Origin of the sequence: Gottfriedia luciferensis (genome assembly GCF_002156865.1) — a bacterium.
GTDB classification, from domain to species: Bacteria; Bacillota; Bacilli; order Bacillales; family Bacillaceae_G; genus Gottfriedia; species Gottfriedia luciferensis.
The window spans coordinates 403447-446707 of record NZ_NCTA01000001.1; the positions used below are offsets into that span (position 1 = coordinate 403447).

Here is a 43261-nt window from a genome sequence, read left to right on the forward strand (position 1 = left end):
CCTAAACAAACTGTTGCACCTGTTCCTTCCATACGCTCATCCACTTCCGTACCAAGTACCTCTCCAATAAATCTTTTTCGAGAAGTACCAAGTAACACTGGATAATCTAATGCTTTAATTTGTTCCATCTGATTTAATACTTCTAAGTTTTGCTGCGCTGATTTAGCAAATCCAATCCCAGGGTCTAAAATAATCATTTCATCTTTAACACCTGCACGCTTAGCAATATTAATACTTTCTACAAGGTCACATACTAAGTCACTCATTAAGCTATAATAATTTTCATTTGTTCTATTATGCATTAAACAAATCGGAACGTTATAAGCAGCAGCCACGTCAGCAATTTTCGGATCTTTTTTCGCTCCCCAAACGTCATTAATAATTGTAGCCCCTGCTTCGACAGCCTGTTTAGCTACTTCGGATTTATATGTATCAATTGAAATCGGCACATCAATTTCATTTGATAACGCTTTGATCACAGGAACAACTCTTCTTAATTCTTCATCTATGTCAACTTTAGCGGCTCCTGGTCTTGTTGATTCACCACCTACGTCGATGATTTTTGCTCCATCTGCAATTAATTTCTTTGCACGTTCTATTGCTATATCAATTTCATTGTATCGACCACCATCAGAAAACGAATCAGGTGTTATATTTAAAATCCCCATAACAATCGTTTCACTTTGGATTGGTAGAGAGTAATTTCCACAAATTAAAGGTTTTGTTGCTCTTCTCATTTCTGTTCACTTCTTTCTATCTCAGTCATACTTAATAAAGATTCTCGGTAAAATCGATAATCCTTTTGTAATTCTTTCATTAGACTATTACGATTAACTTTAAAGAAATGCTCACCTATTGTAGTAACTGGAATAATTTCTTGAATAGAATTTGAAATAAAGATTTCATCTGCATTCAACAAGTCTTCCTCTTTATAAAACCCTTCTTCAACAGAAATATTTTTAGATTTTGCCCACTGGATAACAAATTGTCTTGTTATGCCATTCAGAATACCTGTATCGACATGGGGTGTATATAGTTTATCTTGTTTTATAAAAAAGAGATTTGAAACAATCCCTTCTGAAAGAAATCCTTCTTTCGTTAAAAAGATCCCTTCCACACTCGGTGAGCTACCAATCTCTCGTTTTCCAATAATATTATTTAAATAATGATGAGACTTTAATCGTTGTTTTCCTTCAGGGGAGTTTCTAGGGGTATTTAATATTACCCCTTCTTTCTCCACAATGTTACTCTCATGCATAGGTTTAATAAAAATAATTGTATTGGGATTCGTATATTCACCGGTATAAAGACCTATTTCTCCTTCACCAGCTGAAATATTTAAACGAATATATGCATCTTTTATTTCATTTCGTTCAATTAGCTCCCTCAATATCGTTTGAATCTCTTCATCAAGAAGATTCCACTCAATCTTCAATTCTTTTAACGACTTTCTTAGTCGTTTTAAGTGGTCAAATAACAAAAACGGATGCCCATTATAAATCCGAAATGTTTCAAATACACCTAAGCCATATAAAAATCCATGATCAAATGGAGATATTTTTACTTCGTGATCATTAAGGAATTCTCCATTATAGTAGATTTTCATACTGTACTCCTAGATGGCTGATATGCTAATAGAAAGTTTCTAAGCATCTCTTTTCCAAATTGGGACATGATTGATTCTGGATGAAATTGTACGCCCTCAATCGGTAAAGTTTTATGTTTCAATGCCATTATTTCTCCTTCATCAGTCCAGGCAGTTATTTCAAGTTCACTAGGAAACGTTTCTTTTTTAACGATTAACGAATGATATCGTGTAACGTCAATTGGTGACGGGAGATCATTAAATAGTCCTAATCCTTCGTGAGTAATGGATGATGTCTTTCCATGCATTAAACGTTCAGCACGGACAACATCTCCTCCAAATACTTGTGCAATTGATTGATGACCTAAACAAACCCCTAAAATCGGAATTTTTCCAGCGAAGTGTTCAATTGCTTTTAAACTAATTCCAGCCTCATTTGGAGTACATGGACCTGGCGAAATCATTAAATATGAAGGTGCTAATTCTTCGATTTCAGTCAAAGTAATTTCATCGTTTCGCTTTACAACTAATTCTTCACCAAGTTCTCCTAAATATTGAACGAGATTATAAGTAAATGAATCATAATTATCGATCATTAAAATCATTTTTCATACCCACCTAACTTAGCTTTTTCTTCACTTACTTTCTTAGCTGTCCATAATGCTTGAGCTTTCTTAAGGCTTTCTAAATATTCATGATTTGGATTAGAGTCAATAACAATACCGGCACCTGCTTGTACAAAAGCTTGTTGGTCTTTTGTTATCATCGTTCGAATCGTAATGTTTAATTCCATATCACCAGTATAGCTAATCCACCCAACAGAACCTGTATAAATTCCACGTTTCGTTGGCTCTAATTCTTCGATAATTTCCATTGTTCGAATTTTTGGTGCTCCAGTAATTGTTCCTCCTGGAAATACAGCCTTTAATAAATCAAACGCATCTCTATCCTTTTGCAATTCACCTCTTACATTTGATACAAGATGCATTACATGTGAATATTTCTCAATCACTAATAGTTCATCAACTTCAACCGTTCCATATTCACATACTTTTCCTAAGTCATTTCTTTCTAAATCAACAAGCATGATGTGCTCAGCTTGTTCTTTTTCATTTGAACGTAATTCATCCATTAAACGTTGTTCTTCTTTAATTGTTTTGCCACGAGATCTAGTACCTGCAATTGGTCTTGTCCAAACGTCTTGATCACGCTTTGCAACTAGTAATTCAGGTGAACAACTCACAATTTGGAATTCATCAAAGTCTATATAAGACATATACGGTGATGGATTAATTTCTCTAAGCTGCTCATATATAAAAAGCGGGTCTGTAACCAATGTCTCTGACTGCAGAACAGATAAGTTTACTTGGAAAACGTCCCCTGCACTAATATATTCTTTTACTTTTCCAACAGCATCAGTAAACTTCTGTTCAGACATATAAATCGTTTTCTCAATTTCTTCAGACGAAGTAATATTGGCTAAATCTATTTTTTCCACTTCATTTTTGAAGAATTCTTCTAACGCTTCAATCTGTTTCAGAGCTTTTTGTTCGTTTTGTGGCTCCTCTATCACAATAAAGTAGATTTGATTTTCTTGGTGATCAAAAATAACGATTTCATGGAAGATTAATAAATAAAGTTCTGGTATATTGTATACATCTTCAGCAATTGATGGTAAATCTTCAATATAGTGGTTACAGTCGTATGTGAAATAACCAATTGCCCCACCTTGAAACGGTGGCAAGTCTTTCTTTTTTTCAACCGTATATTTACTTAAATAATTTTTAGCTAGGTCGATTGGATTTCCTTTAATTTCGCTTGTTCCCGAATAGTCTTCTATTGTTAATGTATTATTCTTCCCATATACTTTTGCAACAGGATTTGATGCGATGATTGAATATCTCCCGTCACGACCACTTTCAAGTAGCACGGCATTCTTTTTTTCTTTTGCCTCTTGTACAAAGTGTCGAAAGAAAGGTGTCGTATAATTGATTACTTTTGAAAAGATTTCATAATTCACGTAAATATCCCCCTCTGATTGCGCTTCTTTTTTCATTTTACACAAAAAACAAAAACTATACATCAAAGCATTTTTTGGAAACACAAAAATCCCCTTGCCATATTTAGCAAAGGGATCGAACGATTGATCTATTTTACATCAGAGTTTACTCAAATTGGTATAAAGCTGTACTTAAATAACGCTCACCATTACTAGGGATAATCGCTAATACTTTTTTACCTTTTCCAAGCTCTTTAGCAACTTGCAACGCAGCGTTAATAGCAGCACCAGATGAAATACCTACTAGTATCCCTTCTTCTTTGGCAACATTACGAGCTGTCTCCATTGCAACATCATTTTTAATTTGAATGATTTCATCATAAATATCAGTATTTAAAATTTCAGGTACAAACCCCGCTCCAATACCTTGAATTTTATGTGGACCTGGTTTACCACCTGATAAAACAGGAGAATCTTCAGGTTCTACTGCTACAATTTTTATTCCTGGGTAAGCTTCTTTTAAAACAGCTCCCGCACCTGAAATCGTTCCACCAGTACCTACGCCTGAGATAAATGCATCAAGTTGATCTCCCATTTGGTCAACAATTTCAGGACCTGTAGTTAAACGGTGTACTTCTGGATTAGCAGCATTTTTAAATTGTTGCGGCATAAAATATCCGTTTTCTTTAGCAAGTTCGTCCGCTTTACGAATAGCTCCTCCCATTCCTTCTGGACCTGGAGTTAACACTAATTCTGCACCGTAAGCACGTAAAAGATTGCGTCTTTCAATACTCATTGTTTCTGGCATTACTAAAATTGTTTTATAGCCTTTTGCAGCTGCAACCATCGCTAAACCAATTCCCGTATTTCCACTTGTTGGTTCGATAATTGTATCACCTTGTTTTAATAAACCTTTTTTCTCAGAATCCTCAATCATAGCAAGTGCAATACGATCTTTCACACTACTACCTGGATTCATAAATTCTAATTTTAAGTAAATATCCGCGCTGTCCTCGTCTACTAATCTGTTTAGTTTAACTATTGGAGTCTGACCGATTAATTCATAAACTGAATTTGCAACCTTCATTCTTTCTCACTCCTAATCCCTAGTATATTGACCTGTTTAATATACATTATGTTAAAAAGAAAAGAATCTGTCAAACACTTTCTTCTTTACATAACTTGTATGATTTTCATAGTAAATTATGAAAAGAAAGTTCGACAAATTCCCGCATTTTTCACCTACAATTGGTTAATTAATTCTTTTAATTGTTCCTCAGAATAATGATATGCTTCATTACAGAAATGACACTTCACTTCCGCCTCGCCATCTTCTTCTAATATTAATTGCAATTCTTGTTTACCGATACTTAAAAGAGCACCTTCTATTCTCTCTCTTGAACATTGGCATTGGAATTTTACATCCATTGTTTCTAAAATTTTAACTTCCTCTTTACCTAATACTTCATAAAGAATTTCTTCTGGTGAAAGTCCTTCTTCAATTAGTTTCGAAACTGGTTTAATTGTCTTTAAACGGTTTTCTATTTTTGTAATACATTCATCACTTGCACCTGGTAAGATTTGAATAATAAATCCACCACTAGCTAAGATTGAATGATCTGGATTAACTAATACACCCACACCTACAGAAGATGGAGTTTGTTCAGATACCGCGAAATAATAAGTGAAATCTTCTCCAAGTTCACCAGAGACAATTGGTACTGCCCCTGTAAACGGATCTCTCATCCCAATATCTTTAACAACTGAAACAGTTCCTTCAGTACCAACGGCTTTTGCAACATCAATTTTCCCATGTTTGTTTAATTCAGTTTGAACATGAGGATTCGCTACATAACCACGTACTTCACCTTTTGCATTACTATCAACTAGGATATGACCAAGTGGACCATTTCCTTCAACTTTTAAAGTTAACTTCTCATCACCTTTTAACATCGCACCCATCATTGCACCTGCTGTAAGTGTACGACCTAATGCTGCAGAAGCATTTGACCACGTATCATGACGCTCTTGCGCTTCTTTTACAATGTTTGTTGACTTAATACTATAAGCACGTACTTCACCATTAAAAGCTAATGCTTTCACTAAATAATCTTTCATGATGTACCCCTTTTTAAGAATTTCGTTTATAAATTAAATGTAGACCTTTTAATGTTAAATAAGGATCCATTATATCAATAATATCCGATTCTTTAGATATTAATGATGCAAGTCCACCAGTTGCTATAACTGTAGGTTCTACTTTAGCTTGAGCTTTCATTCGTTTTACAATACCTTCAACTTGACCTACATAACCATACAAAATTCCAACCTGCATTGCCTCTACTGTTGTGCGGCCAACAATATTAGAAGGCCTTGATAGTTCTATTCGAGGTAATTTGGAAGCCTTTGTATATAGTGCCTCAGTTGAAATATTTATCCCTGGTGCAATTGCTCCACCAATATAATTTTTATTTTCATCTATATAACAATATGTAGTTGCTGTGCCAAAATCTACAATGATCAGTGGGCTTCCATATTGCGCAATACCAGCGACCGCGTTCACAATTCGGTCTGCACCTACTTCTTTCGGGTTGTCATATTTAATGTTTAAGCCCGTTTTAATACCAGGACCTACAATTAAAGGCTTTTGTTTAAAGTATTTAGTTGCCATTCTTTCCAACGAAAACATAATTGGAGGGACAACTGAAGAAATAATAACTGCATGAAACTCATCGAAACCTATACCTGCATATTTTAGTAAAGAACCAATGACCATACCGTATTCATCTTCTGTTTTATATCGATTCGTTTCAATTCTCCAATGATGAATCAATTCATCTTCTTGATAAACACCTAGAACAGTATTTGTATTTCCAACATCAATTACAAATAACATATAATCCACCGTCTCTCCATTTCGAAAATAATACTGGTTTTATTTTATATTTTTAGTTTTTAGCACGTATTTTATCACTATAAAAATAATGATAACACAAGTCATTCCTAGTTTGAAAATAGATGCTTTCTCTTTAAAACAGAATTGAGAAAATGCAAGTTAAGGTTGAAAAAAGATTTTTTGAAATACTTTCCTACCTAGCAGCTTTTAAAACTTACCGACATTTCCAGAAACTATAGAATAGCCTAAAAACAAAAGAAAGAGTGTCTATAAAGACACTCTCTATTATTATTCAGTAATTTTTGGCTCAGTTGGCTCATCGTCCTTTTTAGGAGCAATGTTAACTTTAACCTCATCAGTTGAAGCTGGAGATGTTGGAAGCGTACCTTGTTCCCAAAGACTCTTAATTCCTTTTGCATCTAATGTTTCAACTTCTAATAAAGTATTAGCAAGTAAGTCTAATTTATCACGATGTTTCTTAATAATATCAGTAGCTTTTGCATAACACTCTTTAATAATTGTTTGGATCTCTACGTCAATTTCATAAGCAATCTTATCACTGTAATTTTGCTCATTGTTAAAGTCTCTACCAAGGAATACATTCCCTCCTTGAGATTGACCAAATTGTAATGGACCTAGTTTATCGCTCATACCGAACTCAGTAACCATACGACGAGCAATACCTGTTGCACGTTGGAAGTCATTATGAGCTCCTGTACTTACTTCACCAAACACTACTTCTTCAGCAACACGTCCACCAAGTAGACCTGTAATTTTATCTAGTAATTCTGGTTTTGTCATAAAGTAACGATCTTCTTTTGGAAGCATTACTGCATAACCACCAGCTTGACCACGAGGTACAATTGTTACTTTATGAACCATTTCAGCCTCATCTAACACTTGACCAATAACCGTATGTCCAGCTTCATGGAACGCAACAATTTTACGCTCTTTTTCAGAGATAACTTTATTTTTCTTAGCAGGACCTGCAATTACACGATCCGTTGCTTCATCGATATCAAGCATATCGATTTTCTTTTTATCACGACGAGCAGCTACTAGAGCAGCTTCGTTTAATAAGTTTTCTAAGTCTGCACCAGAGAATCCAGGTGTTCTTTGAGCGATTGCTTTTAAGTCAACTTCCGGAGACAATGGTTTATTTCTAGAATGTACTTTTAATACAGCTTCACGTCCAATAACATCAGGGCGATCAACCGTAATTTGTCGGTCAAAACGTCCTGGACGTAGTAATGCCGGATCTAATACGTCTGCACGGTTTGTTGCAGCGATGATAATAATACCTTCATTTGCACCGAAACCATCCATTTCAACTAGTAACTGGTTTAATGTTTGTTCACGCTCATCGTGACCTCCACCTAATCCAGCACCACGTTGACGACCTACAGCATCGATTTCATCAATAAATATAATACAAGGAGCGTTTTTCTTCGCGTTTTCAAATAAATCACGAACACGAGAAGCACCGACCCCTACAAACATTTCAACAAAGTCAGAACCACTGATTGAGAAGAAAGGAACGCCAGCTTCTCCAGCAACAGCTCGTGCTAATAATGTTTTACCTGTACCTGGAGGTCCTACTAATAGTACCCCTTTAGGAATTCTTGCACCTAATTCAGAGAATTTACGAGGATCCTTCAAGAACTCAACAACTTCAACAAGTTCTTGTTTCTCTTCATCAGCACCTGCAACATCTTTAAAACGTACTTTCTTTTTCTCGTCATTATATAGACGAGCTTTACTCTTCCCGAAATTCATAACACGGCTTCCGCCACCTTGTGCTTGATTCATTAAGAAGAAGAAAAGAATGAAAATAATCACAAATGGAATCAGTGAAGTAAAGATTTGTACCCATGCACTTGTTGTTTCAGCTGGATTCCAATTAGCTTTTGTTTTAAAGTCTGCTACCGCTTTATTAACTATTTTCGTCGTTTCGTCACTAATTGGTACTTGAGTTTGGAAAGATTCGCCTTTTTTTGCATCTGTAAAGTGACCTCTTACTATGTACACTCCATTTTTAGGTTGGATAGATGTTAAACTGCTAACATCGCCTTTTTCTAACTTAGTATAAAATGTATCGTAACTTACTTTCTTAACTTGAGATTCTGGCCCATTGAAATATGTAACAACACCAATCACAACTAAGAAGATTAATATGTAAAAGACTGTATTACGGAAAATTCGATTCAATTCCAAACCTCCTCTCTTTCAATTTAATTACTTTATATAGTAGCATAGTTAAACAATGTAAACAAACGAATAAAACTTGACTTATTTCGTGTAAACTTCAGGCTTTAATACGCCAACATATGGCAGATTTCGATAGCGCTCAATATAATCTAAACCATATCCTACTACGAAAGCATCTGGTACTTCGAAGCCAACTAAATCAGCTTCAATATTCGCTTTACGTCCACTTGGCTTATCTAATAAAGTAACAATTTTAACTGTATTCGCTTTACGATGTTTAAATAATTCAACTAAATAATTTAAAGTTAGGCCGCTATCGATAATATCTTCTAGAATGACTACATCTCTTCCTTCTACAGAAGTATTTAAATCTTTAACGATTTTTACTTCACCAGAAGAAACTGTACTGTGTCCATAACTAGAAACGTCCATAAAATCAATTTCTATATATGTATCAATATGCTTGATAAGATCAGACATAAACGGAAGAGCTCCTTTTAAAACACCCACTACTAGTGGAAAGCGGTCTTTGTACTCTTCTGTTAGTACTGCACCTAATTCTTTTACTTTTTGTTGAATTGCCTCTTCACTTACTAATACTTGTTGAATGTCTTGTTTCATCTTTTCCTCCTAGAAACTCTTTGAAACCACCTGTATTGCAATGAGCGACTCATCTGTCGAAAAATTTCTTTCAAATGCAGATTTTTTTACGAAAGGTACCCATAATATATTATTTTGACTATCCGTAATTATTGGCCATTCATCACGTAATGATTGTTTCATTTTTTCATCGATAAATATATCTTTTAACTTTTTTGACCCATTCATACCTTTTAATGACATTCGATCACCATTCTTTCGATTCCGAATAACGAGTGGAAAAGAAACATCCTTGACAGAACAAATAAACGTATCGTTTTTTGGTTCAAGACATTGATTGTTTAATTCAACTTTTATCGAAAATCCATTTGGAAGCTCGTATATCCCTGGCTCATTAACAGAAATAGTATAATACTTCACATTCGTTTGTTCGAATGTAAAAACACATTCATTATATGAGCGTACGACTAAGAGTCCTTCGGGTAAATTTAGTTCCCATGTGGTTTTTTCACTTTGTAATAAAGTCAGAATTGAATTAAGATGCCCTTGTGTCAAGCCTTTAGGTATATGTAGGTAGACATATTCTAATATTAGTTGAATACATCTTCTTTGTAAAGATATAGGCACTTTTAAAAACTGCTCCACATCAATAGTGACTGCTTGTTTTTGTTTATTTTTTATAACTGTATTCATAATACCTTCAGTTAATTCCATTAAATATAGTTCATCATCTAACTGTTGTCTACTAAATTGCTGGAATCGCTTTTGTGCAGTCGGATTTTCATCAAAGATAAAAGGAAGAACATGATGTCTAAATCGATTTCTTGTATAGACGTCTTTTTCATTACTTGGATCTTTTCTTGGTATGATATTTTTTTCATGGCAATATGAAATTAAATCATGCTTTCTCAATTCTAAGAACGGACGAATAATTTCTCCGGTACTAAAAGGTCTCTTTTCTCTCATACCAGCGTATCCAATTGAAGAGCTCCCTCTTACTAAGCGCATTAAAATGGTCTCAATTTGATCTTCTCCATGGTGTCCTAACGCTAAGTAATCTGCTTGATGCTTTTGCATGATTTCGTCAAAAAAATGATATCGGCAATCTCTTGCTGCTTGCTGACTACTTAATCCCGTTTCTTCAATATATTTATTTACATTTATTCTTCCACCCTCAAAGTGAACATTGTTTAAGTGGCACCAATTTTTAACATACTCCAAGTCATCCAATGATTCTTGTCCTCTAAACATATGGTCTACATGTGCAATGATGATTTTAAATTCATATTCTTCTTTAATTGACACAAAAGAATGCGCTAAAGCCATCGAGTCTGGTCCACCTGAAACACCAATAACGATTACACTTTTAGCGCCAATATTATATTGTTTTAAAAAGTCCTTTAATTGATTCATAACCATTGATTCATACTCCTAATGAAAAGCAAAATTATATCTATATGTTAACATTCCCACCGTTGGAGTACTATGATTAAAGCTGGTAATAAAAATATACTGCATATGCCAATCCGATTAACAAGAGAATCGTCGATGTTTCAAACCAATGAATTCTTTTTTTCTTTTGCTTAACTTGGACATTCGCTCTTGCTGGAGAAGGCTGAGTTTGTCTTGCTGTCTGATGCTGTTGTTTTGATTGCCTTGTTTGATTAGTAGAATTTTTTTGGTTTTTGGATTGTCTAGTTTGATACATCGACTGGTTCTGACTAGTTGAAGGTTGGACTTTCTTATTCTTCTGTTTTTTTGTTACATTTATTTTTTGTTCATACATTAACAGTGATTTCTTCATTGCACTTGCACTCACGTACTCACCTTTTAAGCCTTTCATTAGAAAATCTTTATACGGATTAAGAGTTTGAGTTTGAGCAATTATTTGTTCAATTTGTTTTATTCCTTGTCCATTTTTTATAAATTGCTTTTTTAAGTGCAAATGGATAAAGATCATTGTGACAGCAAATAAGTCATAAGATAATTCAGCTTTTCTAGTGCCTAAACCCCAGTAACCACGATCAAAGAACTCTGTAAATTCTTTAACAGCACGTCCAATTTGTGTGACTCCACCAAAATCGATCCACCTGATTTTATTTGGCTCTTTTGTAACTAATAGATTATCTGTCTTTAAATCACCAAAAATAAAACCTTTGTGATGCAATTGTTCTAATAGGGATAGTAATTGAATAATAAAGATGCTACTCCATTCCATACCGTTCCGCTCTATAAATTGAGGTAAACTTACACCATTAACGTATTCCATTACATAAAAGTAGTAATTTTCTTTCGAGCTCGGGTTTAGATAATCATCAACATCTATAAAAGAAGGTCCAAGGAAGGAATCCTGGACCTGTGTGATTTTTTTTAAAACGTTTACTTCATTTGTGATATTTGTTGAATCTGTACTCATCTTAAGAGCAACTTCTCCATCTTTCCCTGAAGCAAGATAAACTGTTCCATTTGCTCCGTTTCCAAGTAAACTCTTAATTTTGTATTGATTCTTATTCCACTTTCCAGTAATAAGAGTCCCAGGCGCTAAATTAATCTGCCCATTCAATTGACTGTTCATCATCGTCATTATTACCTCTAATATAATTTTGTTCGTTAAAATAATTTAACGCTTCACGTATAGCAGGACCTGTTGGTGTCATACCACGCATTGTTAATTTAGGAAAAATAGTATTTAATTTTTCCAACTTAGGTGTCCAGTCTAATAATTTGTCGACATCATCATGTTTCCCTGGAAATATAAATAATGAATAGGCATTTTCACCTGTTCTAGAATTCAAACTAATTTGTAAATCAAATAATGATTCTTTTACGGTATCTAATTTATCTTTCATACTAGCACTCGTATCTACTAAAATAATAACTTCTAAACCTACAGTTTCTCCAATATCTTCAACAACCTCATAAACTTCTTCTCGCTTTGAAGGTGGGAGAGACTCAATTGAATTATTTGACCCTAAAATCTGCTTTAATTCTTTATTAACAAACCCTTGGATTGTTTGAGTCATTGCTTTTCTAGTTACCATTTGAACAGTTTGAGAGAGTTGCTTCGTATAAACGATTTGACTAATCCCTCCACCAGCTTTTGCAATTTCTTCAATTTCCTTTAGACCATCTCCATTTTGAACATGCTCATCTAAAATCCCTATTACATTTACTGTAATACCATATTCTTGAGCTAAGCTTGAGACAGCTAATGGGTCCTCACCGTGATTTGAATAACCATCTGTTATTAATAGAATTTGTTTCAATTTTCCCTTATACATACTTAATCCCCTCCGCATAAAAGTTGTTACCATTTTGTCCAAATACGGGAGGGGATAAACCTTTATTTAATTTATTTTACTAAGCCATTGCACTGTATGATGCGATTGATGACCATTTTGGTAGATTGCGTTTGACAACAGCAACTACTACCGTCATATCGTCATTAATATCACCTGTATTTGAACGGATTACCTCCTCAAGTAATAGTTCCGCTACTGCTTGTGGATCTTCAGTTTCAAATTCACTTATTTTACGTTTCATCCACATTTCATAGTTTTCAACATGTCTTGGGCCTTCAAATATCCCGTCGCTCATCATAATTAATAGGTCTCCGGCTTTTAATTGTTCACTTACGACTTCAACATCAAACTCGTCGATGATGCCAATTGGTAGATTACTACCTTCAATTTTAATAACTTGTTTTCCACGTTTCACAAAGCTTGGTGAGGAACCAATTTTTAAAAACTTAGCGGATGCATCGTGTAAATCGACCATCGCTAAATCTAATGTAGCAAACACCTCTTCGGTAGTACGTAACGAAAGAATTGAGTTAATTGATTTAATCGCTACTGTTTCTTCAATACCTGAATTCAATATCTTTTGAAGTAGCTTTAGCGTCTCATTACTTTCAATATGTGCTCGTTCACCGTTCCCCATACCATCGCTAATCGCAATCGCATGCTTTCCTGCTCCTACATCCATTATTTTAAAAGCGTCTCCAGATATAAACCCTCCACCTTTTGCCGCTGTTGCAACTCCGGTTTCAATAACAAATGCCTTATCAGAACCAAATGTAACTAAATAGTTGCCTCCATTTGGAATAGTTGCTGGCTCTTCTTTTAAAACGACAATAGTCTCTTTTAAAATATCCGATAGGATTGGCGCTATAAGTTTTTGGCATTCACCATACTCATTTTCAAATGGAATTAAAATATCAATATCAATATTTCCTTGTTCTAGGTTATAAATCTCCACTTGGCTTACATCAATTCCAAAGCTTAGTAACGCCTGAAGGATTTGATCCTCTTGTAATTGGTGATTTTCCTTTTCTCGTTGAATTTCTTGTGCAAAATCAACCATTACTTTTGAAACGCCACGTAGTTGTTCAGCAACTAATCTTCTACTCTCTTGTACTTGTTTTTTAAGTCTTTGATTCGCACGGAAGTAGAAAACTTCTTGCTTCATTAAATCAGCCATTTTTGAAGAACGTTGACAATATTTTTCCCATTCTCTCATAAATTGGCCATTCTTTATTAGCTTGTCCTTCTCTACTAACTGCATCATATTCTCCATGTATTGATATGTTCGGTCTCCATTATTAGACCAGCAGTGGTCTTTTTTCATGCAACTATTACAACATTTATTTGAAATACTACAAATAAATAATTCTTCATCCGTTAATTCATCTTCAATTTTGGCAAATTGGCTTGGTTGTGAAAAGCTTGAAGATAATGCTTCAAACACATTTGAGAATTGTGTAATTCGGTTAGCGGTCAAATCTCTAATTTTACGTAGGTATTGTTGTTGATCTGTCGAGTGTTCCTCTGTACCAGGCACCAATTTCGCAAGTTGTTTTAAAAGAATCGAAGGTGTTAATAAAAATAATAGAATCGCAATGACAGATTCAATAATTGAAAAGATAATATCGGATTGTTTCTCTGCATAAAAGCTAATTAAACAAGTCCCGATTAACAGCCCTGCTGCTGCACCTAATCGCTTACCTTCTTTTAATAAGCCTCCAAGTAAGCCAGAGAAAGCTAATAAACTCATCTGATATAAACTTGATACGCTAGCTAGACTTAAGATCAAACCAGTTACAACGCCTACTGTACACCCAACCGTTCCTCCAGCTACAAATGCAAATAGCAATACAATGTATCTAGTTACAATATGCTGAATAGATAAATCTTGAATATACCAGTCAGTTGTCCCCGTCACAACCGAAGCTAGAAGAATAACTAAACATACGATTTCTTCAACACCTAATAGTTGCTTTCGTTTAGGAATCGCTAGCAGAGGTACACTTTGGAAAAAGATCATTGTTAGTATGAAGCTTAATCCCGCTTCAACTGAAGCCATTAAAACATCATACATTAAGACTTCCTGCTGGAATGCATAAGCAATTAATAAGTGACTCATAAACACTGATAAAAACACTTGAAATGGTACTAGACCTATATAGTGACGTTTAACTCTTGAAAAGAAAATATTGAGGATAAAAAATAGAATGACCGTGGCAAATGCATAGCTTACAGTTTCAATTGATACAGTTAATGAACCGATCATTAACGCAACAAATGCTACTCCTGTACGTTCGCGCTTCATCATGTAAACAGAGGCAAAAAAAGGTAATACGAACGGGAGAATATGCGATAGAATTAATGCTCGCCCTAGTAAAAATCCCGTGATAAAGATTAATAACCCCCAATCAAATAACGCTTTCTCTAATTTAGGTTTGATAGATTTAGAAGATTGCCGAAAAGCTGTTTGAAATCCATTAGTAGGGATCAAGCTTGCAGAAGTATTTGAAGACCCTCTTTGCAATTTCGTCATAATTCCACCTCATCCGATTTGGTTTATTAAACATATTTTAACTTCTCTACTTGAAGGAATATGTCAAAATGACAATGTTAAATAGAGGTTTTCTTCGACGGAAAAAGCATCTACGCGCAACTGTTTTACAAAATATGAGGAAAGCTTGCAGCATAATTTCTCTAATAGGGTAAAACAAGCGCAATTATTAAATTTTATGTCAATCGAAAAGTAGAATAAAGGGTATAGGTAAAGAGAAAGAAAACTTGCTGATTGGTGAGCATTAAAGCGAAAACAAGGGAATAGTTGCACTTAACCTTATTCCTAAATTGGCAACTAAGTGAGTTTTCTACATCGCTGCCGATTTATACTTTCTTAACGAATAAAAAAACGCCTAGCCTCTTTATAGAAACTAGACGTTTTTGTTAAAAGTATGACCCGTACGGGATTCGAACCCGTGTTACCGCCGTGAAAGGGCGGTGTCTTAACCACTTGACCAACGGGCCGTTAAAGGGAATGGTAGCGGCGGAGGGAGTCGAACCCACGACCTCACGGGTATGAACCGTACGCTCTAGCCAGCTGAGCTACACCGCCATTATCTTCAAACGACAATTTTTATATTATCATGGGACTAAATACCCGTCAACAGTTTTTTAAAATTTAATAATATTTTTTTACATACAAAAACGCACTCAGTTTAGAGTGCGTGTTCTATATAAGCATTTATGTCCCAACAAGGTAGTAAAATTAACCTCGACGAGCTCCGCGACCGCCACGTTTAGATTCTGTATTACGTTTTAAAGAAGCTAGGCGATCTTCACTGTCTTTTAAAAATTTACTCATTTTTTGATCAAATGTTTCTTTAACTGGACGTTGATCTGAACGGTTTTGGTTTTTACCACGGTTTCCTCCACCATTTCCTCCACCGTATGAAGGTCTGCTTGTGCGAGGTCTTTGCTCACGCTCTCCCTCTTTAACTGGTGGGCGTTCTTTCGCTTTTTTAATTGAAAGACCAATTTTACCGTCTTTTTCAACATTGATTACTTTTACTTCAACTTCATCGCCAACTTTTAAATGTTCGTTAATATCTTTAACATAGTTGTCAGCCACTTCACTAATGTGTACAAGTCCAGTTACTCCTTCTGGTAACTCTACGAAAGCACCAAAATTTGTAATTCCTGTAACTTTGCCACTTACTTTGCTGCCTACCTCAATTGACATAAAAAAAATGCTCCTCCTTAAAATGTTTAACTGGATTTACTATATTATATAAAATTATAAAAACAAGTGTCAATGAAACGATAATTACTTAATATTTGGAAAGACGATTTCTCCTTTTTTAGAAAAAAACAAATTTTTCCTAGCAAGTTCAATAATATATTGATCATCGTTCAACTGGTCAATCATTCGTTTTGAATCAGCTACTGTACCTTTTGTTTTCTTTAAATCAACTTTTGCTTGTTTTAATTGCTTTATTTTAGAAGAGTAGTCAAGCTGCTGTGATTGATAGTGAGCCTGTAATAAAAAGAATAGGGGGAATGCAAAAACACAAAATAATGAAACACGCATGATAAACTTTTTAAAGCTTCTTTTCTTAGGCGTGACGCTTTGTTCCTCAACCAAAACAATCGTTTGCTTATCCTGAACTTGTCTAGTTAAATCCAACTTTCTCGCATGCTCCACCTATTTCTTCCTCCTATCTAAAAGATCTTTTACTTTTTTAATAGTAGTAAGGAAGATATTCTTGAATTTTCCGAAAACTCCTTTAAATTGAATTAAATAGTTTTTGACTTGTTTTGGCACGAAAAACCAACATACTCTGCCGAAAAACAATAGAATTGATAGGACAACGTTGTAAAGTAAACGGATAAGTCGAATAAGGACACCATAAATAAATAAAATTAAAACGATAATAACTTGAATGATCCACTTAATTGGCTTAACAAGAAAAGTTACAATCAGCGTCACAACGATTCGATAGAGTCTAATGATTAGCTGAATAACAAATTCTAGTATTTTTTTATAAATTGATTGGATTAAACTTTGGTATGCAGCATAACCACACAATAAAGCCAATAATAAATAAAACCTTAACGCCCCTTCATTCACTAGGTACAATACGTAAAAAACTAGTAAAGCTTGAAATATCCAAAATAATATATCCGTCGCAAATACAATTAATCGGTTTCGAATCCCTCGATTTAAAAAACGATGGTATGTATCCAGTGCCATACCAAGATAGGCACCCATACCGACCATCGCTATCATTGAGTAGAACTGAACGTTTAGGCTCATTTAAATAGCTTGCTAAAGATTCCTTTAGCTTTCCCCGAATTGTACTCGTCAATATAACAAAGTTCATTTATTTTTCCTTTTATCGCTACATGACCTTTTTCTACATCGAGGTTTTTCATTTGTAAATTATGGCCTTTAATATGCAAAAAACCTAAAGCAGTTTCTAATAAAAACTCCTCACTGTCAAAGCTTTCTACCTGCTTTACTCCAGTAATTTCAAGATATCTTCTACTTTTTAACGAAAGATCTTGTTCGATTATTTGGTTTGTATTTTTCGCATTTAATTCATACGGGTTATTCATAATAGTCCCTCCATCTACATAAACTGTACCTATTTTGATAAATCGTTAATACAGTGTATTTGTACAAGTATATGAAGGGACAACATTTTTAGAACAAGCTATCTGATAGTTTTTCTTCGCTTATTATTGTATACATCGCATCTGCTTCTTCTTTTCGAACTGTTTCTTTAAGTAAATTAATCTTTGCCGTTACGATTTTTTGTCCAAAACGAATTTTTAATTCATCATTTACTTTGACTTCAGTAGATGCTTTTGCAACTGCACCATTTATCGTTATTCTTCCTTGATCAGCTACTTCTTTAGCAAGTGTACGGCGTTTAATAATTCTCGATACTTTTAAAAATTTATCAAGTCTCATATCTATTCTCCTCGATTCTCATTTATTAGAGATTATTCGAATTTTTTTGCTTCATTCCATATCTCATCCATTTCTTCTAGCGATACATCAGTAAATGTTTTATTTATTTCTTTCAGTCTTGATTCAATATATTGAAAACGTTTCGTAAACTTCATATTTGTTTTTAAGATTGCTTCCTCAGGATTTACATCAATAAAGCGAGCTAAATTAACAATACTAAATAATAAATCACCTAGTTCTGCCTCAATCTTAGGTTGTTCTTTTGATTGAATAGCCTCTAGTACCTCAGAAAGCTCTTCTCTCACTTTATCAACTACTGGTGAGATTTCCTTCCAATCAAACCCTACCTTAGCAGCTTTGCTTTGAAGCTTCTCTGCCTTTAATAGTCCTGAAAGTTCTTTCGGTATACCAGATAAAACAGATTCAATTACATGACCTTTTTCGGCTTGCTTTAATTCCTGCCAGTTTTTTACTACATCTTCTTCATCATTAACATGAACATTTGAAAACACATGTGGATGGCGATAAATTAGTTTGCTTACTAGCCCTTTAATGACATCTTGAATTGAGAAGTAGCCTTCATCTTCACCGATTTGAGCATGCAGCATTACTTGAAGTAATACATCTCCAAGCTCTTCGATTATATGATCATCATCTTCTTCATCAATCGCTTCTAGTAACTCATATGCCTCTTCTAATAAGTATTTCTTTAATGATTCATGAGTTTGTTTTTGGTCCCATGGACATCCATCAGGCCCTCTTAAAGTAGCAACTACAGAACGTAGTGTTTCAAATTGGTGATATAAATCTTCTTCATTCTTAACTGGTGGTACATATACACTCGTTAAATTGTTGATCGATGTATCGCGATCCAATTCAAACAATGGCACTCGATTTATTTGTTCATCTTTACTACCTGCCGCTGTCACAATTACGACTTCATAATCATCTGGTAGCTGCTCCATCAATTTTAATTTTGCATGTGATGCAGTCATTTGATCATAAACTTGGCAAATAATTAAATGTTGCCTAAATGTTATATATTCCTGTTCTAAATCAGTTGCATCAATAAACTGGAATCCTTCAATCGGATCAATTTTTAAACTAGTAAACATTGCATCCAAGAAGCTTTGTCCACCTTTAATCTCTAATTGAATGTCTCCTTTTTCTGCAAGTTCGATTAACAATTGAACCGTTTTTTCAGCAACTAGAGGATGTCCAGGTACTGCGTATGTAATAGATTCCAATTCAGATGCTTTTACTAACAAATGAACAATTTCTTGATATACATCTTCAAAACGATCGTGTTTTTCATAAATCTCATCAAATGATTGGAAAGTTAATCCTTCTTTTTGTAATTCTTCAATAACAGGGTGGTCTTTTGTTCGTAAATAAAGATTTTCAGTTTTTTGTAACACTTTATAAATTCCAAATGGAAGTTGATTAAGATCTCCCGCACCTAAACCTAAAACTGTAATCTTGTTCATTTTGCTCCTCCTGTTCGTTTAAGAGAGCCACTTTTGTAATTTTTCACTTTTAACGATTGAGCTTAGCTCTTCTACTGTAAACAACTTAATTTTAATTAAAACGATCGCAAATGCTATTGCTCCTATTAACGCAGATGTTAATGCTTCGACTAACATTCTTAAACGTAGTGGGTTAATAAACATTGCATATTTTTCAAAAACAAATTCGTATCCGTAAACACATCCATACATAATTGCCAGTGCAACTAACAATTTTATAATAAATTTGAAACCAAAGAATGTTACTCTCGATAATTTGTAGATATAAGCTAGATTCAAAATTGTTACGATTACTAAAGCAACTACTGTTGAATAAGCCGCCCCTTTAGAGCCTATTTGCTCCATTAAAATAACATTCCCGATAAACTTAACACACCCACCGGCAAATACATTTAACGCTGGTATTAAACTCTTTCCTAACCCTTGCGCAATTGAAGAAGTAGTAATTGATACACCAGCAAAAAAGATAGACATACATAGTACGGTAAGGACATCCGTGCCTAAATCATTTCGATAAAGCATTATATTTGTTGGGTGAATAATTGAAATTAAACCGATTGTCGCAGCCGCTCCAACGACAATACTTACTCTGATAGCACCTGATATTCGATTATTTATTGAATTGTGCTCTTTACGAACCAATTCACTAGATAGATAAGGAATTAGAGCAAGTGAAAACGATGAAGCAATGACCGATCCCAATTGAATTAGTGGAAATCCACGGTCATAAATACCCTTTACTAATTTTGCACCTTCAACGTGGTAACCGTATTGCACTAGTAATGGATAAAAAGAGATTGAGTCTATAAATTGAATAAATACAAGTACTAAACTACTTAAACTTAGTAAAATACCTTGATACAAAATCGTTTTTAATTCCAATCGATACGTTTTAAGCAAACTAAATGATGGAATTGTTAAACCAGAGCCACGGAAAGATACCCAATAAAAGAAATACAAGATTGCTGCTATACTCCCTAAAATTGAGCCTGAAACTGCTCCAGCACCAACAATATATAAATTGTCAGTCGTTTGCATTAAATAAAGTGATAGAACTAAAATCGTAATAACTCGAATCAATTGTTCAATAACTTGACTTACCGATGTTGGCCCCATATCACCTAGACCTTGATAATATCCACGAAATGCTGATGTAATTGGTACGAATAAGAAACCTATACTGACTACTCTTATTAACATTGCTAGATGTTCATCACGCATAAATTTAGCTATGCTGTTACTTCCTATGTACAACGTTAAGAAACATAATATACCAATGACTAACAACATCAAAAATGTTGCGTACACTAAATCTTTAGCACCTTTTTCATCTTTTTTAGCGTATCGTTCAGCTACGTAAGATGATAAAACTAATGGAAATCCATAAGTAGAAAAAGCTAAAGCAATTGCGTACACAGGATATACCTGTTGATAAATATAGTAACCTAAATCTCCCGCAATATTTTGATATGGAATTTTATAAAATGCGCTTAATACTTTTGATAATAAAGATGCTATTGTTATGAATAAAGCCCCTTGTAAGGCTGCTTTTTGCTTAGCTTTTTGCAAAAGGATAACAACTCCTTTAATAGACGGTTCACCCTTTAATGTATTACACTTTTAGGGTTTATGTAAAGAGTTGGCAAAAGAAAAACCACCCCTTTTCCATTTTTGGTAAGGAATGGTTCAATTTAAAAGCAATACTTAAGTAGATAAGGAACACAGGAACAATAAAAAAATAGGCCAGTAATTGTTCAAAACTTTTACCGGCCTAATTAATAATCTATTGCTCCATTTGTCTTGCTAAGAAGTTAGTTGCTGTATCAATTGCTTTCTTTTCGACTTCAGAAATTGTTTTGTCTTTCGAAAAGATAACCATTGCTCCAATTGGATCTCCACTAGCAATGACCGCTCCTACAGCGTAGGATTGATATTTTTCAATCACACTTTCAATAAATGAAGCTTCCCCAGGCTCGCTAACTACTTTTGAGTTGCGATCTGTCATCGTTTTTTCAATAATATCACCGATATTTTTGTTTAAGTATTCTTTTTTAGAAGCTCCTGCAACTGCTACCACTGAATCACGGTCACTGATTATGACAGTATGTCCAAGTGTATCATACAATGCATCGGCGTATTCTTTAGCAAAATCACTTAATTCACTAATCGGTGAATATTTCTTTAAAATGACTTCTCCATCTCGGTCTACAAATATTTCTAATGGATCACCTTCACGAATCCGTAAAGTTCTCCTAATTTCTTTCGGTATTACTACTCGACCTAAATCGTCAATACGACGAACAATTCCTGTTGCTTTCATACTTGTAAAGCGCCTCCTCACTTACTTGCATGTCTACGTTGATGAAAGATATCCGAGTGACAATGAGGTAAGGTCACCCTTAATTAATGATAGTATCCTTCACAACGAAAGTTCTATACAAAATAAGTGAGATTTTTTAACACCTTTACTAAAAATATAGTATTGTAAGCACTTTTTGGTAACATTTATTGCTATTTTAAAAAACTTTAGGGCTAAAAAAGATAATTGCTTCTGCAGGATTCTAGTTTTTGACGTGAGTGAAGCACCCTAAAATCCTGCTTTCCTTATTCCTGCCCTTAAGCATTCACACTTTCTTTTTTAACATTTTTCAATCCACTAATTAAACCTTCTAAAGTAGTTAACCAATCAGCTGGATTTTTTCCTTTTACGTCTAGCGTAATTTTTAATTTAGACCCTTCCATTCCTAGGCCGATCCCTCTACCGAATGAATTACATAATTGGAATAACTTCGCACCGTCGATATTCGCACTTGCTTTCTCAGAGAAATAAACACTCACTTCAGATTTAACTTGCTTAATCAGTTCAATCTTTTCTGCATTCGCTAAAAGCTTGATATGTGCAACTTGGCAGAGATAACCGACTTCTACTGGGAAATCTCCAAAGCGGTCCATTAATTCGTCTTGTAGATCATTTAATTCCTCAAACGTTTCAATACCTCTGAACTGTTTGTACATCTCAATTTTTTGCTTGCTATCTTGGATATACGTATCAGGTAAATATGCATCTACTTCAATATCTATTTCAATTGAAATTAAATCTTCTTTCTTAACACCTCTACGTTGCTCAATTGCATCTTTTAACATTTGCGAATATAAATCAAATCCGACAGAATCAATAAATCCATGCTGTTGTGCCCCAAGTAGGTTTCCTGCTCCACGTATCGAAAGATCTCGCATCGCAATTTTAAAACCTGAACCAAGCTCAGTAAATTCTTTAATTGCTTGTAATCTCTTTTCAGCTACTTCCGTTAATACTTTGTCTTGTTTATATGTGAAGTAAGAATATGCCACTCGATTTGAACGTCCAACACGTCCTCTCAATTGGTAGAGTGTCGATAGTCCCATACGATCCGCATCATACACAATTAATGTATTAACATTTGGAATGTCTACACCTGTTTCAATAATTGTTGTACTTACCAACACATCGTATTGACCATCTAAAAAGGCATACATTACTGATTCCAGTTCACCTTCATTCATTCGGCCATGAGCTACAGCTACTTTCGCATCTGGTACTAGCATTGAAATCTGTTCAGCCATTCGTTCAATATCTTCTACACGGTTATATAAGAAGTAGATTTGACCGTCACGTGCAAGCTCCCTTTCAATCGCTTCTCTTACTAATGCCGCATTATATTCAACTACATAAGTTTGGACCGGGAAACGGTTTTCTGGAGGCGTTTCAATTACTGATAAATCTCTTACCCCAAGCATAGACATATGTAATGTACGCGGAATTGGAGTAGCAGTTAATGTTAGAACGTCAATATTTGCTTTAAGCTGTTTAATTTTTTCTTTATGCGAAACGCCAAAACGCTGCTCTTCATCAATAATTAATAAGCCTAAATCTTTATACTGAATGTCTTTAGAAAGTAAACGATGCGTTCCAACAACTATATCAACTGAGCCTTCTTTTAAACCTTTCATTGTTTCTAGCTGCTGTTTACGTGAACGGAATCTGTTTAATAACCCAATATTTATTGGATGGTCCTGGAATCTTTCTCTCAATGTTTCAAAATGCTGCTGTGCTAGAATTGTAGTAGGCACTAGAAACGCAACTTGTTTTCCTTCAACAATTGCTTTAAAAGCAGCTCGAATCGCTACTTCAGTTTTTCCATATCCTACGTCACCACAAAGCAATCGGTCCATTGGACGTTCTCTTTCCATGTCTTTTTTAATTTCATTAATTGATCGTAACTGGTCATCCGTTTCTTGATAAGGAAATGAAGACTCGAATTCCTGTTGTTCTAAACCATCTGGTGAAAAAGCGTATCCTTTTGAAGCTTCGCGTTCAGCATAAAGTTTAATTAAATCATCAGCAATATCCTGTACAGATCCTTCAACCTTTTTCTTAACTTTTTTCCAGTCAGTTCCACCAAGCTTATAAATCTTCGGCTCTTTACCTTCAGATCCAACATATTTTTGTACTTGATCGATTTGCTCAATTGGTACAAATAATTTATCCTCACCATGGTATCGAATATGTAAATAGTCTTTATGAATGCCATTAATTTCTAATGTTTCAATCCCTAAAAATTTACCTATACCATGATTCACATGAACGACATAATCTCCAACTTTTAATTCAGAGTAATTTTTAATTCGTTCTGCATTTGATAATTTCGAATTAATACGCTTTTGCTTTTTAACCTTTTTTGTAAAAAGTTCACGTTCAGTTATTAGAACAAACTTTTCCAATGGTAGTTCAAAACCAGAAAGAAGATCGCCCTTCATGATGTAAACTTCACCATTTTTTATTTGTTCAAACGAAGAGACAATTTTCCCTTCCATTTTATAATCTGCTAAAATATTTTCTATTTTATATGTTCTTTCATCACTTTCACCTAGCATGACAATCGTATACTTATTTTTCTTCCAACGTTCCAACTCATTTTTTAACAGATTCATTTGACCATGGAATTCTTGCATTGATTTACACTGGATCGAAACAACCTGTTCTGGATGAGTGTGAGGAACTCTTCTAGGAAAAAGACTAGTATGAATTTGTTGGCGCTTTCTTGATTGTAGCAATTGGAAAAATTCGTGTGAAAAAGTTACCCCTTGCAAAGCATTTCCTTCTGCTAATAAAGATGTATACCACTCTGCTTCGTCTTTTTTCAGTTGTTCAACAATCTCATGAACCCTCGAAATCTCATCGATTACAACAATTGATTCTTTTGAAATATAATCTAGTAAACTAAATTGGTTTTCATAGATTAGGCCAAAATATTTATATATTTGATCAATTAATTGACCTTGTTTTAGTTGCTCAATGTCATAAGTTACTTTTTCAGCAAGTAATTCTTTTAACTGCTGATCCTTTATTTTTGATAGAGTTGTCTTAAAAGCTTGTTCAATTCGGTGTACGCCTATTTGTAAATCAGCCTTTGAAATAATCCTTTCAGTCGCTGGACCGATTTGGACTGTTTCATATTTCGTAATCGACCTTTGAGAATCAGGCGAAAATGAACGAATCGAATCAATTTCTGTGTCGAACAGTTCAATTCGAATAGGGTCTTCATATGTTAATGGGTAAATATCAAGAATCCCACCACGTACACTAAATTCACCTTTACTTTCGACCATTCCAACACGTTCATAGCCCATTTGAACAAACTTTGAAATCATATTCGGCAAGTCAATTTCTTCACCAATTTCAAAATTCAACTGATAGCTAGCCCATAGCTCAGGTGATGGCAAATAACCAATCAATCCTGATACTGGTGTAACAACGATTGTTGGTTTCTTCATCATTAGACTATTTAATGCAATTAATCTTTGTGATCTTAGCTCTGGACTTGATACAGCAATCTCTGAAGCAATTAATTCATTCGCAGGATATAAAAATACTTTTTCTTCCCCTACTACTGATTTTAAGTCTTCTGTTACTTTTTGAGCTTGAAGAAGATTATTCGTTACAATTAACTGTGTTTGTCCAGTTTCTTTAAAAACAGCGGCCGATAACAACGTTTTAGCAGACCCCGTTAAATTTGTAACTAATTGTTCTTTCAGTCCACTTTTTAATCCATTTATAATTTTTTTAATATCTTTATACTGGTTAAATTGTTCAATTAAACCAATCACGAAGTCGATCTCCCCTATCAGTCAATCTAAGCATAAAATTAAATCTTAGTTGAAGTTTATATTTATTTAGAAATTTAAACAGAAAAACGCCTCAGTTAAAAACCAAAGGCAATTTAATTTATGAAATTCTTATATTCATGGTAATGTGGAAACTCAGATAGGGTCATTTCACAATCCTCGCACACAATATAAAATACTTGATTAGGAGATTGAATAAAATTTACAAAATCACTTAATTCTTCTTCAAATGAATGACAATATGAAGATGAAATTTGTAACAATTGCTCTTTTTCAAATCTACCTATATGTTTACGGCAATACCGACACTGACATTCTAATAATTCCATTACTGCCTCCATACTTAAAAAATTCATATATACAGTATGGTTTGTACTAACTATACTTATTCAATATGGAAGCGTAAATTCCTGTTTTTTATTTTTTATTATATTGATTCATTACATCTACGAAAGAATGTTTTAAGAAGTATTCACATGCATCCGCTGCTCTTTTCACTCCATCTACTACTTCAGCAACTTCTTCTTCATAAAAATTTGATAGAACATGGTTAACTACACTCATTCCATTAGAAGGGCGATCGACACCAATACGGATTCGCTGGAATTCTTGCGTGCCTAAATGTTGAATAAGAGATTTAATGCCATTGTGACCACCAGCACTACCTTTTGTGCGTAAACGCAGCTTACCTGTTGGGATATCCATTTCATCATATAAAATAACTAAATCCTCTAATTCGACTCCAAAATAATCAACGAAAGGTCTTACACACTCTCCAGACAGATTCATATAGGTTAAAGGTTTTACTAAAAATACTTTCTCACCATTCACAATTCCAGATGCGTAAATACCATTAAATTTTTGTTGGTTTAATGAAAAGCCCCAACGGTGAGCTAATTCATCTATCGCAATAAACCCAATATTGTGTCTCGTTCTTTCGTATTCCCTACCTGGGTTACCTAAACCTACAAACATTTTCATTTCAATTTTCCCTCCATTCTAACCTCAGTTATATTACGAAAAGACGTAACCACTTCTGGTTACGCCCTCTTTTCATTTTAAAGTAAAGATGTAAATTTATTTAGATGATCAATCAAATAAAGTACTTACTGATTGTTCTTCGTATACACGAATAATTGCTTCACCTAATAAGCCTGCAACTGATAGCTCAACTAGCTTTTCAGTCTTTTTATCTTCAGTAAGACAAATTGAATTTGTAACAACTAATTCTTTAATACAAGAGTTTTCGATTCGATCAATTGCCGGTCCAGACAATACAGGATGCGTACAACATGCATAAACTTCTTTTGCACCGTGTTCTACTAATGCATTAGCAGCAAGAGTGATTGTACCCGCTGTATCAATAATATCATCAATTAAGATAGCCGTTTTGCCTTCAATATTACCGATAATATTCATAACTTCAGCAACATTTGGCTTTGGACGACGTTTATCAATAATTGCAATTGGAGCTTTAAGACGATCAGCCATTTTACGAGCTCTTGTTACTCCACCATGGTCAGGAGAAACAATTACGATATCTTCAAGCTGTTTTTTTCTAAAATAGTCAGAAAGGATAGGTACACCTAATAAGTGATCAATTGGAATATCAAAGAATCCTTGAATTTGTGGAGCATGTAAATCAAGTGTGATCACTCGAGTAGATCCAGCTGTTTCAAGAAGATTTGCAACTAATTTAGATGTAATTGGCTCACGTGAACGAGCTTTACGATCTTGACGAGCGTAACCGTAGTAAGGAATTACGATGTTAATTGTTTTTGCTGACGCACGTTTTAATGCATCAATCATAATTAATAATTCCATGATACTTTCATTTACTGGGAAGCTTGTAGATTGAATAATAAATACATCACATCCACGGATACTTTCCTCTATGTTAATTTGCACTTCTCCGTCACTAAAACGAGAAACCGAACATTTACCAAGCTCTACGCCAATGTGCTTTGCAATTTCTTCCGCTAATTTAGGATTCGAATTTAGAGTAAATACTTTTAAATGCTTGTCTGGATAATGATTAGGCATGTTTCGTGTACCCTCCGCTTTTTTTTCTTTTCTTTGTATCTATAATTAATTTTTATAGTAACCTTCTTTGTTCACTTGTCTTGCCCTTGCAATCGCTAGTGAGTCTTCTGGAACATCGTTTGTAATTGTTGAACCAGCTGCAATATATGAACCCTTTTTCACCGTAACAGGCGCAATTAAATTTGAATTACAACCAACGAATACATCGTCTTCAATGATTGTTTTAAATTTGTTTTTGCCATCATAATTAACAGTGATTGAGCCGCAACCAAGATTTACACCTTGACCAACCTCAGCATCACCAATATAGCTTAAATGAGAAGCTTTACTGCCGTTGCCGAAAGTAACTTTCTTAGTTTCAACAAAGTTACCGATTCTTACTTCATCACCTAAAGTTGATGCTGGACGAATATGTGCAAAAGGCCCAACAGTTGTTGAATGACCAATTTTACTTTCATGTACAACGGATTGTTTAATCGATGTCTCATTACCAATTTCACTATCAATAATTTCGGTATTTGGACCTATTGTACAATCTGAACCAATTATACTATTTCCGTATATCATTGTACCAGGGTAAATAATTGTATCAGAACCAATTACTGCATCTGCAGAGATATAAGTGCTTGCTGAATCAATAATCGTTACTCCGTTCAACATATGCTTTTTATTTATCGTTTTTCTCATTAATGATTCTGCAATAGATAATGCATAACGATCATTAACACCTAACGTTTCATCAAAATTAGATGTTTTATATGCAGCTACTACTTCATCTTTTTCTTTTAAAATCTCAATAACATCTGGTAAGTAATACTCACCTTGTGAATTATCGTTATTTACCTCATTTAACGCATCAAATAAAGCTTTATTATCGAAACAATATGTACCTGTGTTAATTTCTTGAATTGCAAGCTCTTCAGGATTTGCATCCTTATGCTCTACAATTTTAACAACAGAACCATTTTCGCCCCTAATTATTCTACCATAACCTGTTGAATCCTCAAGATGAGCTGTTAAAATGGTAGCTTTTGCCTGTAATCTTTCATGCTCTTTGAATAGAGCTTCAATCGTTTCTGGTGAAATTAATGGTGTATCACCACATATTACCAAAGTAGTTCCTTCTTTATCCTTTAAAAGTGGTGCTGCTTGAATGACAGCATGTGCAGTTCCTAATTGTTCAGCTTGTAAAGCATAATCACTATTTTCACCTAATTGTGTTTTGACTAATTCTGCTCCGTGACCAACAACAGTTACTATATTTTGTACGCCAACCGATTTCACATGATCTACTACATGTTGAACCATAGGCTTACCACAAACAGGATGAAGTACTTTATATAATTTTGATTTCATTCTAGTACCTTTTCCTGCAGCTAGAACAATCGCATACTTATTTGACATAGTCATCCCCCATCAATCTAAATACCTATATAAACTAGTTTAAAATGCTAATTTTAATATTTTTCCTCAAAATACATCCATTTTATTATACCATAAAAAAAGAACCCATTATACATTAACGGGTTCTTTTTAGTCATATTTTTAAGAAGCACCTGCTTCTTCAAAGTCTTCTTCTAACTCACCTACGCGGTGATATTCAGCTAATACAGAATCCTGTATTTTGCTTCGAGTTGAAGAGTTAATCGGATGAGCGATATCACGGAATTCTCCATCCGGAGTACGTTTGCTTGGCATCGCTACAAATAAACCGTTATTGCCATCGATTACACGAATATCGTGAACGACAAATTCATGATCTAAAGTAATTGATGCAATAGCTCTCATACGACCTTCCGTGTTTACGCGGCGTAGTCTTACGTCTGTCACTTCCATCTTGTTCACCACCTTTTTCATCTTTAACCATTACTAGTTAGTTTCAACAATTATCAAAAATTTCCTTCTTTTTGGAAAATTTTTTATGTAATTTATTCAATTTTTAAAATATATTTGTTAAAACAGAGGCCTCACCTAATTTATCGGAATTATTTATGTAAAATTTAGGAATTTATAAAAAAAAACCTGAAAAAAAGTTTCAGGTTTTTAAATCATTGCAATACATTCAATTTCTACTAGTACATCTTTAGGTAATTTCGCTACCTCTACACAGCTTCTTGCTGGTTTATGACCATTAAAGAATTCTTCATAAATACCATTAAAATCAACAAACATAGATAAATCTTGTAAAAACACAGTAGTTTTAACTACTTTTGACAAATCCGTACCCGCTTCTTCTAAAATTGCTTTCAGATTTGCAAATACTTGTTTTGTTTGTTCTTCAATACCACCCGGGACAATTGTTCCATCTACTGTTAACGGTATTTGTCCAGAAGTGTATAAAAGACCATTCGCAATTACCGCTTGTGAATATGGTCCAATTGCTTTTGGTGCATGATCAGTATGAATGATTTGCATATGTAATCTTTCCCTTCTTTATTAGCTGATTATATGTTTTCAGTTTTAATAAACGAATCATCTAGGAAATTACCTTTTTCAACTCGAATAAGTTGTTCTCTTTCATTTACCTCAGATAATTTGACAAGCGAAATATAATCTTCCACTAATCTTTCCTCAATATTTACCGCTTCAACTAATACACCAATACCTGCGACATTTGCCTGAAATTCCTTCAGTAAATTCTTCATACCGGTGATTGTACCGCCAGCTTTCATAAAGTCATCGATAATTAATACATTTGCCCCAGGCTCAATGCTTCTTTTTGTTAACGCCATCGTCTGTATACGTTTTGAAGAACCAGAAACATAATTAATACTTACAGTTGAACCTTCAGTAACTTTGTTATCTTGACGAACAATTACAACTGGAACATTCAAATAGTTTGCTACTGCATATGCTAATGGAATCCCTTTTGTTGCAATTGTCATAACAATATCTACTTTTTGATTTCCAAATATTGAAGCAAATATACGGCCAACACTATTTACATAGTTAGGGTTACTTAGTAGATCAGTCATATATAAGTATCCGCCTGGCAACACACGATCTGGTTTTTGAAGTAATTCACATAATTCTTCAATTAAAGTATTTACTTCTTGATTACTTATACTAGGTATATATTTTACACCACCTGCTGCTCCAGGCACAGTTAATAGCGTTCCAATTCCTTGCTGTTCGAACGTCTGCTTAATAATCCCTAAGTCTTCACTTACCGAAGATTTTGCAGATGCATATAAATCAGCAAAAAATGTTAATGATACTAACTGTTGCGGATGATGTAATAAATAATGTGTCATTCCCACAAGACGAGAGCTTCTTCTAATTTTCATGCAGCACCTCAAATCACGAATATTTTATAAAAATTTTATAATAATATTCGTTTTTAATCAAGTTTTTCCCTTTCGCCTAACATCCTAACAGCGTATACTTGATCACAGAAACCTTTTAGACCGTTGTAAACTCGATTCATTCTAGAATCGTGACGTACTAATCCGAATACCGTTGGACCACTTCCACTCATTAGTACAGCATCGGCACCAAAACGTTTCATTTGATCTTTAATCATTGCAACCTCAGGGTGTAATTGTAGCGTCACTGTTTCTAATACATTTCCTAAAGACGTACAAATTTCATTATAATTTTTGTTCGAAATTGCATTCACCATACGATCCACGTCTGGATGTTGTACATCGTTTAATTTAAGTTTTTGATAAACCGTTGCAGTTGAAACCCCTTGCGTTGGTTTCGCTAAAATAACCCAGCAAGGTGGAGGAGTATCAATATGTTCAATTTTTTCTCCACGGCCCGTTGCGATTGCCGTACCACCATAAACACAAAATGAAACATCCGAACCGATTTTCGAACCAATCTCTGCTAATTCATCCAATGAAAGATTTAAGTTCCAAAGTTTATTTAGACCTCTTAACACTGCGGCCGCATCTGAACTGCCTCCAGCTAATCCGGCAGCAACAGGGATATTTTTTGTAATAAAAATATGCGCTCCTAATTTAACTCCGAACATTTCTTTCAATAGCATTGCAGCTTGATATGCTAAATTGCGCTGATCGTCAGGCACATATCGATTATGTGATGTAACGACAATCTTGTCCTCTTGCATAAGCTCTAGCTCAATTCGATCAGCTAAATCAATAGTTGTCATAATCATTTTTACATCATGATATCCGTCATCTCTTTTTCCTACAACATCTAATGATAGATTAATTTTCGCAGGAGCCTTCACCATTAATTTCACTATTTTCACCTTCTTATGAACACTTACTTTTTTGCTATTGTATCATAATTAACTCATAAGAAAAATGTAACCCATTGAAAGGTGATTTATCTAGGTATAAATTCTTTAAAAAGATTCATAAAAACCGAAGCAAAATGCTTCGGTCTCATCGTGAAAATAAAGTCAAAAGAATATTTCTACTCTGATTCAAACAACTTTAGTGAGATGTACAGTTAACTAAAAGTTAATGAGCACATCAGGTATGATTTAGTCTATCGAAAGTAAACATTTTTAAGCAATCTGAAACCGAAGCAATATGCTTCGGTTTAGTCGAAGTGAAGATGATTTACTGTTGCTTATTTGATAACTGTAACTCAGCTAATTCGATTGCTCTTTTTACCATGTTGCCGGCATCCTTCGCTCGAATGCCTCCCCAGCCTTCTTTTTGTACAACGTCATAGAAACCAAGATCTTTTGCAAGTTCTTCTTTAAAGCTCTGTGACATTATGCCTTTTCTTTTTCCCAAAAAAAGCAACCTCCTTTTTCAGCTTCGACAATGTTAGTATGTGTAAAATGTAAAATTTCATGAATCCTTATAAAAAGAAAAGAGACAGTAGAAAAATTTCTACTGTCCGTTCGCCATTAGTCCACTTGTATGGTCATCACAGAAAAACAATTCAACTGTTTCTGTTAAAATATCTGCATAACTAAAAGATAAGCGTTCAAATGCGTTCTCTTCTTGATCTAATTGTACTACAAATATGGATGGATATGTTTCTGCTAATACACCGGAACGTTCCACAGTCTTTCTACGTCCGCTGTTTGCTTTCAATGTAAGTCTTTGTCCAACATGACTATCTAAAGTATCCTTTATTTCAGATAATTTTTTTGCCATTTGATCCCACCTCACTCAGACAAGTATACCATGTTATGTAAACTAAGTCAAAAAAACATAAAATTATACCAACGAGACTAGATACCTGTCAATATTTTTTTCTCACCAACATATTATTTGTGTAAATAAATTATTTTATGTATCAAAATAAAAAAAGATTTCCTACAAACGAATGCACTCGTTAATGTAGAAAACCTTCTTTATTACTCTTCAATTGATTGAAATGGTAGCCCAGTTCTTAAAATACCTTTTGTTTCTACTCCGCCTAATCCTTTTTCGCCAGTAATCGTATTTCGGACAACGTCATAAACATTCACTCGATCCATAAAAGACGTGAAGCTAATTTTCCCCACTACGTAAACAGGATCTAGCGCGTGTATATTGACTCTTGTTGGCGAACTTGCAAAGTTTGCGCCTGCTCTAATAATTGCTTCAAAGTGAGATTGACATGCTCCTGCAAAAATTACGAGGTGGTCTAAAGAGGGAACTTTTTTTCTAGCTTCTTTTACAGCATCAACAAAAAATCTTGAATGTCTGTATGCATCTAGATCAGTAACGACACCCTTTGCCTTCGTATATGCATCATGTCCAGTAATAACTAGTATATCAGGACGATAATGGTCGATATAATAGCCAATTTTTGCTGGCAATTCTGTTTCCTTACAATAGATTCCCTCAACAGGTACACCCATCTTATTGTACATCTCGATACACTTTTTTAAGTAAATTGGATCTCCATCAATGTGAAGAACTCGACCCGGCATTTGAAAAAGGTTCACATCTGTTCTAAACCCATTTGTAGCATGAAACTTCCTTTTTTCCTTTTGCTCAAGAGCTTCTTTTTTAAATAATTTATAGTTTTCTTCAATTTGAACAGATGACCTTTTGCCTTTCTCTCGATATTCTGATTCAATTATTACTCGCAGGTCGGACAAAGGCGCATCAGCAATTAAACGAAAATCGTCACCATATAAAATTGCAATGACTTCATCTCCGATTTGTTTTAGCTCCACTACTCGAAAAACTAAGTCATATTTATAAGATGATCGTTCTACAATATCTCCTACATTAATATTCACATGCCTTCCCCTCCAAAATGCTTAAGTACACACCACGAGTTTGCTATCCTTTTTTAGATTATGTATGGACAAAAAAAAGGGTGAAAAGAAGGTTTTGTGGCGTAGGGTTTAGAAATCAAAAAATAGTCATAAAAAAGAGGATCATAAACTATTGATTAGATTAGTTTAGAATCCTCTTTTTATTATTTTAATTGTTTATATAGACTATTACTTAATGTAGCAAATTCTTGAATTGATAAAGTTTCGCCACGTCTTGTTCCTTCAATTCCTGCTTCTAAAAGACACTCTTCTAGCTTTGATTTATCTTTTTTCAGTAGAGAAAAATTATTTAATAAATTATTATTCAATGTCTTTCTTCTTTGCGCAAAACTTGCTCTAACCACCTCAAAAAAGAATGACTCATCAATTACTTTCGCTGCAGGCTCTTCTCGTTTTATTAATTTTATGACAGCCGAATCAACATTTGGCTGAGGCATGAATACTGTTCTAGGTACAGTCATAACAGTTGAAGCATGCGTATAAAATTGAATTGCAATTGATAGTGAGCCATAATCCTTTGTTCCTGGTTTTGCGGAAATACGGTCAGCAACTTCTTTTTGCAGCATACAAACGATTCCTCGAATTGGTAATCCTTCTGTTAACAGTTTCATAATGATTGGAGTAGTTACATAATAAGGTAGGTTAGCAACTACCATAACATCCTTTTCATTAGGCAAATATTCATTAATTGCTTTTTCAACATCAGCCTTTAACACATCCTCATTTATGATCTGGATATTATCATAAGGTGAAAGTGTATCTTCTAAAATGGGAATTAATCGATTATCGATTTCGAAAGCTAATACTTTTTTAGCTCGTTTTGCAATTTGTTCAGTTAAAGCACCAATCCCCGGACCAATTTCAATTGCACAACTTTCTTCTGTTAAATCAGCATAACTTACGATATTTTCAAGTATATTTGTATCAATCAAGAAATTTTGACCATAGCTTTTTTTAAAGAAAAAATCGTACTTAGCTAAGATTTCTTTTGTACGACTAGGTGTTGCGATATCCTTCATTATTGTTCCTCCATTAAAACTTTTTTAACTGCTTCAGCAAATTCTTCTTTTGAAATTTGAAACATTTGCAGTCTTTTCTCTAATTGTTTTCCATTTGTATAGCCTATGTTAAGGATTTTTCCGAGTTTATCTCGTCTTTCACTTGATTTGGGATGACCAATAAACCCTGCATCTACCAAATCTTCTTTTGTAATATCAGATTCAACTTCAATGAATTCCTGCTTAACGTGAAGTAAAGCATTTCGAATCGCTTCTCTTGTAGCATGCTCGATCCCTAATCCTTTTTTTCCTGAACGAACTGCTTCTTCTTTTGGTAAGAATGCATGCTTACAACCAGGTACATTTTCTTTAATAATCGAGCGAATACGTTGGCCTGGATAGTCAGGATCTGTAAAAACGATTACTCCTCTTGTTTCTTGAGCATGTTTTATTAGTTTTAAAGTATCCTTATTAATAGCTGAACCACTAGTTTCTATTGTATCTGCATCTACAGCTCTTTTTATTGCCGCTGTATCATCCTTACCTTCGACGACAATGATTTCTTTAATTTTCATTTGTTCCTCCAACCAATTCAAGTATATGTAATCATACCATAAGGTTAATAAAACTTCATACTCTATTAAAAATAGTATAAAAAAAAGCAGAAGGACTTATCCTTCTACTTTTCGTATCTATACAATTTATTTTATTGATTAACTAAGAATTCGAATTTTTACAGTGCGTCTACCAAAATCAAAACAATCATCTTTTGTTGGCATTAATATATCAATTCTACGGCCCTTAATTGCCCCACCTGTATCACCAGCAATCGCAACACCGTATCCTTCAACCCATACTTTAGTTCCTAACGGAATAACTTTTGGGTCAACTGCAATCAGCTTTGTATTAGGGTTTTTACGTACGTTAATACCAAGTGCTGTAGTACCAGACATACCTGCATCATATGGCGAATATGCAGTTGCTTCAACATACATTTCTTTTACTTTACTATTTGCTTTTGGCGAACTAGATTTTACTAATGCACTAGAAGATGGTACAGATTTTGTTCCAACTGCAACCACGCGATCAATCGGATCCTTTAAAACAGTTTCATCAACCAGATTTTTTGAAACTACTTTACCATTCTCTTTAATCAATTCAAAGTTACGTTTCACAAGACCTTTTACACCTTCAGATATGACCGACGATTCACCTTTATACATAGAAGAATCTTCTTGTTGTCTTTCTTTAAAATCTACAGGCTCTTCCACCACATCGTTGACTTTTTCGACACGGATAACTCGAACTGTATCATTTAGTTTAACCATTTCTTTGGCAGCTGGTTCAACTCGGTCATATTCATTTAAAGTAATGTTCTGCTTTTCTAAAAAGTCAGCGACAGTAGTCGAAGTTGCAAATACTTTTTTAGAAACACCACCGTCATTTAAAACGATTGGAAATGCTTTTTCATAAGAAACCTTACCATTTTCCTCTAACGGTGTTGACGGAGCAGGCATAATAACATCATCAGGTTTAACATCGATGTGTTGATCATTTAATAATTCTTTTACCGTTTGAGCAGTAGTCATTACGACTTTTTCTTGCCCATCGATCGTAAGTTTTACAGGCTTTGCTAAATGAACCGTAATATCCATTTTGTCTGATATTTTTGTGTCAGCAGATGGATATAATTCGTCTTCATTTGTAATTTTTAAGTTTTGTTCTTTTAATAATTCAGCCACAGTATTTGCATGTGTTTGAATAACCTGTTCTTTCCCGTCTACCTCAAGAGTTACTTTTTCTTTAAGTCCCTCATATGCTCCTGTACCTACTGATCCAGTGAAAACTAAAGCTCCTGCAAGTTGTACTGCTAGTTTTTTACTACTCCCAAGTCTAGAAAGTAACCTATTCGCGTCTATCACGATTTTACTCCTCCTTTTTGCCTGAGAAAAAAGATTGACTAGCTCCAAACCTATTAACTAGTGCTTCTACTCTACTGAATGTATGTTTACTAGATTTAGAAGTAGAAGAGTTTTCTTTCGACAAATTCTTCAACTCTTCATACATGAACTGTGACGAATAAGATCTATTCGTACTAGTTCATAAGATCATTTGTTAATTTGAAAAACTTTACACGCATTTTCAAAAGTTCGTTTTTGAACTTCTTCAACTGATATGTTTTTTAAACGTGCAATTTCTTCAGCAACAAGTGATACATAGCTAGGTTCATTTCTTTTTCCTCTAAACGGATGTGGGGTTAAGTATGGACAATCCGTTTCGATTAATAGATTTTCTAACGGTATTTCTGTCGCTACTTCTTTTGGTTTTTTTGCATTTTTAAATGTAACCGGGCCTCCTAATGAAATATAGAAGTTCATTTTGATACATTCTTTTGCAGTTTCCACACTTCCGCCGAAGCAGTGCATTATACCGCCTACTTCATTTGCTTTTTCTTCTTTTAATATTTTTACAATGTCTTCAGTTGCGTCTCGATTGTGAATAACAATCGGTAATCCGCATTCTTTAGCTAATTGAATTTGTTTACGAAAAACTTCTTGTTGGATTTCCTTTGGAGACTTATCCCAGTAATAATCTAATCCTGTTTCTCCGATAGCTACTACTTTAGGATGTTTAGATAACTCCTTGATCCATTTAAAATCTTCTTCAGTTGCGTCAATTGCATCAACAGGATGCCATCCAATAGCTGCGTAAAGAAAATCATATTCCTCAATTAATTCCATTGCTTTCGTAATTGTTGGTCGATCAAAGCCAACAACTACTTGATGAACAACTCCTGCTTCAAGAGATCTTTGTATTACTTCTTCAAGGTCTTCCTTGTATTGATCTGCATTTAAATGTACATGTGTATCGAAAAGCATTTTTATTTCTCCTTTGCTCATCTGAGATTTAGTCTAGCATACCGTAAAATTTCTTACCTAACGGGCAGATAACAATTCCGTTACAAATAGAAATGGTCAAATTTAAGTGATTTCTAATAAATTTTTAAAAGACTTTTAAGTTAATCCCAAGTAAAATCAAGACTTTTTACATACGTGTTACAAAATTAGACATTTTTTTAAATTTTACTATTGTAATCTACCTGTAATATTTTCTTCATATAATGACATTTTCTAACAATACCTTGTAAACAACCATCATAAACCAACAAATTATTATAATATTTGTGATTTCTCTGATATTTTTACAATTTTCTGCATGTTACAACAATTATTTTAGAAAAACAAACAGAAAAAGAAAAGTATTTCATGTATAGTTTTACACGAAATACTTTTCTTAGTAACACTATTTAATAATCGTACCGTTTGGTAACGATTGATCAATTGTTGCTAATGATAACTTACCATCTATACTTCCAGCAAGGATCATTCCTTCAGATAACTCTCCTCTAAGTTTAACAGGCTTTAAATTCGTTACGCAAATTACTTTTCTACCTATTAATTCTTCTGGTTGATAGTGTTCAGCTATACCTGAAACAACTTGTCTTGATTCATTTCCTAAATCTAACTGAAGCTTAAGCAATTTTTTTGCACCTTTTACAGCACCTGCTTCTTTTACTTCAGCTACCTTAAGTTGTACTTTAAAGAAATCGTCAATTGTGATTTCAGGAATTGTCTCTTCCACTTTTTCTTCTTCAACAGGTTTAACAGTACCTTGCATCTGTTCTTTAATGTAAGCAACTTCAACCTCAGTCTCTAAACGCGGGAAAATCGGTTCACCTTTTTGTACTTTAGTGTTTTCCTTGATTGCTCCAAATACATTTAGACTATCCCAAGTTAGAATTGTTTCATCGTTTAATCCTAGTTGAGAGAATATTTTTGAAGGAGTCATTGTTAAAAATGGTTTTAACAATATCCCTACTTGTCGTAATGATTCTGCTAAATGCGCCATAACTGAAGCTAATTCTTCAACTCGGCTTTCATCTTTAGCAAGTACCCATGGTTGTGTTTCATCAATATATTTATTTGTACGACTTACAAACTGCCAAATATTCGTTAGTGCAACTGAGAATTCCATGTTTTCCATTGCAGCTTCTACAGTATCTTTCGTGTTTTTAGCCATTTGTTGTAGGCTTTCATCGAATTCGGTTACTGTGCCTTTAATTGCAGGAATATTTCCATCAAAATATTTTTCAATCATAGCAATTGTTCGATTTAATAAGTTTCCAAGGTCATTTGCTAAATCAAAATTAATTCTGTCTACAAAGCCTTCTGGTGTAAAAATTCCGTCTGAACCAAATGGAACTTCACGTAGTAAATAATATCTAAGAGCATCTAAACCATATCGATCGATTAATACAACAGGGTCTACTACATTTCCTTTTGACTTACTCATTTTTCCGTCTTTCATCAGTAACCAGCCATGAGCAAATACTTTTTTCGGTAATGGTAAATCTAATGCCATTAACATAATTGGCCAATAAATTGTATGGAAACGAACGATTTCTTTCCCAACTAAATGAACATTAGCTGGCCAATATTTTTTATATAATTCTTCATTCTCAGACCCGTATCCTAAGGCAGTTATGTAATTTGATAAAGCATCAATCCAAACGTAAATAACGTGCTTTGCATTACCTGGAACTTTTACACCCCAGTCAAATGAAGTACGTGATACAGCTAGATCTTCTAAGCCTGGTTTAATAAAGTTATTTATCATTTCATTTTTTCTTGATTCTGGTTGAATAAACTCTGGGTTTTCTTCATAGTACTCCAGTAATCGGTCAGCATATTTACTCATTTTAAAGAAATAAGACTCTTCTTTAACTAATTCAACTGGATGTCCACTATCAGGACTTTTACCACCAATAATTTTACCTTCTTCATTATAAATAGGATCAACTATTTGAGTCTCAGTATAGTAAGTCTCATCTGGAACTGAATACCATCCTTCGTACTCATCTAAATAAATATCGCCTTGATCAAGTAATTGTTTAAAAATCTTTTCTACAATTACTTTATGTCTGTTTTCAGTTGTACGGATAAAATCATCATAAGATATATCTAATTTCTTCCAAAGGTCTTTAATTCCAACTACGATATCATCTAAATATTTTTGAGGTGATACATTTAGCTCTTCAGCTTTTCGTTGAATTTTTTGACCATGTTCATCTGTTCCTGTTAAATAAAAAACATCAAATCCTTGAAGTCTTTTATACCTAGCCATCGCATCTCCAGCTACTGTCGTATAAGCATGGCCTATATGTAATTTTCCGCTCGGATAATATATTGGGGTTGTGATATAAAAAGTTTTATTACTCATTACCGGAACTCCTCCTTTAATAAATTCTAAATATTGACACTAAATTATTCGCATGATTTTGCTTTTCATTATAAAATGAAAAATGAGTTATCTGCATATTCCATCTTTTTACTACAAAATCATACTTATTTTATAAGTTAAATTTTACACAATAGTAACATCTATTTCTATTATTTCTCTTAAATATACATATATTTTCTGATCTATTAACCCATTTAGTCATTATGAGCATTCTGTAGCTCTATTACTAGACCTACAGATGATCTATTTTAATAAATATTTATATAGGAGGACTAATTATGAAATCTACGGGAATTGTCCGAAAGGTAGACGAGCTTGGCCGTGTAGTAATCCCAATTGAACTTCGAAGAACACTTAACATCACAGAAAGAGACACACTTGAAATATTTGTTCAAGATGATCGAATTATCCTAAAAAAATATGAACCAAATATGACTTGTATGATGACTGGAGAGATATCTAAAAATAATCTTGAAGTTGCTGATGGTAAAATTGTTTTAAGTAAAAAAGGAGCAGAACTTTTAAAATTTGAAATTGAACAATTTATAACTGATAATAATTAAATTGAAGAGGCTGCCTAATTTAGTTGCATTCTCTTAGTAAATTAATCAGTAAAAATGAAAGAGAATTTCATATAAATCAGACAGCCTTACTTCATTTTACTATATAATTGACCATTTCCCTCGGCTAAGTTTAAATAAACCGAATCCATAGCTCGTCTCATTTGATTTCCGAGTTCATATTTCTCATTCTGCGGAAACATAATAGTAAGTTTATAAATTTGATTACAAAGCATTCTAATTCTCTTAGCAACTTTTAACTCCCTAAAATAATTAATACCTCTCATATCACACCTCATCAACTTATTTTTCATTCTAACTAGAATATCAAATAAATATTAGAAAGTATCAAACATATTAAAAATTGATTATGAGAAAAAAGGTCACTTTTTTTCTTCTTTTTTACTTTCCTGCTCTCCCTGCTCTCCTTGCTCTTTTAATTTCTCTTCTTAAATACAAAAAATAAAAGGGCATTGCATCTCTGCAAAACCCTTTCCTTTATCCTGCTTTTAATATAGCGGTGACAGGACTTGAACCTGCACATCCGTGAAGATACCTGATTTTGAGTCAGGCGTGTCTGCCATTCCACCACCCCGGCAGAAGAAAATTAAAAGGCGGTAACCGGATTTGAACCGATGATAAAGGTTTTGCAGACCTCTGCCTTACCACTTGGCTATACCGCCATAATTTGGAGCGGAAGACGGGGCTCGAACCCGCGACCCCAACCTTGGCAAGGTTGTATTCTACCGCTGAACTACTTCCGCATAATGGCTGGGCTACCTGGATTCGAACCAGGGCATGACGGAATCAAAATCCGTTGCCTTACCGCTTGGCTATAGCCCAAAAATTTAAAGAACTTAAATTATTCTATTCAATTTATTACTAAATATATTACCTTAGATTATATCAATTACAATAATTTTATATGGGGCGACCGATGGGAATCGAACCCACGAGTGTCGGAACCACAATCCGATGCGTTAACCACTTCGCCACGACCGCCATTATTTAATTATTTGGCAGGGGCAGTAGGAATCGAACCCACACCAAAGGTTTTGGAGACCTCTATTCTACCGTTAAACTATGCCCCTATAAGATAAATGGTGGAGGGGGACGGATTCGAACCGCCGAACCCACAGGGAGCGGATTTACAGTCCGCCGCGTTTAGCCACTTCGCTACCCCTCCGGTTAAAGAGTGCCGACTAGAGGACTTGAACCCCCAACCTACTGATTACAAGTCAGTTGCTCTACCAATTGAGCTAAGTCGGCTTAATACTATTTATTTAAGATGGTGGCTCGGGACGGAATCGAACCGCCGACACGAGGATTTTCAGTCCTCTGCTCTACCGACTGAGCTACCGAGCCATCTTAAATGGCGGTCCCGACCGGGATCGAACCGGCGATCTCCTGCGTGACAGGCAGGCATGTTAACCGCTACACCACGGGACCATTTGGTTGCGGGGACAGGATTTGAACCTGCGACCTTCGGGTTATGAGCCCGACGAGCTACCAGACTGCTCCACCCCGCGATAATAAGAAATGATTTAATTAAATGGTGGAGGATGACGGGCTCGAACCGCCGACCCCCTGCTTGTAAGGCAGGTGCTCTCCCAGCTGAGCTAATCCTCCATGATAAAATGGTGACCCGTACGGGACTCGAACCCGTGTTACCGCCGTGAAAGGGCGGTGTCTTAACCGCTTGACCAACGGGCCATTATATGATGTCCAAATAATATGTGGCGGAGAGCAAGGGATTTGAACCCTTGAGACAGGGTTACCCGCCTACACGATTTCCAATCGTGCTCCTTCGGCCACTCGGACAGCTCTCCAAAATGGCTCCGCAGGTAGGGTTCGAACCTACGACCACTCGGTTAACAGCCGAGTGCTCTACCACTGAGCTACTGCGGAATAATTAAGAACCAAGCGACGTTCTACTCTCACAGGGGGAAACCCCCAACTACCATCGACGCTGAAGAGCTTAACTGCCGTGTTCGGTATGGGAACGGGTGTGACCTCTTCGCTATCATCACTTGATTCAATTTCCTTGGGACATTAACTATTATATCAAAATATCTATTAAAGTCAATAACTTTTTTTGATATTTTTTCATAAAAATTGTACCCTCAAAACTAGATAATGTCATTATCAAACTTGTTAGTTAAGTCCTCGACCGATTAGTATCAGTCAGCTCCACGTGTCACCACGCTTCCACCTCTGACCTATCAACCTGATCGTCTCTCAGGGGTCTTACTAGCTTAACGCTATGGGAAATCTCATCTTGAGGGGGGCTTCATGCTTAGATGCTTTCAGCACTTATCCCTTCCACACATAGCTACCCAGCCATGCTCTTGGCAGAACAACTGGTACACCAGCGGTGTGTCCATCCCGGTCCTCTCGTACTAAGGACAG

The 43261-nt window shown here is 34.6% G+C and carries 40 protein-coding genes, 17 tRNA genes and 2 rRNA genes (1 of these 59 cut by a window edge); 1 reads left to right on the top strand and 58 read right to left on the bottom strand.

All coding sequences use genetic code 11. The annotated features are described in order from the left end of the window. The 40 genes from folP to metG form a co-directional block, all read right to left on the bottom strand. Positions 1 to 737: the 5' portion of a dihydropteroate synthase gene (gene folP, locus B7R67_RS02020; RefSeq protein WP_088067067.1), read on the bottom strand. Its footprint begins 97 nt before the window's first position; 737 of the gene's 834 nt are visible here — the first part of the coding sequence; its start codon is at positions 735 to 737; its stop codon lies off the left edge, out of view. Beyond that, positions 734 to 1606 (bottom strand): aminodeoxychorismate lyase, encoded by an 873-nt coding sequence (gene pabC / locus B7R67_RS02025; RefSeq protein WP_088067069.1) that lies wholly within the window; start codon positions 1604 to 1606, stop codon positions 734 to 736. Before pabC ends, folP begins: the two co-directional genes overlap by 4 nt. Beyond that, on the bottom strand, positions 1603 to 2190 hold the full coding sequence (pabA, locus tag B7R67_RS02030) for an aminodeoxychorismate/anthranilate synthase component II (protein ID WP_088067071.1): 588 nt from the start codon (positions 2188 to 2190) through the stop codon (positions 1603 to 1605). The genes pabC and pabA overlap by 4 nt, the downstream gene beginning before the upstream one ends. Beyond that, positions 2187 to 3605: an anthranilate synthase component I family protein gene (locus B7R67_RS02035; RefSeq protein WP_235822061.1), complete on the bottom strand. Its 1419-nt coding sequence runs from the start codon at positions 3603 to 3605 to the stop codon at positions 2187 to 2189. The genes pabA and B7R67_RS02035 overlap by 4 nt, the downstream gene beginning before the upstream one ends. Before the next feature lie 145 nt (positions 3606 to 3750). Further along, positions 3751 to 4671 (bottom strand): cysteine synthase A, encoded by a 921-nt coding sequence (gene cysK, locus B7R67_RS02040; RefSeq protein ID WP_088067073.1) that lies wholly within the window; start codon positions 4669 to 4671, stop codon positions 3751 to 3753. Positions 4672 to 4826: 155 nt separating this feature from the next. Continuing rightward, on the bottom strand, positions 4827 to 5702 hold the full coding sequence (gene hslO / locus B7R67_RS02045; protein ID WP_088067075.1) for an Hsp33 family molecular chaperone HslO: 876 nt from the start codon (positions 5700 to 5702) through the stop codon (positions 4827 to 4829). A gap of 13 nt (positions 5703 to 5715) precedes the next feature. Further along, positions 5716 to 6480, bottom strand: a complete 765-nt coding sequence (locus B7R67_RS02050) for a type III pantothenate kinase (protein WP_088067077.1) — start codon at positions 6478 to 6480, stop codon at positions 5716 to 5718. Between the two features lie 288 nt (positions 6481 to 6768). Continuing rightward, positions 6769 to 8688 carry an ATP-dependent zinc metalloprotease FtsH gene (gene ftsH / locus B7R67_RS02055; RefSeq protein ID WP_088067079.1) on the bottom strand — a complete coding sequence of 640 codons (1920 nt, stop codon included), beginning with the start codon at positions 8686 to 8688 and terminating at the stop codon, positions 6769 to 6771. A gap of 81 nt (positions 8689 to 8769) precedes the next feature. Then, positions 8770 to 9309, bottom strand: coding sequence for a hypoxanthine phosphoribosyltransferase (gene hpt, locus B7R67_RS02060; protein ID WP_088067082.1), 540 nt, complete (start codon positions 9307 to 9309; stop codon positions 8770 to 8772). A gap of 9 nt (positions 9310 to 9318) precedes the next feature. Continuing rightward, on the bottom strand, positions 9319 to 10707 hold the full coding sequence (gene tilS / locus B7R67_RS02065) for a tRNA lysidine(34) synthetase TilS (RefSeq protein ID WP_088067084.1): 1389 nt from the start codon (positions 10705 to 10707) through the stop codon (positions 9319 to 9321). A gap of 70 nt (positions 10708 to 10777) precedes the next feature. Beyond that, the gene (locus tag B7R67_RS02070; RefSeq protein WP_235822062.1) at positions 10778 to 11872 is read right to left on the bottom strand and encodes a protein kinase domain-containing protein; all 1095 of its coding nucleotides are present in this window, start codon (positions 11870 to 11872) and stop codon (positions 10778 to 10780) included. Then, on the bottom strand, positions 11835 to 12569 hold the full coding sequence (locus tag B7R67_RS02075) for a VWA domain-containing protein (protein ID WP_235822063.1): 735 nt from the start codon (positions 12567 to 12569) through the stop codon (positions 11835 to 11837). The genes B7R67_RS02070 and B7R67_RS02075 overlap by 38 nt, the downstream gene beginning before the upstream one ends. Positions 12570 to 12648: 79 nt before the next feature. Continuing rightward, complete coding sequence (gene spoIIE / locus B7R67_RS02080) at positions 12649 to 15123, bottom strand: stage II sporulation protein E (protein ID WP_088067088.1); 2475 nt, start codon at positions 15121 to 15123, stop codon at positions 12649 to 12651. A 413-nt stretch (positions 15124 to 15536) separates the two neighbouring features. Further along, a tRNA-Glu gene (locus B7R67_RS02085) sits at positions 15537 to 15608 on the bottom strand. Positions 15609 to 15619: 11 nt separating this feature from the next. Continuing rightward, a tRNA-Met gene (locus tag B7R67_RS02090) sits at positions 15620 to 15696 on the bottom strand. 153 nt (positions 15697 to 15849) lie between these two features. Next, positions 15850 to 16323, bottom strand: coding sequence for a S1 domain-containing RNA-binding protein (locus B7R67_RS02095; protein WP_088043548.1), 474 nt, complete (start codon positions 16321 to 16323; stop codon positions 15850 to 15852). Between the two features lie 84 nt (positions 16324 to 16407). After that, positions 16408 to 16785, bottom strand: coding sequence for an FtsB family cell division protein (locus B7R67_RS02100; RefSeq protein WP_088067092.1), 378 nt, complete (start codon positions 16783 to 16785; stop codon positions 16408 to 16410). Beyond that, positions 16786 to 17397, bottom strand: coding sequence for a spore cortex biosynthesis protein YabQ (yabQ, locus tag B7R67_RS02105; protein WP_088067094.1), 612 nt, complete (start codon positions 17395 to 17397; stop codon positions 16786 to 16788). Next, positions 17394 to 17699 (bottom strand): sporulation protein YabP, encoded by a 306-nt coding sequence (gene yabP / locus B7R67_RS02110; protein WP_088067096.1) that lies wholly within the window; start codon positions 17697 to 17699, stop codon positions 17394 to 17396. The genes yabQ and yabP overlap by 4 nt, the downstream gene beginning before the upstream one ends. Positions 17700 to 17787: 88 nt before the next feature. Further along, positions 17788 to 18057 carry an RNA-binding S4 domain-containing protein gene (locus B7R67_RS02115; protein WP_088067097.1) on the bottom strand — a complete coding sequence of 90 codons (270 nt, stop codon included), beginning with the start codon at positions 18055 to 18057 and terminating at the stop codon, positions 17788 to 17790. A 32-nt stretch (positions 18058 to 18089) separates the two neighbouring features. Further along, positions 18090 to 19544 carry a bifunctional methyltransferase/pyrophosphohydrolase YabN gene (gene yabN / locus B7R67_RS02120; RefSeq protein WP_088067100.1) on the bottom strand — a complete coding sequence of 485 codons (1455 nt, stop codon included), beginning with the start codon at positions 19542 to 19544 and terminating at the stop codon, positions 18090 to 18092. Between the two features lie 18 nt (positions 19545 to 19562). Then, positions 19563 to 21152 (bottom strand): putative polysaccharide biosynthesis protein, encoded by a 1590-nt coding sequence (locus tag B7R67_RS02125; RefSeq protein WP_088067102.1) that lies wholly within the window; start codon positions 21150 to 21152, stop codon positions 19563 to 19565. A 214-nt stretch (positions 21153 to 21366) separates the two neighbouring features. Further along, positions 21367 to 21903 (bottom strand): stage V sporulation protein T, encoded by a 537-nt coding sequence (gene spoVT, locus B7R67_RS02130; RefSeq protein WP_088067104.1) that lies wholly within the window; start codon positions 21901 to 21903, stop codon positions 21367 to 21369. A 296-nt stretch (positions 21904 to 22199) separates the two neighbouring features. Then, entirely contained in the window at positions 22200 to 25730 is a 3531-nt protein-coding gene (gene mfd, locus B7R67_RS02135) for a transcription-repair coupling factor (protein WP_088067107.1), read from the bottom strand. 113 nt (positions 25731 to 25843) lie between these two features. Continuing rightward, a complete protein-coding gene (locus B7R67_RS02140; protein WP_158095003.1) occupies positions 25844 to 26077 on the bottom strand; it encodes an anti-sigma-F factor Fin in 234 nt (77 codons plus the stop codon). Between the two features lie 88 nt (positions 26078 to 26165). After that, a complete protein-coding gene (gene pth, locus B7R67_RS02145) occupies positions 26166 to 26729 on the bottom strand; it encodes an aminoacyl-tRNA hydrolase (protein ID WP_088067111.1) in 564 nt (187 codons plus the stop codon). Between the two features lie 108 nt (positions 26730 to 26837). Further along, positions 26838 to 27791 carry a ribose-phosphate diphosphokinase gene (locus B7R67_RS02150; RefSeq protein ID WP_088067113.1) on the bottom strand — a complete coding sequence of 318 codons (954 nt, stop codon included), beginning with the start codon at positions 27789 to 27791 and terminating at the stop codon, positions 26838 to 26840. A 45-nt stretch (positions 27792 to 27836) separates the two neighbouring features. Next, positions 27837 to 29195: a bifunctional UDP-N-acetylglucosamine diphosphorylase/glucosamine-1-phosphate N-acetyltransferase GlmU gene (glmU, locus tag B7R67_RS02155; protein WP_088067115.1), complete on the bottom strand. Its 1359-nt coding sequence runs from the start codon at positions 29193 to 29195 to the stop codon at positions 27837 to 27839. Between the two features lie 141 nt (positions 29196 to 29336). Continuing rightward, positions 29337 to 29627 (bottom strand): septation regulator SpoVG, encoded by a 291-nt coding sequence (gene spoVG / locus B7R67_RS02160; protein WP_056474486.1) that lies wholly within the window; start codon positions 29625 to 29627, stop codon positions 29337 to 29339. Positions 29628 to 29834: 207 nt separating this feature from the next. Continuing rightward, positions 29835 to 30206, bottom strand: a complete 372-nt coding sequence (locus B7R67_RS02165) for a RidA family protein (RefSeq protein WP_088067117.1) — start codon at positions 30204 to 30206, stop codon at positions 29835 to 29837. 29 nt (positions 30207 to 30235) lie between these two features. Beyond that, entirely contained in the window at positions 30236 to 31078 is an 843-nt protein-coding gene (purR, locus tag B7R67_RS02170; protein ID WP_088067119.1) for a pur operon repressor, read from the bottom strand. 53 nt (positions 31079 to 31131) lie between these two features. After that, on the bottom strand, positions 31132 to 32001 hold the full coding sequence (gene ispE / locus B7R67_RS02175; RefSeq protein ID WP_088067121.1) for a 4-(cytidine 5'-diphospho)-2-C-methyl-D-erythritol kinase: 870 nt from the start codon (positions 31999 to 32001) through the stop codon (positions 31132 to 31134). A 325-nt stretch (positions 32002 to 32326) separates the two neighbouring features. After that, positions 32327 to 32506, bottom strand: a complete 180-nt coding sequence (locus B7R67_RS02180; RefSeq protein WP_088067123.1) for a small, acid-soluble spore protein, alpha/beta type — start codon at positions 32504 to 32506, stop codon at positions 32327 to 32329. Between the two features lie 99 nt (positions 32507 to 32605). After that, positions 32606 to 32875: a biofilm formation stimulator Veg gene (veg, locus tag B7R67_RS02185; RefSeq protein WP_069033953.1), complete on the bottom strand. Its 270-nt coding sequence runs from the start codon at positions 32873 to 32875 to the stop codon at positions 32606 to 32608. A gap of 203 nt (positions 32876 to 33078) precedes the next feature. Beyond that, positions 33079 to 33954 carry a sporulation peptidase YabG gene (gene yabG, locus B7R67_RS02190; RefSeq protein WP_088067124.1) on the bottom strand — a complete coding sequence of 292 codons (876 nt, stop codon included), beginning with the start codon at positions 33952 to 33954 and terminating at the stop codon, positions 33079 to 33081. Between the two features lie 182 nt (positions 33955 to 34136). Continuing rightward, on the bottom strand, positions 34137 to 35012 hold the full coding sequence (gene rsmA, locus B7R67_RS02195; RefSeq protein WP_088067126.1) for a 16S rRNA (adenine(1518)-N(6)/adenine(1519)-N(6))-dimethyltransferase RsmA: 876 nt from the start codon (positions 35010 to 35012) through the stop codon (positions 34137 to 34139). Then, entirely contained in the window at positions 35012 to 35578 is a 567-nt protein-coding gene (rnmV, locus tag B7R67_RS02200; RefSeq protein ID WP_142289507.1) for a ribonuclease M5, read from the bottom strand. Before rnmV ends, rsmA begins: the two co-directional genes overlap by 1 nt. Before the next feature lie 126 nt (positions 35579 to 35704). Next, complete coding sequence (locus tag B7R67_RS02205; RefSeq protein ID WP_235822064.1) at positions 35705 to 36913, bottom strand: G5 and 3D domain-containing protein; 1209 nt, start codon at positions 36911 to 36913, stop codon at positions 35705 to 35707. 186 nt (positions 36914 to 37099) lie between these two features. After that, positions 37100 to 37870 carry a TatD family hydrolase gene (locus tag B7R67_RS02210; RefSeq protein ID WP_088067128.1) on the bottom strand — a complete coding sequence of 257 codons (771 nt, stop codon included), beginning with the start codon at positions 37868 to 37870 and terminating at the stop codon, positions 37100 to 37102. A gap of 424 nt (positions 37871 to 38294) precedes the next feature. After that, a complete protein-coding gene (gene metG / locus B7R67_RS02215) occupies positions 38295 to 40271 on the bottom strand; it encodes a methionine--tRNA ligase (RefSeq protein WP_088067129.1) in 1977 nt (658 codons plus the stop codon). 299 nt (positions 40272 to 40570) lie between these two features. Between metG and B7R67_RS02220 the strand changes: the two genes are divergently transcribed. Further along, positions 40571 to 40855 carry an AbrB/MazE/SpoVT family DNA-binding domain-containing protein gene (locus B7R67_RS02220; RefSeq protein ID WP_088067044.1) on the top strand — a complete coding sequence of 95 codons (285 nt, stop codon included), beginning with the start codon at positions 40571 to 40573 and terminating at the stop codon, positions 40853 to 40855. A gap of 86 nt (positions 40856 to 40941) precedes the next feature. Here the strand turns inward: B7R67_RS02220 and B7R67_RS02225 are convergent, their stop codons facing one another. From B7R67_RS02225 to B7R67_RS02310, 18 genes are all read right to left on the bottom strand, one after another. Beyond that, complete coding sequence (locus B7R67_RS02225; protein ID WP_158095004.1) at positions 40942 to 41139, bottom strand: four helix bundle protein; 198 nt, start codon at positions 41137 to 41139, stop codon at positions 40942 to 40944. Positions 41140 to 41368: 229 nt separating this feature from the next. Continuing rightward, positions 41369 to 41447, bottom strand: a tRNA-Leu gene (locus B7R67_RS02230). Positions 41448 to 41464: 17 nt separating this feature from the next. Then, a tRNA-Cys gene (locus B7R67_RS02235) sits at positions 41465 to 41535 on the bottom strand. A gap of 6 nt (positions 41536 to 41541) precedes the next feature. Further along, positions 41542 to 41616: transfer RNA gene (locus B7R67_RS02240), tRNA-Gly, on the bottom strand. Between the two features lie 4 nt (positions 41617 to 41620). After that, positions 41621 to 41695: transfer RNA gene (locus B7R67_RS02245), tRNA-Gln, on the bottom strand. Between the two features lie 83 nt (positions 41696 to 41778). Beyond that, a tRNA-His gene (locus B7R67_RS02250) sits at positions 41779 to 41854 on the bottom strand. 15 nt (positions 41855 to 41869) lie between these two features. Next, positions 41870 to 41943: transfer RNA gene (locus tag B7R67_RS02255), tRNA-Trp, on the bottom strand. 10 nt (positions 41944 to 41953) lie between these two features. Next, positions 41954 to 42038 (bottom strand) — tRNA-Tyr (locus B7R67_RS02260). Positions 42039 to 42048: 10 nt separating this feature from the next. Next, positions 42049 to 42121, bottom strand: a tRNA-Thr gene (locus B7R67_RS02265). Positions 42122 to 42141: 20 nt separating this feature from the next. Beyond that, positions 42142 to 42217 (bottom strand) — tRNA-Phe (locus tag B7R67_RS02270). Positions 42218 to 42225: 8 nt separating this feature from the next. Next, positions 42226 to 42301: transfer RNA gene (locus tag B7R67_RS02275), tRNA-Asp, on the bottom strand. Positions 42302 to 42304: 3 nt separating this feature from the next. Beyond that, positions 42305 to 42381: transfer RNA gene (locus tag B7R67_RS02280), tRNA-Met, on the bottom strand. A gap of 24 nt (positions 42382 to 42405) precedes the next feature. Then, a tRNA-Val gene (locus tag B7R67_RS02285) sits at positions 42406 to 42481 on the bottom strand. A gap of 9 nt (positions 42482 to 42490) precedes the next feature. Then, positions 42491 to 42565 (bottom strand) — tRNA-Glu (locus B7R67_RS02290). 24 nt (positions 42566 to 42589) lie between these two features. Then, positions 42590 to 42681: transfer RNA gene (locus tag B7R67_RS02295), tRNA-Ser, on the bottom strand. A 4-nt stretch (positions 42682 to 42685) separates the two neighbouring features. After that, positions 42686 to 42760, bottom strand: a tRNA-Asn gene (locus tag B7R67_RS02300). 10 nt (positions 42761 to 42770) lie between these two features. Beyond that, a 5S ribosomal RNA gene (gene rrf, locus B7R67_RS02305) occupies positions 42771 to 42886 on the bottom strand. 120 nt (positions 42887 to 43006) lie between these two features. Then, positions 43007 to 43261: ribosomal RNA gene (locus B7R67_RS02310) — 23S ribosomal RNA — on the bottom strand; the annotation flags it as partial.

What these genes read in the sequence shown, in the direction of transcription:
- spoVG (WP_056474486.1), bottom strand. Translation starts at nt 29,627, where the DNA reads ATGGAAGTGACAGACGTAAGACTACGCCGCGTAAACACGGAAGGTCGT.
- B7R67_RS02140 (WP_158095003.1), bottom strand. Translation starts at nt 26,077, where the DNA reads ATGGAATTATTAGAATGTCAGTGTCGGTATTGCCGTAAACATATAGGT.
- spoVT (WP_088067104.1), bottom strand. Translation starts at nt 21,903, where the DNA reads ATGAAAGCAACAGGAATTGTTCGTCGTATTGACGATTTAGGTCGAGTA.
- B7R67_RS02050 (WP_088067077.1), bottom strand. Translation starts at nt 6,480, where the DNA reads ATGTTATTTGTAATTGATGTTGGAAATACAAATACTGTTCTAGGTGTT.
- rsmA (WP_088067126.1), bottom strand. Translation starts at nt 35,012, where the DNA reads ATGAAGGATATCGCAACACCTAGTCGTACAAAAGAAATCTTAGCTAAG.
- B7R67_RS02220 (WP_088067044.1), top strand. Translation starts at nt 40,571, where the DNA reads ATGAAATCTACGGGAATTGTCCGAAAGGTAGACGAGCTTGGCCGTGTA.
- metG (WP_088067129.1), bottom strand. Translation starts at nt 40,271, where the DNA reads ATGAGTAATAAAACTTTTTATATCACAACCCCAATATATTATCCGAGC.
- cysK (WP_088067073.1), bottom strand. Translation starts at nt 4,671, where the DNA reads ATGAAGGTTGCAAATTCAGTTTATGAATTAATCGGTCAGACTCCAATA.
- pth (WP_088067111.1), bottom strand. Translation starts at nt 26,729, where the DNA reads ATGAAAATGTTTGTAGGTTTAGGTAACCCAGGTAGGGAATACGAAAGA.
- pabA (WP_088067071.1), bottom strand. Translation starts at nt 2,190, where the DNA reads ATGATTTTAATGATCGATAATTATGATTCATTTACTTATAATCTCGTT.
- B7R67_RS02115 (WP_088067097.1), bottom strand. Translation starts at nt 18,057, where the DNA reads ATGAGACTTGATAAATTTTTAAAAGTATCGAGAATTATTAAACGCCGT.
- yabN (WP_088067100.1), bottom strand. Translation starts at nt 19,544, where the DNA reads ATGAACAAGATTACAGTTTTAGGTTTAGGTGCGGGAGATCTTAATCAA.
- B7R67_RS02150 (WP_088067113.1), bottom strand. Translation starts at nt 27,791, where the DNA reads ATGCCTAATCATTATCCAGACAAGCATTTAAAAGTATTTACTCTAAAT.
- spoIIE (WP_088067088.1), bottom strand. Translation starts at nt 15,123, where the DNA reads ATGACGAAATTGCAAAGAGGGTCTTCAAATACTTCTGCAAGCTTGATC.
- pabC (WP_088067069.1), bottom strand. Translation starts at nt 1,606, where the DNA reads ATGAAAATCTACTATAATGGAGAATTCCTTAATGATCACGAAGTAAAA.
- B7R67_RS02225 (WP_158095004.1), bottom strand. Translation starts at nt 41,139, where the DNA reads ATGAGAGGTATTAATTATTTTAGGGAGTTAAAAGTTGCTAAGAGAATT.
- yabP (WP_088067096.1), bottom strand. Translation starts at nt 17,699, where the DNA reads ATGAATAACCCGTATGAATTAAATGCGAAAAATACAAACCAAATAATC.
- veg (WP_069033953.1), bottom strand. Translation starts at nt 32,875, where the DNA reads ATGGCAAAAAAATTATCTGAAATAAAGGATACTTTAGATAGTCATGTT.
- glmU (WP_088067115.1), bottom strand. Translation starts at nt 29,195, where the DNA reads ATGTCAAATAAGTATGCGATTGTTCTAGCTGCAGGAAAAGGTACTAGA.
- hslO (WP_088067075.1), bottom strand. Translation starts at nt 5,702, where the DNA reads ATGAAAGATTATTTAGTGAAAGCATTAGCTTTTAATGGTGAAGTACGT.
- B7R67_RS02095 (WP_088043548.1), bottom strand. Translation starts at nt 16,323, where the DNA reads ATGTCAATTGAGGTAGGCAGCAAAGTAAGTGGCAAAGTTACAGGAATT.
- yabQ (WP_088067094.1), bottom strand. Translation starts at nt 17,397, where the DNA reads ATGAGCCTAAACGTTCAGTTCTACTCAATGATAGCGATGGTCGGTATG.
- tilS (WP_088067084.1), bottom strand. Translation starts at nt 10,707, where the DNA reads ATGGTTATGAATCAATTAAAGGACTTTTTAAAACAATATAATATTGGC.
- B7R67_RS02210 (WP_088067128.1), bottom strand. Translation starts at nt 37,870, where the DNA reads ATGCTTTTCGATACACATGTACATTTAAATGCAGATCAATACAAGGAA.
- B7R67_RS02070 (WP_235822062.1), bottom strand. Translation starts at nt 11,872, where the DNA reads ATGACGATGATGAACAGTCAATTGAATGGGCAGATTAATTTAGCGCCT.
- hpt (WP_088067082.1), bottom strand. Translation starts at nt 9,309, where the DNA reads ATGAAACAAGACATTCAACAAGTATTAGTAAGTGAAGAGGCAATTCAA.
- purR (WP_088067119.1), bottom strand. Translation starts at nt 31,078, where the DNA reads ATGAAAATTAGAAGAAGCTCTCGTCTTGTGGGAATGACACATTATTTA.
- B7R67_RS02165 (WP_088067117.1), bottom strand. Translation starts at nt 30,206, where the DNA reads ATGCAAATCATTCATACTGATCATGCACCAAAAGCAATTGGACCATAT.
- B7R67_RS02075 (WP_235822063.1), bottom strand. Translation starts at nt 12,569, where the DNA reads ATGTATAAGGGAAAATTGAAACAAATTCTATTAATAACAGATGGTTAT.